42 protein-coding genes, 2 pseudogenes and 2 riboswitches (1 of these 46 running past the window's edge) are annotated in these 57,671 nt (G+C 37.9%); of the genes and pseudogenes, 32 read left to right on the top strand and 12 right to left on the bottom strand.

From position 1 onward, the window contains the following. The 4 genes from JUJ52_RS01220 to JUJ52_RS01205 all read left to right on the top strand — a co-directional run. Positions 1 to 674, top strand: partial view of an ABC transporter permease gene (locus JUJ52_RS01220; protein ID WP_205389701.1) — the 3' portion only. 262 nt of this gene lie to the left of the window's left edge; only the last 674 of its 936 coding nucleotides appear in the window; the start codon falls outside the window, past its left edge; the stop codon is at positions 672 to 674. 28 nt (positions 675 to 702) lie between these two features. Then, positions 703 to 1,602, top strand: a complete 900-nt coding sequence (locus JUJ52_RS01215; protein ID WP_026682085.1) for a carbohydrate ABC transporter permease — start codon at positions 703 to 705, stop codon at positions 1,600 to 1,602. Positions 1,603 to 1,692: 90 nt separating this feature from the next. Continuing rightward, complete coding sequence (locus JUJ52_RS01210) at positions 1,693 to 3,303, top strand: extracellular solute-binding protein (protein ID WP_205389700.1); 1,611 nt, start codon at positions 1,693 to 1,695, stop codon at positions 3,301 to 3,303. A gap of 218 nt (positions 3,304 to 3,521) precedes the next feature. Then, entirely contained in the window at positions 3,522 to 4,217 is a 696-nt protein-coding gene (locus JUJ52_RS01205) for a YesL family protein (RefSeq protein ID WP_166530127.1), read from the top strand. Between the two features lie 83 nt (positions 4,218 to 4,300). Here the strand turns inward: JUJ52_RS01205 and JUJ52_RS01200 are convergent, their stop codons facing one another. From JUJ52_RS01200 to JUJ52_RS01180, 5 genes are all read right to left on the bottom strand, one after another. Further along, complete coding sequence (locus tag JUJ52_RS01200) at positions 4,301 to 5,317, bottom strand: sugar kinase (protein WP_121605786.1); 1,017 nt, start codon at positions 5,315 to 5,317, stop codon at positions 4,301 to 4,303. Further along, entirely contained in the window at positions 5,310 to 6,065 is a 756-nt protein-coding gene (gene dagF, locus JUJ52_RS01195) for a 2-dehydro-3-deoxy-phosphogluconate aldolase (protein ID WP_026682081.1), read from the bottom strand. Before dagF ends, JUJ52_RS01200 begins: the two co-directional genes overlap by 8 nt. 1 nt (position 6,066) lies before the next feature. After that, complete coding sequence (locus tag JUJ52_RS01190) at positions 6,067 to 7,170, bottom strand: DgaE family pyridoxal phosphate-dependent ammonia lyase (protein WP_026682080.1); 1,104 nt, start codon at positions 7,168 to 7,170, stop codon at positions 6,067 to 6,069. Beyond that, positions 7,148 to 8,248 carry an amidohydrolase/deacetylase family metallohydrolase gene (locus tag JUJ52_RS01185; RefSeq protein WP_026682079.1) on the bottom strand — a complete coding sequence of 367 codons (1,101 nt, stop codon included), beginning with the start codon at positions 8,246 to 8,248 and terminating at the stop codon, positions 7,148 to 7,150. The genes JUJ52_RS01190 and JUJ52_RS01185 overlap by 23 nt, the downstream gene beginning before the upstream one ends. 343 nt (positions 8,249 to 8,591) lie before the next feature. Next, a complete protein-coding gene (locus JUJ52_RS01180) occupies positions 8,592 to 9,656 on the bottom strand; it encodes a C40 family peptidase (RefSeq protein WP_026682078.1) in 1,065 nt (354 codons plus the stop codon). A gap of 652 nt (positions 9,657 to 10,308) precedes the next feature. Between JUJ52_RS01180 and JUJ52_RS01175 the strand changes: the two genes are divergently transcribed. The 9 genes from JUJ52_RS01175 to JUJ52_RS01135 all read left to right on the top strand — a co-directional run bounded on the left by JUJ52_RS01175 (position 10,309) and on the right by JUJ52_RS01135 (position 22,815). Continuing rightward, positions 10,309 to 10,968: a response regulator transcription factor gene (locus tag JUJ52_RS01175; RefSeq protein WP_166530128.1), complete on the top strand. Its 660-nt coding sequence runs from the start codon at positions 10,309 to 10,311 to the stop codon at positions 10,966 to 10,968. 114 nt (positions 10,969 to 11,082) lie between these two features. After that, positions 11,083 to 11,727 (top strand): LuxR C-terminal-related transcriptional regulator, encoded by a 645-nt coding sequence (locus JUJ52_RS01170; RefSeq protein ID WP_166530129.1) that lies wholly within the window; start codon positions 11,083 to 11,085, stop codon positions 11,725 to 11,727. Positions 11,728 to 12,255: 528 nt separating this feature from the next. Next, a complete protein-coding gene (locus tag JUJ52_RS01165; protein WP_026682076.1) occupies positions 12,256 to 12,585 on the top strand; it encodes a DUF3870 domain-containing protein in 330 nt (109 codons plus the stop codon). A gap of 213 nt (positions 12,586 to 12,798) precedes the next feature. Next, positions 12,799 to 13,959, top strand: coding sequence for a DUF819 family protein (locus tag JUJ52_RS01160; protein WP_026682075.1), 1,161 nt, complete (start codon positions 12,799 to 12,801; stop codon positions 13,957 to 13,959). A 100-nt stretch (positions 13,960 to 14,059) separates the two neighbouring features. Beyond that, positions 14,060 to 15,130, top strand: coding sequence for a dipeptide epimerase (locus JUJ52_RS01155; RefSeq protein ID WP_205389018.1), 1,071 nt, complete (start codon positions 14,060 to 14,062; stop codon positions 15,128 to 15,130). Positions 15,131 to 15,174: 44 nt separating this feature from the next. Next, positions 15,175 to 16,206, top strand: coding sequence for a C40 family peptidase (locus JUJ52_RS01150; RefSeq protein WP_374487857.1), 1,032 nt, complete (start codon positions 15,175 to 15,177; stop codon positions 16,204 to 16,206). Between the two features lie 532 nt (positions 16,207 to 16,738). Beyond that, entirely contained in the window at positions 16,739 to 20,020 is a 3,282-nt protein-coding gene (locus JUJ52_RS01145) for a TIM-barrel domain-containing protein (RefSeq protein WP_205389016.1), read from the top strand. 268 nt (positions 20,021 to 20,288) lie between these two features. Further along, positions 20,289 to 21,548, top strand: coding sequence for a cytosine permease (gene codB, locus JUJ52_RS01140; RefSeq protein WP_205389000.1), 1,260 nt, complete (start codon positions 20,289 to 20,291; stop codon positions 21,546 to 21,548). A 1-nt stretch (position 21,549) separates the two neighbouring features. Further along, positions 21,550 to 22,815: a cytosine deaminase gene (locus JUJ52_RS01135; RefSeq protein WP_026682442.1), complete on the top strand. Its 1,266-nt coding sequence runs from the start codon at positions 21,550 to 21,552 to the stop codon at positions 22,813 to 22,815. A gap of 109 nt (positions 22,816 to 22,924) precedes the next feature. Here the strand turns inward: JUJ52_RS01135 and JUJ52_RS01130 are convergent. Beyond that, positions 22,925 to 23,221: pseudogene (locus JUJ52_RS01130) on the bottom strand (transposase); the annotation flags it as partial. Between the two features lie 399 nt (positions 23,222 to 23,620). Between JUJ52_RS01130 and JUJ52_RS01125 the strand changes: the two are divergent. The 6 genes from JUJ52_RS01125 (at position 23,621) to JUJ52_RS01100 (ending at position 29,221) form a co-directional block, all read left to right on the top strand. Then, positions 23,621 to 25,171, top strand: coding sequence for a BCCT family transporter (locus tag JUJ52_RS01125; protein ID WP_205388994.1), 1,551 nt, complete (start codon positions 23,621 to 23,623; stop codon positions 25,169 to 25,171). Positions 25,172 to 25,314: 143 nt separating this feature from the next. Continuing rightward, positions 25,315 to 25,426: riboswitch (TPP riboswitch) on the top strand. Between the two features lie 101 nt (positions 25,427 to 25,527). Next, positions 25,528 to 26,142 (top strand): thiamine phosphate synthase, encoded by a 615-nt coding sequence (locus JUJ52_RS01120; protein WP_205388992.1) that lies wholly within the window; start codon positions 25,528 to 25,530, stop codon positions 26,140 to 26,142. Next, on the top strand, positions 26,126 to 27,277 hold the full coding sequence (thiO, locus tag JUJ52_RS01115; RefSeq protein WP_051388415.1) for a glycine oxidase ThiO: 1,152 nt from the start codon (positions 26,126 to 26,128) through the stop codon (positions 27,275 to 27,277). The genes JUJ52_RS01120 and thiO overlap by 17 nt, the downstream gene beginning before the upstream one ends. Next, a complete protein-coding gene (thiS, locus tag JUJ52_RS01110) occupies positions 27,237 to 27,437 on the top strand; it encodes a sulfur carrier protein ThiS (protein ID WP_121603823.1) in 201 nt (66 codons plus the stop codon). Before thiO ends, thiS begins: the two co-directional genes overlap by 41 nt. Positions 27,438 to 27,440: 3 nt before the next feature. Next, on the top strand, positions 27,441 to 28,205 hold the full coding sequence (locus JUJ52_RS01105; protein ID WP_205388984.1) for a thiazole synthase: 765 nt from the start codon (positions 27,441 to 27,443) through the stop codon (positions 28,203 to 28,205). Further along, on the top strand, positions 28,202 to 29,221 hold the full coding sequence (locus JUJ52_RS01100) for a ThiF family adenylyltransferase (RefSeq protein WP_255637336.1): 1,020 nt from the start codon (positions 28,202 to 28,204) through the stop codon (positions 29,219 to 29,221). The genes JUJ52_RS01105 and JUJ52_RS01100 overlap by 4 nt, the downstream gene beginning before the upstream one ends. Positions 29,222 to 29,590: 369 nt before the next feature. On the opposite strand, the gene JUJ52_RS01095 is transcribed toward JUJ52_RS01100, so the two are convergent. From JUJ52_RS01095 to JUJ52_RS01085, 3 genes are all read right to left on the bottom strand, one after another. Beyond that, on the bottom strand, positions 29,591 to 30,313 hold the full coding sequence (locus tag JUJ52_RS01095) for a 3-ketoacyl-ACP reductase (RefSeq protein ID WP_026682436.1): 723 nt from the start codon (positions 30,311 to 30,313) through the stop codon (positions 29,591 to 29,593). Between the two features lie 264 nt (positions 30,314 to 30,577). Beyond that, positions 30,578 to 31,774, bottom strand: coding sequence for a cytochrome P450 family protein (locus JUJ52_RS01090; RefSeq protein WP_026682435.1), 1,197 nt, complete (start codon positions 31,772 to 31,774; stop codon positions 30,578 to 30,580). Positions 31,775 to 31,851: 77 nt separating this feature from the next. Next, positions 31,852 to 33,246: a hypothetical protein gene (locus JUJ52_RS01085; protein ID WP_205388982.1), complete on the bottom strand. Its 1,395-nt coding sequence runs from the start codon at positions 33,244 to 33,246 to the stop codon at positions 31,852 to 31,854. A 605-nt stretch (positions 33,247 to 33,851) separates the two neighbouring features. Here JUJ52_RS01085 and hpaB point away from each other — a divergent pair. Further along, positions 33,852 to 35,324, top strand: a complete 1,473-nt coding sequence (gene hpaB / locus JUJ52_RS01080; protein ID WP_051388414.1) for a 4-hydroxyphenylacetate 3-monooxygenase, oxygenase component — start codon at positions 33,852 to 33,854, stop codon at positions 35,322 to 35,324. A gap of 527 nt (positions 35,325 to 35,851) precedes the next feature. Beyond that, on the top strand, positions 35,852 to 36,736 hold the full coding sequence (locus JUJ52_RS01075; RefSeq protein WP_205388980.1) for an aminoglycoside phosphotransferase family protein: 885 nt from the start codon (positions 35,852 to 35,854) through the stop codon (positions 36,734 to 36,736). 637 nt (positions 36,737 to 37,373) lie between these two features. Here the strand turns inward: JUJ52_RS01075 and JUJ52_RS01070 are convergent. Further along, positions 37,374 to 38,423 carry a 2,3-butanediol dehydrogenase gene (locus JUJ52_RS01070; RefSeq protein ID WP_026682432.1) on the bottom strand — a complete coding sequence of 350 codons (1,050 nt, stop codon included), beginning with the start codon at positions 38,421 to 38,423 and terminating at the stop codon, positions 37,374 to 37,376. Between the two features lie 583 nt (positions 38,424 to 39,006). Here JUJ52_RS01070 and JUJ52_RS01065 point away from each other — a divergent pair. Together JUJ52_RS01065 and JUJ52_RS01060 are read left to right on the top strand one after the other, a co-directional pair. Beyond that, a complete protein-coding gene (locus JUJ52_RS01065) occupies positions 39,007 to 40,200 on the top strand; it encodes an exonuclease SbcCD subunit D (protein ID WP_205388895.1) in 1,194 nt (397 codons plus the stop codon). A 20-nt stretch (positions 40,201 to 40,220) separates the two neighbouring features. Next, positions 40,221 to 43,310 carry an AAA family ATPase gene (locus JUJ52_RS01060; protein ID WP_205388894.1) on the top strand — a complete coding sequence of 1,030 codons (3,090 nt, stop codon included), beginning with the start codon at positions 40,221 to 40,223 and terminating at the stop codon, positions 43,308 to 43,310. Positions 43,311 to 43,593: 283 nt separating this feature from the next. Here JUJ52_RS01060 and dapA read toward each other — a convergent pair whose 3' ends face one another. Together dapA and JUJ52_RS01050 are read right to left on the bottom strand one after the other, a co-directional pair. Further along, a complete protein-coding gene (gene dapA / locus JUJ52_RS01055) occupies positions 43,594 to 44,484 on the bottom strand; it encodes a 4-hydroxy-tetrahydrodipicolinate synthase (protein WP_121603762.1) in 891 nt (296 codons plus the stop codon). 114 nt (positions 44,485 to 44,598) lie between these two features. Next, a riboswitch (Lysine riboswitch) is annotated at positions 44,599 to 44,779 on the bottom strand. A gap of 378 nt (positions 44,780 to 45,157) precedes the next feature. After that, positions 45,158 to 46,042 (bottom strand): LysR family transcriptional regulator, encoded by an 885-nt coding sequence (locus JUJ52_RS01050; RefSeq protein ID WP_121603761.1) that lies wholly within the window; start codon positions 46,040 to 46,042, stop codon positions 45,158 to 45,160. A 248-nt stretch (positions 46,043 to 46,290) separates the two neighbouring features. On the opposite strand from JUJ52_RS01050, the gene hutU reads away from it, so the two are divergent. The 9 genes and pseudogenes from hutU (at position 46,291) to gltS (ending at position 57,393) form a co-directional block, all read left to right on the top strand. Then, the gene (gene hutU, locus JUJ52_RS01045; protein ID WP_255637335.1) at positions 46,291 to 47,967 is read left to right on the top strand and encodes a urocanate hydratase; all 1,677 of its coding nucleotides are present in this window, start codon (positions 46,291 to 46,293) and stop codon (positions 47,965 to 47,967) included. Continuing rightward, entirely contained in the window at positions 47,968 to 49,269 is a 1,302-nt protein-coding gene (hutI, locus tag JUJ52_RS01040; RefSeq protein WP_026682426.1) for an imidazolonepropionase, read from the top strand. It abuts the gene before it with no gap. A 533-nt stretch (positions 49,270 to 49,802) separates the two neighbouring features. Next, positions 49,803 to 50,240 carry a histidine utilization transcription antiterminator HutP gene (hutP, locus tag JUJ52_RS01035; protein WP_166530238.1) on the top strand — a complete coding sequence of 146 codons (438 nt, stop codon included), beginning with the start codon at positions 49,803 to 49,805 and terminating at the stop codon, positions 50,238 to 50,240. 108 nt (positions 50,241 to 50,348) lie between these two features. After that, positions 50,349 to 51,869, top strand: a complete 1,521-nt coding sequence (gene hutH / locus JUJ52_RS01030; RefSeq protein WP_121603759.1) for a histidine ammonia-lyase — start codon at positions 50,349 to 50,351, stop codon at positions 51,867 to 51,869. A 231-nt stretch (positions 51,870 to 52,100) separates the two neighbouring features. Beyond that, positions 52,101 to 53,087: an NAD(P)H-dependent flavin oxidoreductase gene (locus JUJ52_RS01025; protein WP_121603758.1), complete on the top strand. Its 987-nt coding sequence runs from the start codon at positions 52,101 to 52,103 to the stop codon at positions 53,085 to 53,087. A 192-nt stretch (positions 53,088 to 53,279) separates the two neighbouring features. After that, positions 53,280 to 53,465 (top strand): annotated as a pseudogene (locus JUJ52_RS01020) (transposase); the annotation flags it as partial. A 35-nt stretch (positions 53,466 to 53,500) separates the two neighbouring features. Next, positions 53,501 to 54,613, top strand: a complete 1,113-nt coding sequence (locus tag JUJ52_RS01015; RefSeq protein ID WP_228088587.1) for a transposase — start codon at positions 53,501 to 53,503, stop codon at positions 54,611 to 54,613. A 550-nt stretch (positions 54,614 to 55,163) separates the two neighbouring features. Then, on the top strand, positions 55,164 to 56,114 hold the full coding sequence (gene hutG, locus JUJ52_RS01010; RefSeq protein ID WP_026679605.1) for a formimidoylglutamase: 951 nt from the start codon (positions 55,164 to 55,166) through the stop codon (positions 56,112 to 56,114). Between the two features lie 79 nt (positions 56,115 to 56,193). Beyond that, positions 56,194 to 57,393, top strand: coding sequence for a sodium/glutamate symporter (gene gltS / locus JUJ52_RS01005; protein WP_026679606.1), 1,200 nt, complete (start codon positions 56,194 to 56,196; stop codon positions 57,391 to 57,393). Positions 57,394 to 57,671 lie beyond the last annotated feature (278 nt).

The raw sequence follows: 57,671 nt of genomic DNA, 5'->3' as shown, positions 1-57,671 counted from the left end.
GTGTTCTTAAAATACTTATCTGTTTCCCTGCACCAATTATTCTAGCATTAATGTTAAATGAAGTAAGACATATGATGTTTAAGCGGGCAGTACAAACCATCACCTACCTTCCACACTTCTTATCATGGGTTATTGTTGCTGGGTTCGCTACTTCTATATTAGCAACAGATAATGGAAGTTTAAACATGGCACTAGAAAAAATAAACCTCATTGATAAACCAATCAACTTTCTATCTATCCCAGAGTATTTTTGGACAATCATTATAAGCACTAATTTATGGAAGTCCATTGGCTTCGCTTCCATTGTCTATTTAGCTGCAGTTGCTGGAGTTGATCAGCAATTATATGAGGCTGCTTCCTTAGATGGAGCTAGCAAATGGAAGCAGATTTTCTTAATAACGATACCATCCATTATGCCAGTAATTGTAATCTTCTTTATTTTAGAAATAGGTAACCTATTAAATGCTGGATTTGAAGATTTATTGCTACTAGGTTCGAATCCCGTCTTACGAGAAGTATCTGATGTTATTGATACATATGTATATCGGGTTGGAATTAGTGATGGTCTCTATTCCTATGCTGCTGCAATAGGATTATTTAAAGCTGTAATTAGTGTTGGATTATTAACATTAGCAAATCAACTTGCACGTAAGAGTGGTAACAGTCTATGGTAAGCGCAAGTGGAAAGTGGGAGCATACAGCATGTTGAAATTAACGTTTGGTGATCGTTTTATGGTAATAATGATATATATTTTTTTAACATTACTAGCTTTTGTGACGTTTTATCCATTTTGGAATTCATTAGTTATTTCTTTCAATAATGGTCAGGACACTATGCTAGGAGGAGTAACTTTTTGGCCTCGTGATTTTACTTTAGATAATTATGAAATTGTCTTTCAGGATAAACGGTTGGTGAATGCGTTTATGATCTCTGTGGCTAGAACTGTTGTTGGTACGATATTATCTGTGCTTGCAACAGCTATGCTAGCTTATGGGCTTTCCAAAAAGGAACTAGTAGGAAGAAAATATTTTATGGTTTTTTGTATTGTAACGATGTTTTTTAGCGGTGGTTTAATACCAACATTTTTACTAGTGAGAGGCATTGGTCTTATGGATTCGTTTTGGGTAATGATTATTCCATCATTAATATTAGTTTGGAATATGATTATCTTTAGGACCTTTTTTCAACAGTTACCGAAGGGTTTAGAGGAATCTGCGAAAATAGATGGAGCTGGATATTGGGGAATATTCTTCCGCATCGTACTGCCTTTATCTGGGCCTGTAATTGCTACTTTGTCCTTATTTACGGCAGTTTTTCATTGGAATGATTGGTTTTTTCCGAGTATCTATATTACGTCAGAGAATTTAATTCCAATTCAAACGTTATTACAAAAAGTATTAAATTCAAATACTGTTAGTTCGCAAATGAGTCAAATAGATGCAGGTGCAGCTGCACATATGGGTAAGGCAGCTAACACGGTAACAGGTAAATCCTTGTCAATGGCAGTAATGATGGTAGCTACTTTGCCGATTATCATGGTTTATCCATTTGTGCAAAAGTATTTCGTTAAAGGTGTTTTGATAGGGTCATTAAAGGAATAGGGAACATCTTATTTAAAGCATTTGCTTTGAAGATAAATTTTTGTAAATAAGGAGGATGAAAAAGTGATATCATCAAGAAAAATTTGGATTATGATAATGGTATTATGCTTTGTACCTATCATTATATCGGGCTGTAAAGACAAAGAATCTAATGTCGAAGCCGATACAGGAGGGAAAGAAAAACGCGGAAACGATGAATTATTTAAGTTAGGTGAAGAACCATTGGAAATTACGATGTTTGGTAATTATGATTGGTATACGATGCCACCCTGGGGAGAAGATGTAGCGACAAAATGGATTAAAGAAAATAAAAAGGTGGATATAACTGCGATTGATGGTGGGGGAAATGCGGCACAGCGACTTAGTACGATGATAGCAAGTAATGACCTTCCAGATTTTATATGGTTGGATAAAGGAACAGATGTAGAACGATTACGTAAAGGAGGAGCTCTGGTTCCACTCGATCCTTACTTAGATAAATATACAAATTTGCAAGAGTGGTTCGGAGAATCTGGTATCAACATGCTTCGTTCTGAAGATGGAAAATTATATCAATATCCAAATTGGTATAATGCAAAACCATTTGGTAATGCGGGTTATGTAGTTAATAAAGGGATTTATGAAGAACTAGGCTCGCCACCTCTTGAAACGACAGAAGATTTATATAATTATTTAAAGCAAGTAAAAGAAAATTATCCAAATATAACACCATTCGAAACGGATGTAGAAGGACAGGGAATTAATGTTTTATATTCAGCATTTGCAGAAAATCAGTCTCCAGCTAATATTAGAATAAATGCTGTTCCTGAGGGAGATAAGCTAACATCTATTTTTACGAATGAGGAATATGTCGAATCACTACAATACGCCAGTAAGCTTTATCGGGAAGGACTTATTACACAAGATGCATTAACACAGGATCGCGACATGGTTACAGAGAAAGTATCGAGTGGTAGAGTTGCTGTATATGCATCTGCTAGTCCTACGGATTTAGCGCGGCCTGGTCATTACAATTTACAGGAAGAAGACTCGGATGATGGCTATTTTATGGTTTGGCCGATCGCAAAAGCGGGGTTGAACAAAGATAATATCTATCCGGGGGCTTATGACATGATGGGATGGAATGTAAGTGTCATTACGAAAAGTGCTGAAGATCCAGAAGCAGTATTTGCGTTTTTGGATTGGTTAACAGGACCAGAAGGGCAATCAGTGCTTATTTTTGGACCAGAAGGAAAGTACTGGGATGGTTTTGATGAAGAAGGATACCCTCAATTTACAGAAAAGTATGTAAGTGACCCAGAAGGTGCTGGGAAAATAGAAGAAGATACATTAAACTTCCAATGGAATGGAAATTCAAATTTTCTAGACACCGCAAAAGCTAAGTTTACAGAGACATTACCTCAGGAAGATCGTAATTGGACGACGCATTGGCAAAATGAAATTACGTGGAAAACACAATATGATGCAACTGCTTATTTAGGAATTGATCCATTACCGGAAACCACCGAGGGCCAGATTCAACAAAGTGTTGGGGAAATTGCTGAAGTGGCAAGAGCGGAAGCACTAAATGCGAAAAGTGATGAAGAAGTTATCAAGATATTGGAAGAGGCAGAGAAGAGTGCACAAAGCGTAGGTTATGCTGATTTACTAGCATACAAGACTAAGGAATGGCAAAAAAACTTAGAAACACTAGGCAAATAACATATTATGTAGCTGTCATTATGCAAAGGGGAACCAATCGGATATTTACTGGCAGTTATATGCGGGATAAATTACTTGATTGCTATCGGAAGTTATTATAGAACTTCTAGTCCACGGGTTAAATGCTTCGTTGATTGCAGATAGGTAATATTTAGTTGAGATAGGAGCTGACTCCTTTGGTGCCAGCTCCTATAAGAATAAACGGAGTGTGAAGAAACATGATGCTAACTGGAAGGCTAGAATCGCTTTATAATATATTTGACTGGCTGATGAAGTTCATGACAACGAATATCATATGGGTTCTCTTTAATTTTCCAATTGCCTACGCTATCTTAAGTATGGTTTTTGCGAAGACACAAGAGGAGGTATATTTGCTAGCTATTACAATATTGGCTCTGTTCCCTTTTGTTTTTTTTCCAGCAACTACTGCAATGTTTGCCGTAGTAAGGGAATGGGTGATGAAACGAGAAAAGAAAGGATTCATAAGAGCATACTGGAATTTTTATAAGGAAAATTATATTCGTAGTCTTTTAGGTGGTGTGTTCTTTACAATTACTTGGGTTGTGTGGTTACTTAACTATCATTTAGCAGCGGTTGAAATTGGATCTGGCTTATTTTATTTTTTCATAGCCATTACTATTTTTATTGTTGCTTTTACTAGTTATTTTTTTGCTGATACCGTTCATTTTGAAGTGAGCATCATTTATTCAATTCGTAAAGCATTATTTATGGCGATTTTCCATTTACCCTATACAATAGCAGCTGCAGGAGCTGTTAGTATTTTATTGTATATCATCTATCAAATTCATCCATTATTTTTAGTACTCTTCTCAGGGCCTGCTATTGCGTACGTATATTTCTTTGCTTTTTATCAAATATTTTTAAAAGCACAGGCGGCAACCGAAAGTCAATAAAATACGAATATCGTTTCAATAGAACTAGTATTTTTAATACGTATTCATTTCTCATTTGTTACTAGTCTTTATTCTTACTATTATCATCGTCTTACGTCTGTACTACACGTTTTCATTGCTTGGAGTACTTCTTTTTCTGTTGCTCTTGGTGTATCGCCAACAGTTGTATGAGCAAGAATCGCTGATGCTACTGCAAAATCTACAATGTCCTGATTACTAAAATCTTCGATTAAGCCGTGAATAATCCCACTAGCAAAGGCATCACCAGTTCCAATTCGATCTAAAACGGAAAATGTCCGTTTATTAGAGAACGTAAACCTTTCTTCCTTATATAAAAAACCCATTAAACGATGCGTTTGATTATCAAGAATATTGCGATGTGTTCCAGCGATAATAGGAATATTATACAAATTAGCAACTTTTGGAATGAGGTCCATAAGTTGATTACGTTCACTTTTCTTTTCTGTATACATGCCTAATGTATGCAGGGCATCCTTTTCGTTCATTATCACGATATCAGCAAGTTCAAATATTTCTTCATAATGGCTGCGAGCCTGATGATGGCCATTCTTTCCCCATAGTGAAGGACGGAAATTACAATCAAAAATGATGGTTCCGCCTGCTTTTTTTACTGCATGTGCAAAGGTTTTTAATTGCTGTCTAACAAGATCATTCATCGCTAATGTAATCCCACAAAAATGAACGATATCAATTTGTTCAGCAAGTTTCTCAAAACGATAGAAATCGTGAGTCGCTGTATTAAAGCTACTCTCCATACGATTAGAATAGGTTACTCTGCTTGGCCTAACACCAAAGCCATTTTCTAAAAAGTACATACCAAGCGATTGACCATGTCGTATAATAAAGGAGGAATCTATACCTAATTTTTGCAAAAAGGATTGGGCTGCATCTCCTAGGGGAGTAACAGGTAACGTGGTTACGATTGAACCTCTATGTCCAAAACATGTAAGAGCTCCGGTAATATTGACACCTGTACCAGAAAAGCTATAGTTTAATGAATCTGCTTGTGAGAGTAATTTGTAATCAGGAACCTGCAATCGCATCATGACTTCACCAAATGCGGCAATATGCTTAATCATATGTATCAACTAATTTCTTCATGATGTCAGTTAACGCATAAATATCTTCAATATTTGTTTCACCAGTCTGTTTACTAATAATGGAAGAGTATACATGAGGAATAATTTTAGGAACATTTGCCGCTAATGCGATTTCCAAAATGGTGTTAAAGTTTTCTTTATTTATTCCACCAGTAGGCTCTAATCCAAAATCTTCCTCCCCACATGCCTTGGCAACAGCCTTGTATGCCTCAATCGTTGTAAGTCCTTTCATAGGAAAGAATTTAATAGCATTTCCTCCCATATCGCGAATTAGAGCAATTGCAGATTTGATAGGTACAATAGCTTGCTCCTCTATAGTAGCACTAATTGCTCCAGTGGAAATCTTAACGAGGTTTGGATCCTCCGTAGGAGATACTAAACTATTAATCCAGCTATTACGTTCACCTAAATTAGCTCTTGTTGCTCCAACAGCAGGGAATACTTGATTAATGTGGTCACAAGCATAATGCTTTACAATTTCAGCAACAACAGAAGCTTGTTTATTATCTCCCGCTCCTAGTCCAATAGATATGGCTCCGTCTATCGCTTCTCCATAAGCTTGCATAGCTGCAATAGCATTATCGATTGTTTGATAATCTTTTGATAGTACTCCAATTAAAACATGTCCTTCAGCAGCTTGGAAAACTGCTTTGGCATTTTCGGGGCTATTGGCTAAAACATTCAATGCGACACGCTGCTTATAAAACCGTTTTTCGATGGCTAGCATGTTACATCCCTCCTACGTATGTTTTAATACTTTCTTTAATAATATGGATATCATCATTCTTTAATGAACGTGGGTCGATATCAAAAAAACCTTGGTTCGCCCCATAATCTCTTGTATAGATAGCTATATTGCCATTACGAAGCTGTTGGGTTAATTTTTTTGCAGAGATCGAAGCAATATTGGCATCAATCTGAATTCGTGCTCGATATATAGCTCGACCTGCTTCATCTTGAACAACCGTTACAGTTATACCGGAAATATGATTTAAGTCTTCTAATTCTGTTAAGACTTCTTTTTGCAGTAGACTATTATCAGGCTTATTCGCATATTCATCAAGCGCTTTAAGTAAACCAAAAATAGACTCTTTACCTACTTTCATACTTCGGCCAATTCCATGCAATTGTACCTTTATCCATTCGATGTATTTTCTTCTACCGGCGACAATACCGGAGGTTGGCCCTTCGATTGCTTTTGATCCACTGTAAATAACAACATCAGCGTAGTTTATATACTTTTGCAACGCTCCTTCAGCCGCAGCATCTACAATGAAAGGGATTTGCTTCTCTTGAGCGACTTGATAAGCCTCCTCAACGGAAAGTATGTTTTTTTGTACGGCATGATGTGATTGAACATATAGAATAGCTGCTGTTTTTGATGAAATGGCTTCACGGATATGCTCTGCCTTACCTTCATTAGCATATCCAGCTTCAACAACTGTACCACCACCTAAGTAAACCATTGTTTCGATAGGGGCTCCATAGTGTACATTATGACCTTTTAACAAGATAACCTCATTCTTCTCAATTGGTTCCTGATGTAGGCGATCGCTTTTACGACGGTTCCCCTCAGTTATTAGTCCAGCAACAGACAATACAATTCCGCTAGATGCCGAATTAACTATTACAGCAGCTTCAGAGGCTAAGTGATTGGCAACGTAGTCACCAGATTTATTCACTAAATCTGCCATTTCAACGTAATTTTGTCCTCCTTGCTTCATAGCTTCCATAACGGAATCTGTCGGAGCGGATACTCCAAGAATACTCATTCGACCACTTGCATTAATGACACGCTTTAAACCATAGTTAGCATGTAAGGTACGTTCCATTCTTAAACACTCCTTTAGCCTTAATATGTTTGGTAGCTATTTGTTCCTCGCCTTCCGAGTCAATTAGCTTTACAGGGCTATTCTCTATTGAAAATAAAGTTAAATTAGCTGGTTCTCCTTCTTGAATTCTTCCGAGTTTTGGCATCTTTAACCAATTAGCAGCATTGATCGTTACGCCAGCAATTACCTCCTCTATTGAATAACCAAGATAGAGGAATTTAGATAGTGTTTTAGACATACTATATACTGGTCCATTAAGTCGATTGTTTCGATAAATATCCGTACTAATTGTGTCGAATTTTAATCCTTGTCTTTTTGCTGCTTCGGCTACTTGAAATGAAAAACTTGCTGAACCGTGTCCAACATCTAAATGAATGCCTTTATTAACTGCTTTCGTAACAAATGAATGGATGTGCTCGTTATTATCAAATAGACGATTTGCCTTTCCGTGCAAAAAATGTGTGACGATGTCTTCCTTTTCTAATAAATCGAAAATTTGTTCTATATAAGGAGGACTTGAACCGATATGAACCATTAACGAGCGTTTCGTGATGAGAGATAAACGACGAGCCAATTGTAGAGGCTTAATTCCTTGTTCACCTACAACGCTTTTACTCATTCTTGCCTTTAGACCGACGATAAAGTCAGGAAATTGTTCCACTGCCTTAACCACTTTATCACTATTAATCCAGCTTAGATTAGATAATTCGTCTATTCGTTTTAGACCAATGCTAGAGATGTTCAAAAAAGCAAGTAGATTTGTTTTACACTGCTTGGATAGCTCGTGGAGGTCTGCAATGCGGTCCGCTCCGCAACTACCTGCATCTACAACAGTTGTTACTCCTTGCTTGATGCCGATTTCATCGACATCATCCCCATAAGGATCAAATTCAGGAAAGGCGTGTACATGCAAGTCAATCCAGCCACTTGAGACGTATAGACCAGTGCAATCAATTACATGCTCTCCATTTAAAGTTTTGGGCTCAGAAATAGCTTTTATTGTTCCATCTTCAATAAAAAAGTCGTATTTTTGATGATTTAAACGTGACACATTATGTAATACATAGGTGTTACACATAGCAGACATCCTTTTTCAGTAATTTCATTGTTTTCAGTATATCATTTAACTGGTATAGTTATCTATATTTTACGAAATTTTGCTGAATAATTATTGATAAATGCGAATGAGAAATAAGAAAATAGAAACTTACATGAAGAAAGTATTGGCTGGGCATGGTGAGTCTATTACTGGATTGAGCAGAGAATTATCGTGAAAAATGGTAATCAAGGGTTGAGGCATCGTAATGGTGTAAATAAACTATTACTTTGATAAAATCGTAACAACAAAAAATCCTTATGTCGCTGGCTTGCGATGTAAGGATTTTGTTAGCTGTATTAACGAAAAATGACTAGCTACACTATTAATAAAAGCGTTTAAAACTATCAAAATGTTTTTTCCAGTAGGAGTTATTTAAACTGCTTATTTGCACTCCACTTGAACCAGCATGAATGAAGGTGTTATTCCCCAAATAAATGCCTAGGTGAGATATGCCAGGACGATAGGTTCCTGCAAAAAAGACAAGATCCCCTACTTGAGGCTTTGTAACATAATGGGAGCGATTAAAATAACCATCACTGGAAAGTCGATTTATACTCATGCCGCCTTTTTTGTACACGTAATGAATAAAACCACTACAATCAAATCCTGATGGTGTCGATCCTCCCCAAACATACTTTACTCCCTGCATACTCTTTGCCGTTTGAATAACCTTTTCTACATTATATTGAACATTGTTAGATGGTTTTTCATTGGTATTTCCGTTTGAATTAGTGTTTGAGCTACTACCTATACTCAATTTTTGACCGATAAAAATTAAGTCAGAGTTTAAGTTATTCCACTTTTTTAAATTAGCTACACTAACCTTATATTGAAGAGCTATCCGTGATAAAGTATCACCTGATTTTACGATATATACCTTTGTTGAACCTGTTTGATTCGAACTGTTATTAGAAGAACTAGAACCTGAATTAGATCCAGTAGAACTCGATCCGTTTGAACTATTTTTTGAAACAGCAAGTACATTACCTGGATAAATTAATGTTGAATTAAGGTTGTTCCACTTCATAAGGTTGCTCAACGAGATATTATACTTAATGGCAATTCCGCTCAGCGTGTCTCCGCTTTTAACCGTATACGTTTTAGAGCTATTCGAATTATTATTAGTTGGTTTTGAAGAACTGGAGCTAGAACCGGACGTGTTGTTATTCTCTGTTTCTATGATTTGATTGGGGTAGATCGTATCTCCTGATAGTTTGTTTATCGATTTTAATTTGGCAACATTTGTATTATACTTTTGGGCTATTGTCCATAAGGACTCGCCGCTTTTAACTTTATGAGACGCTGCTTCTACCTCTTCCGCTGCAAATATTGCCGAGGCTATTGCTGCACTTGCAGTAACGGACATGATTATTTTTTTATTGCTCATTATAGGTCCTCCCTCACATAAACGTGCTAATATATAGAACTATTATCTCTATTATCGGAAGAAATTGGATGAAGTTTAGGGAAAATGGATGTTTTTTAGAATAAAATTTTCGTGTCTTTTTATCTATGAAAAATCCTGGAAAATCAGGGTTTTGTTGAAATTTGCTTCATGTTGATAAAAATTATGCGATTTATTAGTTCTTTTTAACTGTAAATTAAGGTGTTTTCAGATTACCAAATTTAAACTATTTAACCATTGAATTGAAATATAACTATGATTATATAGTAGTGTTTGGTATAATTAATAGTACTTTAGAAATGATACAAAAGAACTATTTAATATTTAAAAACATACTAGCTATGTTTAATTGGTTAGTAAAGATAAATTGGTTACTGACTAATCAGTACCGTTTTATTTCACTTTATCCCGCATATAACTGGCAGTAAGCTCCCCACTTCAAGGAATAAAGAGAAACCAGTATTGCTAAGTGGGGAATCAACTGCCGGTAAATGTCAGATTGGTTCAGAGGCCTTTAGGTCATACCCTTGTGGTACTAACCATCCGTGGGATAAACAAAAACCCCCCACGGATGGAAGTTTCACTTTATTCACTTGATGTAAGGGGAGAAATTAGAGATAGAGGGGTCATATGAATGATAAAGGTGATGATTGTAGATGACCAAAGGTTATTTATTGATGGGCTTCGAGCATTAATTAGTAATGAAATAGATATAGAGGTTATCGCTACTGCTGTCAGTGTTAATCAAGCAATAGAGAAAATGGTAGAGAATACTCCTGATATTATACTTATGGATGTGCAAACTCCCTACAAGCAGACCGCTAGGGCAATTGTAAAAATGATAGAGAAATATTCAGGAATCAAGGTAATTGTTTTAACTACAATTATAGATGAGGATCTAATCATTTCATCTATTAATGCAGGCTGTAAAGGTTATTTATTAAAAAACCATGATTCAAAGCATTTACTTAGAGCTATAAGAGATGTTTATCATAATGAAGTTGTCTTTTCAGGAAAAATCTCACAGATATTGGCAAGAAAGATTATAGAGACAAAGTATGATAACAGAGAACTACTTAATAAAGCGTTTTTAAATCGAAACATCCATTTATCGAATAGAGAACTAGATATAGCTTGTCTATTAACAGAGAATATGTCTAATAAACGTATTGCCCAAAGGCTTTTTCTCAGTGAAGGGACAGTGAAAAATTATATCAGTGGAATTTACACTACGTTTCAAATTCATAACCGCAAAGAACTTGTTAGCTATTTTCAACGTTTATTACAAAAATAGACGAAAAAATATGACTATTTAATAGAAAAGTAACTAAAAATATGACCATGTATTTAGTATGATGTATGTAATTCGAAAACTCAATGCTTTAAAAGCAGGAATGAAGGTCATACTATGATAAAAATCGTTTGCATCCCAAATAGTGACTTTATGAAAAACATTGCACGAACTCTTCGCACAACAAAGGGTATAAAGGTTATCGACGACGTAAGCAGGTCTGGAAGGAAATTAAACAATACGGTGGCATTGATTGATTTAGATAGATACGAAACTGACAATTTATTATCATTAATTAAAGATTTATCAGATAGAGAGATTAGAGTAATTGGTTTTATAGATGCCTGTTTAGGAGTAACTAATTTAAAGTTCATTGATGCTGGAGTAAATAGTATATTTGTAAAGTATGATTCAGTTACTGATAATATTGCAAAGGTAATTGAAAGTTTAAATAGAACTAATTATTATTTACCGAATAAGCTGATTTCGCCATTACTGCATGCTATTGAAGAAAGAAAAAGAGCAAACCAAGAGGCATTTGCTTATCGTATTGAAAAGTCTGGTTTTTCTATGACTAGAAAACAAATAGATATAGCATATTTATTAAGAAAGGGTTTTAGTAATAAAGAGATCGCATTATTCCTTGGAATATCAGAAGGGGCAACGAAAGTACATATTAGTAGAATATACGCTAAAATGGGCAATTCAACAAGAAATGAAGTAATTGATATATTTGATCGTTTAATGACTAGGCGTGGTTAAATGTCTTTTTATCCCGCATATAACTGGCAGTAAGATTCCCAATTCAAGCAATAAGGAGAAACCAAAATTGGTAAAAGGGGAATCAACTGCCAGTAAATGTCCGATTGGTTCGGGCCTACATGGAAGTAGGTCACAAAGGCGTTGCCACAGGACGTGGCGATTTAAGCCTTTGTACGTATTTGTTTCAGTAAAAGCCGGATGGAAGTTTCACTTTATCCCGCATATAACTGGCAGTAAGATTCCCAATTCAAGCAATAAGGAGAAACCAAAATTGGTAAAAGGGGAATCAACTGCCAGTAAATGTCCGATTGGTTCACCTAACCATCCGTGGGGATAACAAAGCTCCCACGGATGGAAGTTTCACTTTATGTAAGAGTTATGGTAAGAATGATCGTATTTGACGTAAATTTTCAAAAATATTATAATGTTACTATATTTAAAAGAAAGCGTATGCATGATATAAGTTACTGCAAGTTTCCCTTGTTGGCCCCTTATATCATCTGCAGCATCCTAAAGGGGATTCTTTCATTGTATAATGACAATACCATCTATGTAATTGGCGATGCAAAGGCACCGCAGAACAACCCAATTACGAAAAAGTACAGTCAATTTTTTCTAGCATTAGTGATTGATGCGACTACTGATGAGATTATTGATAGCGAATGCTCCTCAACGATACAATTAACCAATGCGTTTGTAAGATCATTATTTATTGGTCGAATGGTGGATGATAAGGGTATTGAGGAAGCGATTCGCAAGCGATATCAAGGTTCATCGCAAAAGGCGCTAGTTGTCGCCTATCATGATGCAAGATATAAATATAGCCAAGCGAAAGCTGCTTTGACTACAGAAGCCTAGTCGAAATCCAGCCTGACATTATTTGTTAGGCGGGATTTTTTATTTGGTCTGAAAATTAAGGTAATTGCATCTTGGATGGAGAATTATACAGGGAAAGTAATTGCTATGGAATACGTGAGCACCTTTTGTGGCAAAGGGGGAGAGGCAACAATCCGATGTTTCCATGTATAAAACGTAAGAAAGATATTATTTGATAATTAGGGGGAAAACAACATGATTACAGATGGTTTCTTTTATATTGCTGTCTTGGTAGCGTTAGCTGCACTGATGGTTGGAATAGAGAATAAATTTAGCTCGAACCGCTTTTTAAAATTCATCCCAGGTATTGTACTAATTTATATTGGGGCGGCCTTTTTGCAGACAATTGGTTTATTTGATAATGAAGCTACAGCACCTGCATATTCTACTGTGAAGAATGCTCTGCTTCCTGCAATGTTAATGATGATGCTATTGAAATGTGATATTCGCAGTATCATTAAACTTGGCCCACGCATGCTCGGTGGATATTTTGTTGCGGTAATTAGTATCATTCTTGGTTTTGCCATTGTGTACTTGATATTTAATCACTTTTATGTAGCGGATACATGGCGTGCTTTTGGAGCACTTGCAGGTAGTTGGACTGGTGGGAGCGCTAATATGGTGGCTCTTCAAGACATTCTACAGGTTCCAGAAAATATTTTTGGTTATGTGTTAATGATGGATACGATCAATTATGCAGTATGGGTCATGTTTATGTTCTGGTTGGTTCCGTTCGCAGGTGCGTTTAATCGTTGGACGAAAGCAGATACAACGATTATGGATAATGGCTTAGCAGAGGATGCAGGCAAAATGAATGATATGCAAGGTACGGAATTTAAGCATATGATGTACTTGCTTGGGATTGGTCTACTTGTCTCTGCGTTAGCAACGTTAGCTGGAAATCATTTACCAGCTTTAGGAGATGTGTTCAGTTCGACTACATGGACAATTCTAATTGCTTCTGTTATTGGATTAATACTTGGGCAAACACGTATATCTAAAATTCCAGGCGCATTAGATGTTTCCAATGTAATGTTGTATATTATCGTGGCATTAATCGCTTCGCAATCCGATTTCTCACAGATTGCCCAAGCTCCTATTTATCTGATTTCTGGTTTTTTAATTATGTTCATTCATTTAGTGATTATGCTGTTACTAGGAAAGCTGTTCAAATACGATTTATTTACACTAGGGATTGCCAGCTTAGCAAATATAGGAGGAATGGCCTCAGCACCGATGCTTGCTGCTTCCTATAGTCGTAGTTTAATCCCAGTAGGTGTAGTTATGGCATTAATTGGTTCCTTCCTCGGTACGTATTTTGGCATGTTTATAGGGAAAATACTTGAAATATTGTAAAGCTGCTATTTTTTAAGAAAATGGCATAAGATATCAGTAGATTCACAGAACAATAGAAAGATAGATCAATGTTTAAAAGTAGAAAAAGGAGGAAATTGTGTTGCTTATTGAGGATATACAGGTATCATACCGAAAAATCCCGTTGCACACCCCGTTTAAAACGGCATTGCGGACGGCAACTGAAATTGAAAGTATAACGATAATTATTCATTTAGAAAATGGCATGGTAGGTAAAGGAGAAGCAGCACCGACTTGGGTGATCACCGGTGATTCTGCACAAAGCATTCAAGCAGCTTTAGAAGGACCAATTAAACAGGCTATCTTGCATCAAGACCTTTCTCATTTCCAAACGCTGCTGGCAGCGGTCCAGAATAGTTGTATAGGAAATACGAGTGCCAAGGCAGCGGCTGATATGGCATTTTATGATGCATATAGCAAATGGTTGAATATCCCACTATATCAATTATTAGGTGATAATCAATCACTTCACACATCAATGACGGTTGGTGTCGATGATCCAGCGAAGATGGCAGCTGATGCCAAAAAATGGGTCGAAGCTGGTTATTCTCGTTTGAAAATTAAAGTAGGCTCCAAGCCAGAACTAGATATCGCAAGGGTTTCTGCGATAAGAGAAGCTATCCCTACGGATGTGTTGCTCAGGCTAGATGCGAATCAAGGCTGGCAACCGAAACAAGCTGTCCAGTTAATTAAAGAGATGGAACGAATGGATTCGGGAATAGAGTTTATTGAACAGCCAGTAAAAGCCAAGGATCTAGAAGGGCTAAAGTTTGTTACAGACCATGTGCAGACGGCAATTATGGCAGATGAGAGTATCTTTTCTCCGTTAGATGCATTTACGATTGTCAGTGGTCATTATGTGGATTTGTTAAATATTAAGTTAATGAAATGCGGTGGGATTCGGAATGCGCTAAGCATCGCTAATTTAGCTATGGTGCATCGAATTCCATGTATGATTGGCAGCATGATGGAATCTAGTTATTCTGTTGGAGCAGCAGCACACTTTGCCGCAGCTCATCCAAATGTACTCTACTATGACCTGGATGCTCCACTATGGTTAGTAGAACAGCCTACGGTAATTGATTATCAAGGTGAGAAATTACATCTATCATCTGCTGCTGGCATTGGCACAGTGAATCAACCGAAAGATTAACATGGAAAATCATAGAAGGAGGCAAATTCATGTTTGTAAAATGGATGAAAATACTAGGAATGGCGTTAATTGGATGTATCTTAGTAAAACCAATCATATCACAGGCGGCAGGCAATTCTGAGGAGCATGTATTTGAAGCCGAAGAAGATATGATTGCTTATATAGATGTTGCAGTCGCTACGCTTTGGACTGAGCCTAATATCTTACGGGAAGTGGATCAACCATCTGCGAGCAATCCAGTAGCTATTTGGAAATGGAAAGAAGATATGACGTATGAACAAGAATTGCAGTTGTCTGGTGATGGGATGCTGGAGACGCAGGCTCTGTATGGGAATAAAGTCACCATTCTTGAAACAGAAGGAGAGTGGGTGAAGGTTGCTGTTGATGGACAACCTACACCAAAAGAGGAATTAGGTTACAGCGGTTGGATGCCAGCTTCACAGCTCACCTATACAACGAAGTTCGCTAATAAAACTGATGATCCATTTGTTATGGTAGACGCACCAACTAGTTATTTATATCATACACCAGCTTTCCGCCATCAAGGAATGGAGATTAGCTATAATACACGCTTACCTTATCTAGGTGAATCCAAGCATGCATATCGTGTGATGCTACCATCTGGAAGTCATGCATGGGTGAAGAAAGCAGATGCCAAAACCTATGAATCTCAAAAAGCTATTCCGACGCCAACGGGACAAGCGTTAGTAGAGGCAGGGAAGCAATTCTTGGGCCTGCATTATCTGTGGGCAGGTATGAGTGGATTCGGATTTGACTGCTCTGGATTTACATTTACCCTGTATCAATCTCACGGGATAACGATTCCACGTGATTCCAGTATTCAAGCAACACATGGTGAGCCGGTGGCATATGAAGATATTCAGCCTGGAGACCTCTTGTTTTTTGCCCATGATCAGGGCAAGGGAAGTGTCCATCATGTTGCGATGTATGCTGGTGACGGTAAGATGATTCATTCACCAAATTCAAAAAAAGATGTGGAAATCATTCCAGTGACAACAAAAGGGTATTATGAGAAGCTTTCAGGTATTCGTAGGTATTTGTCGAAAACAGACTAAAGTGTTAGAAAGGATGGGTAAATAACCTGAACGCTTATCTCTAAAGTTACAAAAGATAAGCTTTAAAGTATTGGAAGTATACTCATGAGCAATTAGCTAATGGAAATAGGACAGAGGAAAGCTAGTTGTGATAACGAATTAGAGAGACTATTGCATATTTGTGCAATAGTCTTTTTACTTTCCTAAACAATTAAAAAGTAAACGTTTTGTATGATTAAATCAGTCATCCACTTCTCTTTTCTATGTATGGTTAAAACGTAAGTACTAAATTAATAGAGATAGTCTAATAGTAGTGTGTTTATTTTGAATAAAAATACCCTTTTAAATATTAAGGAAAGAATCTATACTCTAAACAACTGGTTATAACCACATGATTTTTAAATCTAATGGGAAGCCAGAAGAATGGAAGGATTACTTTGGCTAGTATTACTTCAATAACGTAATCGACTACGAAGGAGGGGGCATTTTTTAAAAGCTAGTTTTATAGCTAGGAAGAGAGAATAATTTTAAACGATAGGAAGTGATTAATAAAGTGGAGAAACTTTTAAAATTCCTCGTCTCTAACGCTGTTATCATAGTTGCGCTTACAATGTTGGCATCAGCTAGTTTTGCGCAGGAGGAGCAAAAAGATGAAACTGTAATTGGGAATCTTACAGACTTCTCTGTGGAAGAGAACACCTATACGTTATCCGCTGGTGATGCAAAGGTTCGTGTTGTTTTTTACAAGGATGATATGTTCCGGATTTGGTTGGCTCAAGATGGAGAATTTACGGATCCGGCTGGAGAAGATATCATCGTAAAACATGAATTTCCAGAGTTAACAACGAATTGGTCTAATGAAGGAGATTACTATCGTATTGATACCAAAGATGTGACATTGCGTGTTTATAAACAGCCATTGCGGTTTGAGCTATATGAATCAGACAATAAAACCGTTGTATGGAAGGAAATGAAAGGGTTATCATGGGATGATGAAGAAACGAGACAAACATTAAAACGTGCTGAAGAAGAACAGTTCTTTGGTGGTGGTATGCAAAATGGTCGATTTACTCATAGAGATGAAACGATAGAAATATCCACCTCTTATAATTGGGAAGATGGTGGACATCCGAATGCTGTTCCATTTTATATGAGTACAAGTGGTTATGGCGTTTTTCGAAACACCTTTTCTCCTGGATCTTATTCCTTTAACGACCCAGTAAAGACAATACACAAAGAAAAAAGATTTGACTCCTATTATTTTTATGGACCTGATTTAAAAGAGATTCTGGACGGTTATACTGAGCTTACTGGTCGACCTTTTATGCCGCCATTATATGGTCTGGAGCTTGGCGATGCAGATTGCTATAATGACGAAGGGCAAACGACTATAGACTCTCTAGAGGTGGCAAATGGGTATCTACAATACGACATGCCTGTAGGCTGGATGCTTGTTAATGATGGGTATGGCTGTGGCTATGAAGGTCTGGTGGAAGTAGGTCAAGAATTAAGAGACCGGAATATTGAACTTGGGCTATGGACAGAAGACGGCTTGCCAGATCAGGAATATGAAGTTAGTGAAGCAGGAGTCCGTGTTAGAAAATTAGATGTTGCTTGGGTTGGACCAGGTTATCGATTTGCATTAAACGCTGCAAAAGAAGCCTATCAAGGCATCGAAGAAAATAGTAACGCACGGGGCTTTACCTGGATGGTTGAAGGTTGGTCCGGGGCTCAACGTTATGCTGTTCAGTGGACTGGTGATCAAACAGGATCATGGGAAAACATTCGCTTTCATATTCCAACAATTGCTGGTTCCGGATTATCTGGGCAGGCATTCACAACAGGAGATATTGATGGGATTTTTGGTGGAAGTGCAGAGACATACGTAAGAGACTTACAGTGGAAAGTATTTAATCCAGTATTAATGAGCATGTCAGGCTGGGCGGATACAGATAAACAGCCATGGAGGTATGGAGAACCGTATACCTCCATAAACCGAAAATACTTAAAGCTAAGACAACAGCTTTTGCCTTATATATATACCTATGCGGCAGAGGCACATCAAAGCGGCGTACCTTTAGCTCGCTCCATGGTGTTAGAATATCCTGACGACCCTGTAACTTGGAATAAAACGACACAATATCAATACTTGTTTGGCGAATCCATGCTTGTTGCTCCGGTATATGAAGATACAGAAACACGAGATGGGATTTATTTACCAAAAGGGAAATGGCTAGACTATTGGAGTGGTAAAGTTTATAACGGACCACGTATCGTGAACGATTATGATGCACCATTAGATAAACTTCCGCTGTTTGTTAAAGCTGGTGCGATTATTCCGATGTGGCCGGAAAATAATTCCTTTAAAGAATTAGCCAATGATCATCGAGTGATACTCGATATTTATCCCCATGGCGAAAGTAGTTTCTCCTTATATGAGGATGATGGTATTAGTCGGGAGTATCAAGATGGAGCCTCGGCTAAACAATTAATTACAACCAACGCACCGAAGAATGGTAAAGGTAATATTGAGATTACAGTTGGTTCCAGCGATGGCGAATATGATGGAAAACCAGAAAGCAGGCCGTATACCTTTACTGTTCATACAGGTGAAAAACCTGCAAATGTAGGGATCGGAAAAGGCAAGAAATTAATGGAATATGATTCGAAGGAAGATTTTGCAAAGGCAAGTGAAGGTTGGTACTATGATGCGGAAGATCGTAACGGTATTGTACACATAAAGACCAAACCAATGTCAACGAGTGAATCCTTCACAATGACAATACATGGATCCAGTAGTGTAGGAGATGACGAAGGTGATCCTGCAGCATTATTTCGCTTGGAAGTACCGGATGAGAAAAAAGCTGGAGATCCCATTACTGTGACAGCAAGCTTTCTGAATGGTTCGACCAAAAAAATGAAAGATGTGCTACTTTCATTAGAAGTACCTAATGGGTGGGAAGTAGATGGATCGACAAACGCTTTGTTTAATAAGCTGGATAAGGATAAAGAGGTCACTGCCACATTCACATTAATACCTCCAGAGCATACAGGCGAAGGTGAATATGATATAGTAGCCCATTCGACATTTAAACAGAGTGGAGATGATTATACCACTAATGCTTATTCGAACGTGTCTATTATGGATCCATATAAACTTAAACAATCGGAGATGACTGCAACTGCAACGAGCGAACAATCAGGTTCTGACCCAGCCGAAAATGCTATTGATGGAAACCAAAACACGATGTGGCATACGGATTGGTCTGGAGATGATAAGTTGCCACAATCTATCACCCTAGACCTTGGGGGCAAGCACGAAATTAATGAAGTTACCTATTTACCTAGACAGTCTGGGACTAATGGAATTATTACTAAATACAAGCTGTATACTAGTACCGATGGTGAAAATTTTAGAGAAATAGCAAATGGAGAGTGGAGTAACGATAAAGCGGAAAAAAGTATTCGTTTTGATTCAATAGAAGCGTCGCATATTAAATTAGAAGCAATTGAAGGTGTTGGAGGATTTGCTTCCGCAGCAGAACTAAATGTTTTTGTTTCAAAACGGCATCAAGATACGAGTACACAATCATTGTTGAAGTCGCTTCGTGATAATCGTGATAAAGTGTACACGGCAGATGCTTTCCATGAATTAGAATTACATTTGATAGCAGTGAGTCGTTATGAAAATAAACAAAAAGCAAAAAAAGTAGTGAAACACATGAAGGGGTGGAAAAGTCTACTTGATCAACAATTAGAAAAAGATGTAATATCTGATAAAGCTTTTGATAGCTTTCAAAAACAAGCTGATAAGCTAATTAAAAAGTGGAAGTAAATTTCACCTTGACGATCCATCTAAAATTCTGTAATAATAGAGTTAATTAAATATGGTACCTTTAATTCAGTCCAGAGAGGCTGACAAGGACAGCGGATATGTGTAGGGATATGTATTGATTTAACAATTATCCATAGTAAAGCTAGCAATGTTTTTGGATGTGGATAGTCCCTTTGAACATAGGCTTCTTGTCGCAAGCGACTGGAAGCTTATTTTTTTACACCATATTCTCTTCTTGGGTTGGTACCACAACCAGGAGGAAAGATAGATGAAAAAAATGGACGTAGAGTTTTCATTAGAAGCAGTGCCGTTGCACAAACGCAATGGATTTTTTAAAACGCTTGTGGTCATGCTTGGATTGACCTTCTTTTCAGCAAGTATGATGTCTGGGGGAGAATTGGGACAAGGACTAACATTTGTACAATTTATTGGCATTGTGCTTGTGGGTAATTTAATTCTTGGTGGGTACACGGGGGCATTGGCGTATATAGCTGCAAAGACTGGATTATCTACACACTTACTTGCTCGATATGCATTTGGAGAAAAAGGATCGTTTCTTCCCTCATTTCTGCTTGCTTTTACGCAAATTGGCTGGTTTGGAGTTGGCACCGCGATGTTTGCAGTGCCGGTCCAAAAAGTAACCGGTATAGATATCTATCTGCTGATTGCCATAGCAGGTATGGCTATGACATTTACTGCTTTTTTTGGCATGAAGGCTCTCGCTATCATTAGTTTTATTGCAGTACCATTAATTACGATATTAGGAAGTACATCTGTTTTTAAAGCAGCTGACAGTATAGGTGGTATGCAAGGATTATTGAATTATCAGCCAGAAGAAGCAATTAGTCTAGCAGCTGCTTTAACCATTTGTATTGGTTCATTTATTAGTGCAGGTACACTAACTCCAGATCGATTTGCTCGTAAAAAACGATCAGCAGTTGTGACAACAGTCATTGCCTTTTTTATCGGAAATACACTGATGTTTGTTTTTGGAGCGATTGGTTCCATTGCAACAGGGTATGCAGATATTTCGGAAGTGATGTTTATGCAACAGCTCATTTTACCTGCAATTGTCGTATTGGGTTTAAATATTTGGACGACCAACGACAATGCGCTGTATGCTTCTGGACTTGGATTATCAAATATTACGAAGCTACCAAAGCAAAAACTTGTCATCTTTAACGGAATCATTGGAACATTAGCTGCGATGTGGCTATATAACAACTTTGTTGGATTTTTAACGTTATTAGGTTCTGCGCTACCACCAATAGGAGCAATCATTCTTGCAGATTTCTTTATCCTTCACCGGGGAAATTACCAGGCCTTTAGAAGCATGACGTTTCAAGCGATTAACTGGGTTGCGATAGTTGCGTGGGGAGCAGGGATTGCCGCAGCTATATTTATACCAGGTATTGCTCCACTTAATGCGCTAATTGGTTCAGCAGTCGTTCATGTAGTGGGGATGAGACTAGTCCAACTAAAGGAAAAACAGGTGATGACATCTAATGTAGAGAAGGTGAGTAATTAAAATGATTATTAAAAATGCTTCCTTACGAGGAAAAGCTGGAAAATGGGATATTACTATTAAGGATAAAATAATTACGTCTGTTACGCCTGCTAATACAAAAAGGAATGGGACAGATGCGATTGATGTAAAAGGTTCACTTGTGTTACCTCCATTTATTGAGCCTCATATTCATCTCGATACGACGCTTACTGCAGGAGAACCAGCATGGAATCAAAGTGGAACATTATTCGAGGGGATACAACGTTGGTCAGAACGGAAAGCTTCCTTAACGAAAAAGGATGTAAAAACCCGTGCTAAGAAAGCATTGACATGGCAAATTGCTCAAGGAATTCAACATGTACGTACACATGTTGATGTTACTGATCCGAAATTAATAGCTTTACAAGCATTATTAGAAGTTAAAGAAGAAATGGCACCTTATGTAGATTTACAGTTGGTAGCTTTTCCTCAAGAGGGAATCCTGTCCTATCCAAATGGTAAAGAATTAGTAGAAGAAGCATTAAAGTTAGGTGCGGACGTGGTTGGTGGAATCCCCCACTTTGAATTTACCCGTGAGTATGGTGTGGATTCGATGAAGATCGCTTTCGACCTAGCAGAAAGGTATGATCGTCTTGTTGATATTCACTGTGATGAGATTGATGACGAGCAATCACGTTTTGTAGAAGTAGTGGCTACAGAGGCATATGAACGCGGATTAGGTTCCAGGGTAACGGCCAGTCATACAACGGCTATGGGCTCCTATAATGATGCATATGCGTATAAGCTGTTTCGTTTATTAAGACTTTCAAATATCAATTTCATTTCCAATCCACTCGTTAATATCCATTTACAGGGACGATTTGATTCCTATCCGAAGCGACGTGGTTTAACGCGTGTGAAAGAATTACTAGAAGCAGAAATGAATGTCTGCTTCGGACATGATGATATCTTTGATCCGTGGTATCCACTTGGTACAGGAAATATGTTGCAGGTGCTCCATATGGGCATTCATGCTTCTCAATTAATGGGTTATGAACAAATTATTAATGCTATCGATCTCATTACAACAAACAGTGCAAAAACAATGAATATCGAAGAACATTATGGAATTGAAGCTGGAAAACCAGCAAACATAATCGTCTTGGATGCTGAAGATGAATACGAAGCTATTCGTAAACAAGCTTCCGTACTCTATTCAGTTCGTAATGGAATGATAATTGCTGAAACAAAACCAAGCGAATCACATGTTCATTTATTAGAAACAGCAAAGGTGGACTTTCAGAAATAGACTTAAAAGAGACTGATACAAAAGAATAAAGAAACAATTAAAAACGGACGATAATTAGTTGAATGAAGTGCCCCCTGTCAAGTAGACAGTGGAAATAATAAAAACTGACTTAAGCGGTTTTAGCTCTAAATTCGATAGGGCTAAGGCCGTTTAGTCGTTTTTGATATCTATCATAATTATAGAAATGTATATAGTCCTCTATGGATGCAGATAATTCTTCAAAGGACTCATATTTATTTAAATAATACTTCTCGCTTTTCAGTGTTCCCCAAAAAGATTCCATCGGCCCATTATCAATACATCGTCCGACTCGTGACATACTTTGCTTCATGTTTGCGGCATCTATCTTTTGCTTAAACATTTTAGATGTATACTGATACCCCCGATCGCTATGAATAAGCGGGCGATCTTGCAGATTTATTATATATAACTGGTAGTAAGCCTCTCACTTCAACCCAATAAAGTGAAATCAATGTTGGTAAATGGGAGACTGCCAATATTGGTTCAAAGGCATTTAGGTCACACACTTGTGGTACGAACAATCAGTGAGAGAAAACAAAACCCTCATTGATTAAAGTTTCACTTTATGGAAAAATTATAATCAAAAGTTAGTAAGACTGCATTCTTCCTTTGGTAATTTATTAAACTTGACAGGTTTTCGGAAAAAATGTATCCTTTAACGCTGTGTGTTAATTTAAAAATGCTTATTAAATCTCACATACAACTGACTAAATAAGTGAAAAGCAAAAAGGTCAGTATATGGTTATGTGAGATTTTTTTGTATGGAATTGAGAGGAGCAGATTGTTGAAGAATAGAAAGAAGCAAGATCAAACCATAGATAAGCCAGTTCTTTTTCTAAGTGGAGGGGCGCTACTTGCCTTTGTAATTCTTGCATTAATAAACCAGGAAATGGTCACCTATGTAGTTAATACGATGTTTAATTGGTCGGTAACCTATTTCGGCTCGATATATCAAGTTCTAATGGTAGGAACTCTAGTCATTGCATTAATACTTGGGTATTCAAAGTTTGGGAAAATTCGTTTAGGAAAATTAGAAAAGCCTGAGATTGGAACGTTCAAGTGGATTTCGATTATTATGTGTACGCTGCTAGCGGCAGGTGGTGTTTTTTGGGCAGCGGCAGAACCGTTGAGCCATTTTTTAACCATCCCACCACATTTCTCAGGAATTGAGGCTGGGACTACAGAAGCAGTAGTACCTGCACTTGCAGCAAGTTTTGTCGATTGGGGTTTTGTCTCATGGGCAATTTTAGGAACATTAGGTACGATTGTATTCATGTATTCCCATTATCATCGAAATGCACCATTAAAGCCAAGATCGATGCTTTATCCGATCTTTGGCGATAAGATTATGAAAAAAAGTGCACTTGGTACGTTTGTTGATGCCTTTTCGATTGTGTCAGTGGCAGCTGGTACGATTGGTCCAATTGGATTCCTTGGATTACAAGCAGGTTATGGATTAAGTGCATTGTTCGGTGTACCAAATAATTTATTTGTACAATGTCTTATTGTTATCGTTATTGTTCTAGCAGCTGGGATTTCTGCTGCGACAGGAATTCATAAAGGAATCCAAATTTTAAGCAGCTATAATATTATTCTCGCAGTTTGTTTAATGGTTGCTGTGATTATTCTAGGTCCAGCATTATTTATTTTTGATTCCTATTTGCAATCAGTTGGATTATATGTCCAAGACTTCCTAACCTTAAACACCTTCCGTGGAGATGGAGCTTGGCTTGGCTTATGGACCGTTTTTTTCTTTGCTTGGTTCATTGGCTATGGTCCAATGATGGCGATGTTTGTTAGTCGTATTTCTCGTGGTCGTACAATTCGAGAGCTTGTAACTGCTGTTGCGGTAATTGCACCTGCGGTAACGACGTTCTGGTTTACAGTTGTTGGTGGCACAGGGATTTTTGCTGAAATGAATAACCCTGGTGCCGTATCTGAAGCTTTAAATAGTGCTGGACCTCCAGCAGCTATGATTGCTATCGCAGAACAATTGCCACTTGGTACGATTATCGGTTTCTTCTTTTTAGTAGCAACTATTGTGTTTGTATTAACGACAACCGATTCGATGTCATTAACCATCTCGATGGCGATTACAGGTAATGGAGACCCATCGAAATTCCTGCGTGTGTTCTGGGCAATTCTTATGGGACTTGTCGCAACTGTACTCATCACTATTGGTGAGGATAGTGTTGGATCGCTACAATCCTTTATTGTGGTGACGGCTGTTCCTGTATCGTTACTCATGTTAACCACATTTTGGACCGCGCCACGCGCAACTCGTGAACTTGCAAAAGAACAAAAGATTGATGAAGTTAAACGCTATACCAAATAAAAGAGATGTTAAGGGGCTGGCTCATTAGGTCAGCTCTTTTGTTAGTAGAGAATGGCAAAAAAATAGAAAATTGTTCATTTTTGGTAGACGAATAATCCAAAATCATGTATTTTATAGACAAATGCATATTGAATAATTAAATTACGCTTCACTAGGGGTGCCTTTACGTAATGGCTGAGATCCATGTGGGACATGGAGACCCTTTGAACCTGAACTGGAGTAAGAACCAGCGGAGGAAAGTGACAGGAGTAGTGTGTATCAGCGACATATACCTTTTTTAGGATATCGTTATAGATTCATGCCACTTTTCCTTTGCTGGAAAAGTGGCATTTTTTTGTAGAAAAGGAGAGGAAGTGATGAAACTAATTGCGGTGACTACCGGTGAACAGGAGGAGAAATACCTTATCCAGACAATAGCGAGTATTATTCCCTATCTTGATGCTGTCATTCTACGAGAAAAACAAATGACCGAGCAGGACTATTCTTTGTTCATTCAACGTGTGCTTGCACAAGGAGTTCCGGAAGAAAAACTAATTATTCATGGCCATACAACACTACCTGGTGAAACGAATGTGAAGACACTTCACCTTTCAGAAAAGCGAATACAAGAGGTACACGATCACCGAAAACAATCCCCCGGTTTACAAGTAGGGGTATCGACGCACTCCAACGAAGTAGCTAAGAGAGCGGAGCAGCTAGGTGCTACGTATATTTTGTATGGTCATGTCTTTTCGACAGCGAGCAAGAAAGGGGTGAAACCAAAAGGAGTAGAGAAATTAGCAGCAGTTGCAAAAGAGGTGAGCATTCCCGTTTATGCAATCGGTGGAATCACAAGCGCAAAGGTAACGGATATTTATCAAGCGAAGGCAAGTGGGATTGCTGTAATGTCAGGTGTTTTTAGTCAAAATAATCCACTGCAGGCAGTGCAATCGTTTCGAAAGGAGGTGAATCGAAATGAAGAGACACGTTGATGTAGTGGTTATAGGTGGAGGCGTTATTGGGCAATCCATTGCTTACTATTTAAGTAAAAGTAGGGTTGTAACGACGGTAATTGAACAAGGTAGAAGTGGAAGAAAAGCTACACAAGCTGCTGCGGGCATGCTTGGTGTACACACAGAAAATGATCAGGAAGGTACGTATTATCAATTTTGCCAAGCAAGTAGAAATATGTATGCATCTCTAAGCAAAGAACTATTTTCGTTATCAGGGATTGATATTCAGCTTTCCACCAACGGTATGCTCGAGATAGCTACGAATGAAGAACAGAAGCAAAGACTGCGAGCAAAACAAAATGCATTTGAAGGCTTAGAATGGTTGGATGCGGAAGGGATTAGGCAACGAACATCAGCTTTATCCCAGGCAGTAGGGGGATTATATATGCGGCGAGATGGACATGTAGAACCATTGAAAGTGTGTGAAGCTTTTAAACAGGCATCTTTATCAATGGGAGGTCAGTTGATCGAGAATTGTCAAGTTGGAGAAATAGTCCATGACCATGATGTTTTTCATATTCAAATCGATAACGATGTTATCTCAGCTGATCATGTTGTTGTAGCGGCAGGTGTAAAAAGTGGGAGGTGGTTTGAAGCGACAGGATTAATGAATCCAATGGTCCCAACAAAAGGAGAATGCTTTGCCATAAAGCCAAGCATTCAATCTATTCAGCAGACGTTATTCTTTCACAATCTGTATTTGGTACCAAAACGAGACGGACGCTATATTATTGGTGCAACTAGCTATCATGATGATAGCAATAGTTATACGTCAACAGGTGGCATTTTTGAATTAATGAATCACTTATTGAAGTTGTTCCCATCGTTTAAGCAGGAAGAACTGCATAGCTGTTGGACTGGTGTTCGTCCGGGCACCAAAGATGGTAAGCCAATTATTGGAGAACATCCTGAGATTCCCCATTTGTATTTTGCAACCGGACATTATCGAAATGGTATTCTTCTTGCTCCTGCTACTGGGAAACTAGTTAGTGATATGGTCTTAAAGCGTTATGTACCATCATCGATCCAGCGTCTTTTTACACCAAATCGTTTCAGGAAAGGGGGGATCACATATGCAGATACACGTGAACGGACGTCAGGTGGAGGTAGCTAAGGATTCAACTATTGGCGAGTTACTAAAAAGCTTTAACATTCAAGCGAAACTCGCGGTAGTCGAACAGAATCAACAAATTATTAATAAAACAGTGTATGACGAAACAATATTAACTAATGGGGATACTATTGAAATTGTTCATTTTGTAGGAGGAGGATAAGTCATGTTAACAATTGGCGGAAAATCATTTCATTCCCGACTGATGCTAGGTACTGGAAAGTACCCGACATTTCAAAGTCAAAAGAAGGCGGTGATAGCATCCAAAACAGAAATATTAACCTTTGCCGTCAGGAGAATGAACATATTTGATGAAAACGAGCCGAATCTGTTAGAAGAATTAGATTTGCAGCAATATGATTTACTACCAAATACTGCTGGCGCTAAGACAGCAAATGAGGCGGTAAGAATTGCCCGTTTAGCTAAGGCTACAGGTTTATGTGACATGATTAAAGTGGAAGTTATCGGTTGTGAGAAAACCTTGCTGCCTGATCCTTTTGAAACGATGAAAGCTTCAGTACAACTGCTAGAGGAGGGCTTCACTGTATTAACCTATACCTCTGATGATGTTGTATTAGCAAAACGATTGGAAGAAGCAGGTGTACATGCAATTATGCCAGGGGCTTCACCAATTGGATCGGGTCAAGGCATTATTAATACAATGAATTTGCAATTTATTATCGAACAATCCGACATCCCCGTAATTGTCGATGCAGGGATTGGTTCTCCGAGTGATGCCGCTTATGCCATGGAGCTTGGAGCAGATGGGGTTTTATTAAATACAGCTGTATCTGGCGCAAAAGGTCCAATTCAAATGGCGGAAGCGATGAGGTTGGCTGTACAATCTGGACGATTAGGATATAAAGCAGGCCGTATTCCCAAACGAATGTACGGAATGAAGAGTAGTCCAGAGACGGCGATGATTGAATGATAACAGGACGGTATGCTCGCCAGGAACGCTTTGCCCCAATTGGACAGACTGGCCAGCGCCAATTAGTGACCAAACATGTTGTCGTAATTGGCGCTGGAGCATTAGGAAGTGCAAATGCGGAAATGCTTGTTCGAGCAGGAATAGGTAAGCTGACGCTGGTTGATCGCGATTATATCGAACTTAGTAATCTTCAGCGTCAGCAGCTTTATACAGAAGATGATGCGAGACAGAATCGAACGAAGGCAAAAGCAGCTCAACGAAGATTAAAAGCGATTAATCCGGTAGTGGAGATTACGGGAATTGTAGAAGAGTTTTCTGAGGAGAATGGAGAGAAAATAGTACAAGATGCCGATTTTGTTATTGATGGAACAGATAATTTTCAAACGCGTTTTGTAATGAATGATGTGTTAGCAAAACATCGTAAACCTTGGGCATATGGTGGCTGCTTACAGAGTACTGCCATCGCACTTACCATTATTCCTGGAAAAACTCCTTGTTTACAATGTTTAATTGATCACCTTCCTCAGGAAGGGAAAACCTGTGATACGGTTGGAATTATTTCTCCTGCGGTACAGGTGACAGCTGCCTATCAGACAACGGAGTGCTTAAAATACTTAACAGATAATGGTACATCTCCGGAGTTAGTACAAGTCGATATATGGGGACGGTCATATAGTGCGATTAATGTAAGTAGGTTAGTAGATCCCATTTGTTCATCTTGTTCTCAATCAGCAATTTATCCTTATTTAACCAAGGAAAAAGGGTTGAAAACGGCTATGCTTTGTGGAAGAGATACGGTACAAGTAAGACCAGGAGAAAAAGGGAGCTTATCAGTTTCTAATTTAGTGAAAGAGATCGGTAACCTTACGGATAAAATTAGAGATAATGGTGAAGTCCTCATTTTTGAAATTGACGATGTTCGTTTTGTCGTGTTTCAAGATGGCAGAACCTTAATACATGGCGTTAGCGATGTGAATACTGCCAAGCAATTATATCAGCGCTATATTGGCGCGTAGTTTTTAAGGTGGTACACTGGATGAAGTTTTTTCTCTATAAAGTAGAATATGACGGCGGAAGCCAGTGGAGGGAATAAAAGGAAATATTATAAGACAGGTGATCAAGCAAACGTTGGTCATAGTATTATCCGATTATAGCTAGTATTAGGAAGAGGATCGTGAAGCGTTATGGAATGGGGCTACTACTGTTCCATCTGCTATCCACAGATCTTCTGTCATGAAATAATGATACATGGTTTAATATTGCTATGTAGATAGTTGAAGGGTGAGGTTACTAATCTAATACACTTATAAAGTAAGTGAAAGCAGAAGACCAAGGGATGGGACTTCTGCTTTGTTAATTTTAAAAGTGGACCTATACAACTTATCTTAAAATGGGTTTGTTGCCCATTGTAAAGATTGTTTAATGAAAATACGAGGATGTAGTTTTAGTTGAGCGACCATATATTCCGCTAGATCTTCAGGCTGCATATACTTATCCTCATTTTTTTCTGCTAATTGGTCTCCGAAGGCAAGTTCTGTAGCAACAAGACTTGGATTCATCGTGAACACGCGAATATTGTTTTTACGAACTTCCTGCATTAGTGCTTCTGTCATACCTTGAATAGCAAATTTAGATCCACTATAGGAGGTAGAACCTGCTGTGCCTTTTAGTCCATTACTAGAAGAAATAGTAATAATGTCTCCTTGATTCTTTTCAACCATTTGTGGCAAGACAGCACGTGTAACGTGGTATGTTCCAAAAACATTAACCTCGAAAGTATGCTTCCATGTTACTGGGTCCATCTCTAGAAAAGCACCGTATGCTCCAATACCAGCATTATTTATAAGTATATCTGCTGAGCCAATTTCTTTTTGTAAGTAATCAATCGCTTGCTCAACTTCTTCTAGATTAGCTATATCAGCAGTAGCAAAGCTTGCTTTAACACCATGGGCTGCTGCTTCCTTTGCAACTTCTTCTAGCTTGCTTTTTGTGCGGGCGATTAGGCCAACATGGACTCCCTCTTTTGCTAATACGAGAGCAGTAGTTCGTCCAATACCACTACTAGCACCTGTAATGTAGGCAACTTTACCTTTGATAACTTGTCCCATATGAATCATCCTTTCTATAGCGATCTACGGTAAGTATAAGTTTTATAAGGAATAGATTCAAAGATAACTTATTACATCATTATCGGTGAGAAATGGATCCAATTTAAATGCTCCCTACAAAGAGGGAATTAACAGGAAAAAGATTAATAAAAGCATGATTATAAAAAAACGTTGGTGAGAGGGAAAATGCTGTACTTCGCTTTCCCTCTCACTCGATTGCCTCCCATACGTTTTATCCTTTTTCACTACGAAACGCTAATTACTTTAATGATTAAGAAGGATGGGTAGTCTTTTCACACCGCGTACAATCATGCCTGTTCTCCATACTAAATCTTGTTTGGTAATATTCAAGGCAGCGTGCGGATAACGTTTAAAGAAGCTAGAAATCGCAATTTCACCTTCTAAACGAGCAAGCGGAGCACCTAAGCATGCGTGAATTCCCTTACCAAATGCTAAATGCTTACTTTTTTCTCGCGTAATATCTAGAATTTCTGGATCTTTGAATTGCTCTGGATCGTGATTGGCAGAATTAAGGGAAATGATGACTAGATCCCCTTTTTTCATAGATTGTCCTTTAAATAGGATATCTTCTCCAGCCCAACGCGATGTACTGTATTCAACCGGACCATTAAATCGCAGTGTTTCTTCCAATGCATTGGTGATTAATGTTGGCTGCTTTTTTAATAATTCTAGCTGCTCAGGGTGTTCTAATAAATTCATAATGCTATTCCCAATAAAATTAACGGTTGTCTCGTGTCCTGCAATTATTAATAATGATACAACACCGTATAACTCTTTTTCAGTAAGTTGGTTCCCTTCTGCCTCCGTAATGACCAACTTACTAATTAAATCTTCACCAGGATTTACACGTACGATAGCAAACCGTTCCTTTAAATAGTGGATGAAATTATCCATGTGCTGTTCCATATCCTCTTGTACCATGGCACCATTTGTTCCTTCAATTAAGACATTTGACCAAATGCGAAATTTATCACGATCTTCTGTTGGGATTCCTAACATTTCACAAATAACGATGATTGGTAGTGGGAAAGCAAGTGAATCGATTACGTCAACAGACTGGTGATTAGCCATTTCGTCAAGGAGATGGTCTGTTATTTCTTGAATACGACCTCTCATTCCTACAATCATTTGTGGAGTAAATGCCTTAGAAACAAGACCACGTAAGCGTCTGTGATCAGGCATATCTGCAAACAACATATTTTCATCTAAAACGGTATAATAATTTAATTCATCTTCATGTATCAGTTTTCTAAAATCTTTAATAAATCGTTGGTCCTTTAATGCTGCTAACGCATCTTCATATCTCGTAATAAACCATGCATACTGACCATCTGGAAGTCGTATTTGGGTAATTGGCTCTTCCTTTCTTAATTGATTATAAGTTGGATAAGGATTAGCAATGAATGGCTTTGTAAATAACGTATCGCTCACAGATTTCATTTGAACCGCTCCTTTTGCAGAAAAATAGGTTATCGAGTTTCTTTTATTTGATCAAACATAATTTCTACATATTGGAATTAAGAAGATCTTTTTACCATATCAATATAAAGCTGTTGATATGCTTTATGTTCTGCTTCCATACCTAACTCAGAATAGAGAATGGATAACCATTCTACTGGTTTAGGGTCATCAGGATATAGTTCCATATCCCAACTCATGCATTCAATAGCTAATTCTTGCTGTTTAAAATAATGATAGAGTTCACCCAGACGTCGCTGTTGATTAGGGTCTTCAGCAAGTTCATTTATTTCATGAACCAGATTAATAATCCGCTTTGCAAATGGTTTCGTCATAAATGGCTCTAGCCATTTTAAAATATCGGGAAGGGGTAGTTCAGAGAGTAATCGGCAGATAGCTTGATGTAACATCCTATCTGCCTGCTTCCTATCTATCGTATGTAATGTGAGAATGAGCTGCTGGAGTTCTTTAGAATTCAGTGAGACGGGATTGACGGTAATTTGTTCGATTGTATTTACTAACAATTTGGATTGGGTAGGTTCCAAGGAGAGGCTGTGCTCGCTTTGCAAAACCATTAATTTTTGTACGTTTTTTGTTGATAAATATACATTCAATAAGTCTTTGAGGAATGTATCTAAGGTAAGTCCGCGTGTATATAAATCTTCCAAAACCTCTATTAAAGAGATAGCAGGGTAGTGTTGGTCTAACGTGGCTTTTAATTCCTGATAATCGGCATTACGTTGTGTATAGACAGCTTGGCTTATATGGATAGCGGCTAAATCCATCCATCGTTCCTGCTGCTTATATATGTGTGCAAGCTTTTGAAAATCTTCGTGTTTATGGTCATAACAAATTTCTTCTACATAAATGGGGTCTTTCATAAGCATTTTCTCATCTTTATGTTTGTATAGTTCCTCGTACTTTGCAAATGTTAAATCACTGGAAAACGTATCAACTAATCGGTGATTAGGAGCAAAGCCTCTAAGGATCCTAAAAATACGGTAACAAGATAGTAATTTTCCATCTCGTCGCTCTTTATAAAAGCATTTTTCAATAAAATTTGCTAGCTTTTCTTTTTTTATAAAGGATTCGAAGTAGGTAGTGATTAATGCAGTTTCCTGAAGTGTGTATTCATTTAATAGTTTTTGAAAAAGGGAACTATATTTTCGTTTCTTAAATTGGGAATAAGGTGAGATTTGTAATTCGATAAATGGATGTGGAGAAGAAAGTACGAGTCCGTATTGGAAAGCTTTCCTTAGGTGAGATGTTTTTCGGGTGGTCCTTGAGCTGTCATACGTTAAATACTTATCGTTATGGAAAAATAAATAATATCGTTGCTGCTGGAGGTCAGTGGCTTCTATAACCTTACTTTGTTTATAAATGGCCATTCGATTAACATCAAGTTTTAACGTATGCTGATTCAAATTCTTTAAAAATATAGTTTGATTTCGCATGCTTATCCTCCTCTAAAAGAAACTTATGTATATATATTAAGTATGTCTAAGATAAATGACTTGATCAAGAAAAACAATTTTAAATGGTGTCCTTTCATTATAGATGAAATAGTTTTAATTTGCATGCTTTGATTTTTTAACATAATTTGGGCTGCCTAATATATTGGTATATAGATGTTTTTATCCCGCATATAACTGGCAGTAAGCCCCCCACCTCAAGGAATAAAGTGAAAGCAATATAGATAAGAAGGGGTTCAACTGCCAGTAAATGTCCGATTGGTTCCACTAACCATCCGTGGGGGATAAACACACTCCCCACGGATGGAAGTTTCACTTTATCCCGCATATAACTGGCAGTAAGCCCCCCACCTCAAGGAATAAAGTGAAAGCAATATAGATAAGAAGGGGTTCAACTGCCAGTAAATGTCCGATTTGTTCGGGCCTACATGGAAGTAGGTCACAAAGGCGTTGCCACAGGACGTGGCGATTTAAGCCTTTGTACGTATTTGTTTCAGTAAAAGCCGGATGGAAGTTTCACTTTAAGAAAGAAAATCTTTTTAAATGATACGATGCATTTAATTTGGAAATTGTAAGGGGTGTAACAAATGCCTGCCATTTCAGGTGACGATTATATAAAGCGGATTGATCAGTTGAACACAGAAATTTGGTATAACGGGGGGAAAATAAATGGGAGGATTTCTCAGCATCCAGCTTTTAAAGGCGCGATTCAAAGTCAAGCCATGCTCTATGATTTGCAGCTGAGGGATGATTATATTGAAGAAATGACCTATCATTCACCTCATACAGGTGATCGTATTGGAACTTCTTATATACAGCCTAGGACGATACAGGAATTAAAGAAACGTAGTCGTATGATACAAATATGGGCAAAAATACATGGTGGAATGATGGGTAGGAGTCCAGATTATATGAACACCGTATTAATGGCCTTCGCTTCTTCTGCAAGGTTATTGGAAGGAAAAGCAAATTGCTTTCCGAAGCGGCTTGTTCAATTTTATGAAAGGGCTAGGGAAGAAGATATGTCGTTTACACATACCTTTATTAACCCACAATTCAATCGGTCAAAGTATTATATAGAAGATAGCGAAGAACCAATTGCTGCCAAAATTGTAGATGAAACAGAAGCAGGTTTAATTATAAAAGGTGCCCGGCTTTTGGCAACACAGGGCGGAATGACAGATGAGCTGCTTGTTTTTTCAGCTGGAAGAATATTTGAAGAAAATAATGCATACTTTTTATCTGTTCCTAGTGATGCTAATGGGCTAAAATTCATTTGTCGCGAATCATTCTGTAAGGGAGATTCCTCTTTTAATTATCCATTAAGTTCTCGATTTGAAGAAATGGATACGATGATTGTATTTGATAATGTTTTCATACCATGGGAGCGGGTCTTTTTTTATAAAAACATCGAGGTAGGTAATCGTTTTCAACGAGAAAGTGCGTTTTTGCCTTTTAGTCTGCATCAAGTGATTAATAGGCAGGTTGTAAAGCTAGAATTCGTTTTGGGTATTGCTGAGGAGATTATCGAGTCAATCCATACTGGTACGTACGAGAATGTACAAGAGAAGATGGCAGAAATCATTGTCGGTTTAGAGACAATAAAAGCATTGTTAATTAAATCAGAGGTGAATGCGACACTGGATGAGTTTGGACTGATGCGACCGGAATTAGCTTCGTTACAGGCAGCAAGTAGCGCATTTCCCAAAATTTACCCACGGGCAGTGGAAATCATTCAATTACTTGCTGCTAGCGGATTAATGACTATACCTACAGAGGAAGATTTTAATTCGTCTATACGGATGGATTTGGATCAATATTTGCAGAGTGCAACAAAAGATGCAGTGGAAAGGGTGAAGTTATTTCGATTAGCATGGGATTTGACAATGAGCCCATTTGGTTCCAGACAAACACAATATGAGCGATTTTTCTTTGGTGTTCCTAATGTATTAGCAAGTGAATTATACCATGGTTATAATAAGAAAAAATATCAGGAGTTTATTAAAGCATTTATAGATCAAACATTCACATCGGAAAATGAAAGCAAAAGTAGTAGATAGCATAACTAAATATTAGTTGCTGAGACTTCACACTGTATCGCACATTGTGGGGGGCAGACCCGAGAGACTATTTCTCCGACATTATTTTACTTAACGATTTAGGCGAGATTATCACCCTGCAAAATAGAAGCTAAGGCTTATCTAGGATTGCGCGCATTACTGAAATAAGTGAAGTCTATGAACTGGGTACCTATCGATCGATGCTACCTTTTGTTGACCGAAACCAACAACAGATTAAGGGGCAGTTTGTGAAGTATGAGAGGTGATTAAAAGAAGTGTCGATATAATAAATGCTTAGTAGGCATTATTTTTTTGCGGAGTAAGGGTAAAACCCACTTATTTGTTCAACTAGTAATCAGTGGGGGATAAACAATAATTGATAAACAAAAAACCCCCACTGATTGAAGCTTTACTTTATCTAAAAGTTTCTCTTTTCATATGTATACATTTAGTCTATAATTTACAGGATATTTGCATAATTATGTCGAATATTAATGCGTAAATTTTAGATTAAGGTGGTGAATGGTATGGATCAACTAATAGATAAGATACCTTTTGTTAATCACGATTCAAGAATAAAGAAAATTAAGAAGGGTTTTTCAGCTGATAAAAAATTTGTAGTTGATAATCGCTATCTTATCCGAGTTTTTTCAAGTGAACAGGAAGCGAGTAGGGAAAAGGAATTTAAGACAATCATGCGCTTACAAACTTATTCCAAGTATGTCCCTGAAGCAGTTGAATTTGGCTCTATAACGGATACGGATTATTCATATATGATACTTACTTATATTACCGGTAAGGATGGAGAAGCTGTCTTACAATGTTTAACAGAAGATGAACAGTACGAAGCGGGAATTCAAGCTGGTATGGAATTAAAGAAGCTGCACGCCTTTCCAGCCCCAGAAAATATACCATCATGGTACGAAATTAAAAGACGAAAAAGTAATAAATATCTGTCAGAATTGGAGGCTATCGATGTTGATGTAAACATGAAAAGGATGCTTCGGTCGTATATTAAGGAAAATGAGCAATTATTATACAATAGGCCAAATACATTTCAGCATGATGACTTTCATCCTGCTAATCTATTGATCAACGAAGGCAGATTTGCAGGAATAATTGATTTTCAGAGAATAGACTGGGGTGATCCTATTCATGATCTCCAAAAACTCGGCTTTTTTTCTAATCGAGTAAGCAATGCGTTTACAAGGGGAATTGTTGATGGTTATAACGAAAATGATGTTTCTATAAAGTTTTGGGAACTATATGCATTATATAGTGCCATGCATATTGTATCCTCGCTTGTGTGGGGAAGGAAAATGGGCAACTATCAGACCATGCTGACCTATTCGCTAGATGTTATTAGAGATCATAAAAACTTTACAACGTGTATCCAAGCTTGGTACCGCTGATCTTCATTCATAATTGATGGAACCATTAAATGAATGTGTTCGTATATAAATGATAAATATAAATAAGGAGTTAGCTATGAAACGAACGGTAGAATTTATATTAGGTTTAATTGCTGTTGCGATGGTATAGATGAAGTTATTAACATAATTTAACTATATAGGCTAGATAAAATGGATTTTAAAGTATAAATACCTGCTTTGAAATCTATTTTTTGGTAGTCATCGGAAATGAAGGAAATGATAAAATTTGTCCATGTGGATAAATATGCGTGTTAAGCCGCGTCCAGCTCCAGCGCCCAGAAACGATGTGACTTCACGAATCGTCTCACGATAATTCATCATCGGCTCGCAAGCTCACTGTGATTTCCTTATTTCCGTTGACTCGCTCCACTCGCTATGTTTCTAATCGGGAGCTTGTATCCCGCATATCACGTGCAGTATGCCCTCAATATGGATAAGAAGGGGATCAACTACCAGTTATAAGTCAGATTGGTTCCAAGGCCTTTAGGTTATACCCTTGTGGTACTAACAATCCGTGGAGGATAAACATCCCTCCACGGATCGTTGTTTCACTTTATCTATATAGTGTGCACATCCCATGCTCTATATCTGGTTAATTACAATTAAACGTTATTTCTTATTTTTCCCCACTTAATTCTACTAATATTTTTGCTTGAGACTTGTCCTTAGATAATGCTTCAAAGCCTTTTTCAATTATGTCATCCAGCTGTATTTCATCCGTGATAACAGATTGTGGCTGTATTTGACCAGATGCCATTAAATCAATCGTTTGCTGAAAAGAAGTAGGTGTATAAGCTATAGATGAAGTGATTTTCACACCTTTACCTGTTAATTGGAATGGGTTCCATTCAATCGGTCTAGCAAAGATTGATACGATTACCATGGTTCCTCTTGGTTTCGTTGCTTGAATAGATTGCTCAAATGTAGGAGCTACGCCAGCAACTTCAAAGGAAACATCTACACCTTCAGGTACGATATCTGTAATAGCTTTTACTGGATCAGTTTCCCCAGAATTAATAATATGTGTTGCTCCGACTTCTTTTGCTTTTTGCAGCCTTGTTTCCGATAGGTCTAATGCAATAATTTTGCTTGCACCTGCTGCTTTTGCTGCAATGATTGTTAATAATCCAATCGGTCCAGCACCGAATACTGCAACAGTGTCGCCAAATACTAGTCCGCCTTCTTTTATTGCTTGAACAGCAACTGCTGTCGGTTCAACTAAAGCTCCGTCTTGTAATGTTAATGGCTCAGGTAGGTGATATACATTTTTTTCTGGAACATTTGTAAATGATGTAAATCCACCATCTGTATTTAAACCGATAAAGGCAAAGCCATCATATGGGTCAAGATCCTCTGATTTATTTCCGAATGTAAGGGTAGGATTTACTGCTACTCGGTCGCCCGGCTTATATGTGGTAACCTTTGCACCTACTTCTTCTACAACTCCTGCAAACTCATGCCCAAATGTTAATGGAGTTGTATCACCTGTTAAAGGATCTTCTTTTTCTACAGGAACAAATACAGGTCCTTCCTCATATTCATGAAGATCACTTCCGCAAATGCCTGCCCAAGCTACTCTCACCTTTACTTCAGTTTCTTTTAAAGGTTTCAATTCTCGTTCTTCTACTCGTACATCTTTTTTACCGTACCATACTGCAGCTTTCATGGAATTATCCTCCTTATTACTCAGATGGAAATAATTAAATTACTACTTTAGTATACCATTCTTATTTTATAATTTGTCTATTTCTGTCGAAACTTCACATATTAGTCAAGATAATTTTACAAGTAATATACAAATTAGAAAATATATTGTTTGTAGTCTATAAGTTATGGGTCAATCGGAATTCATTTGGGTGATTTTGTTAGAAGTATACCTTTAGTAGTTAGTTCGTAGATGTGAATCATTATGTTAAAATTATGATTGAGAAACATAGAATCATCTAGTCTAGCATGCAGGTAGAATGAAGATATGGTTTCTAACTTTTAACGATTTATCCCACATATAACTTGCAGTTAGTTCCCTGCTTCAAGCAATAGAGAGAAAGCAATATGGATAAGGGGGAAATCGACTGCCAGTAAATGTCCGTTGGTTTAAAGGCCTCTAGGTCATACCCTTGTGGTGCTAACCATACGTGGGGATAAACAAAATCCCCTACGGATGGAAGTTGCACTTTATACTATGAAATATGGAATTTTACAGTAATCGAAGAATAATAGATGAATCTTATTATAAGGAGGAATATGGAATGAAATTTATTCACACTGCTGATTGGCATCTTGGCAAATTAGTACAGGGTGTCTATATGACAGAAGATCAAGCGTACATACTTCATCAATTCATCGTGGCTATTGAAAATGAAAAACCTGATGCTGTTATTATTGCAGGAGATTTATATGATAGAGCAGTGCCGCCAACAGAAGCGGTACATCTCTTAGATGAAATTTTAGAGAGAATCGTACTTCAACTTCGTATTCCGGTTTTGGCAATTGCTGGGAATCATGATAGTCCGAGCCGATTAAATTTTGGTAGTAAAATTATGCGAGATAATGGCTGCCATATTGTAGGGACGCTCACGAATGATTTACAACCAATTGTTTTACATGATCATGATGGAGAAGTTCATTTTCATTTAGTTCCTTATTGTGATCCAAGTGTGGTAAGAACTACTTTTCAGGATGATACGGTTCGTACACATAATGATGCAGCAAAGAAAATTATCGAGCAGATTGAGGGGAGAATGGATTCACATGCTAGACATGTATTTGTAGGACATGCTTTCGTTACTCCTTATGGAGCAGAAGAAGAAAATACGAGTGATTCAGAACGTCCATTATCTATTGGTGGATCGGAATATGTAGCTGCTGAGCACTTTGCAAAATTTCATTACACAGCGTTAGGACACCTTCATCAAGCGCATTATGTATGGAACGAGACGATACGTTATGCTGGATCTCCATTGAAGTACTCTATTTCAGAGGAGCATCATAAGAAAGGATTCTATGTTGTGGAAATAGATGGAGAAGGTGCTGTTAATGTTGAGAAACGTATACTGCATCCGAGAAGAGATGTGCGCACAGTTGAAGCTTCTATAAATGAGTTGCTGACACACCCTATCAATGATGATTATGTATTTATTCGCTTAACAGACGAGTTACCAGTACTTTCACCGATGGAAAAGGTGCGATCTGTTTACCCAAATGCGTTGCATGTTGAACGGAAGCATAATCAATTTTCTCTTGCTGATGATGAGGAGAATAATCGGGCAGAACGCACCAAGCTGTCAGAACTTGAATTATTTCATGCTTTTTACAAAGAAGTGAAGGGAACAGAAGCAACACAAGAAACGGAACAGCTTTTTAAAGAAGTACTGAATGAATGGCTGCATGAGGAATCAGATGTAACACAAACAGAAAAGTTGAAGCCTTATCTTACCATTTAATGCAGAAGGGAGTGGAATAATTGAGACCTTTAAAGTTAACAATGACAGCGCTTGGCCCATATAAAGATACGGAAACAATAGATTTTACGGAAATAGAAGCGTATCGTTTATTTGTTATTTCTGGAAATACTGGTGCCGGTAAGACGACTATATTTGATGGTATTTGCTTTGCTTTATATGGCTCAGCAAGCGGAGAAGATCGAGAAGAAAATATGCTGCGAAGTGATTTTGCCGATGACAATGTCCATACAGCAGTGGAGTTACTGTTTGAATTAGGCGGTCGTATTTTTCGAATTCTGCGCCAACTAGGCCATGTGAAGCAAGGGAATAAAACGAAGACAGGTGACCGATACGAATTCTATGAGCTAATAGATGGCAATGAAATTCCTTGTGTAGATAGGCAGATTGTATCTGAAATAAACAAAAAAATAGAAGCTTTAATTGGTTTAACACAGGATCAATTTAAGCAGATTGTTATGCTTCCGCAAGGAGAATTCCGTAAGCTGCTCACCTCGAAAACGGATAATAAAGAAGAAATATTACGTCGACTATTTAAGACGGAACCGTATAAAAAAATTAGTGAACGGATGAGAGAGAAGAGGGCTAATGCAGAACAGGCATACAATAAAGCTATCCAAGCTCGTGATCAATTGATTAAGCATATTGAAGTGAGGTTACCTAAACGAGAAAATTCATTTCTATTTCAGCTTTTAGAAAGTGAGCATTACAATATCAATCAGGTTATAACTGGTTTACAAGAAGAAAGTCACTTTTATATGGAGAGAATCGCGTGTGATAAGGCTAGATATGAACAAGCATATGAGGCTCATAATAACAAACAGGCGGAATATCACCAAGCAAAAGCTATAAATGATCGTTTCAATGAAATGCAACAAAAAAAAGCCAGACTAAACGAATTAGATAATCAGCTTACAACATATCAAAAGCGAGAAAAACAATTAGACGATGCAGAGCGAGCTAACAACCTCATTCCTTATGAAAAACAGCGAAATGATTGGCATAAAGAAGAGGAAATGCAACAAAAGAATCTTCACTACGCAGAAAATAAGCTTAAAACAGCTAACGAGCGAGTAAAGCAAGTGCAAGCCTTGTATAAAAAAGAGGAAGATAAGAAGGAAGAAAGAGAACAACTACGTATTATTCTGGAACAACTAAAGGATTATTTACCAATAGTTAAAGAAATGGATGCGTCTAACCAACAGTTGAATAAGCTGAATCAGCAAGTGCAGGATGGCGCCTCCGAATTGGAGAAACTTCAAAAACTACTCGATGTAAAGAATCAGCGAGCAGAAGCTATTCACGAACAAATAGAAAAGCTCGATCTCACAGTCGAGCAGTTACCAGATAAACAGCAACGATTACAAGAGATGCGAGATCAAGTAAAAGTCCTAATAGATTATATAGAGTTAGCAAAAAAACACGATAAATTAGAAAAAGAATCCAAACAAAAACATCAAGAAGCATCTCAAGCGCAAGCTGATTACCAACAAATTGAAAGGGATTGGCTTAATAATCAAGCTAGTATTCTAGCAGCGCATCTACATGATGGACAAGCTTGCCCGGTCTGCGGAAGTATCGATCATCCACAAAAAGCCATAAATAAGGATCGTAACGTATCGAGGGAGCATTTAGAAAAAGCGAAGCAGCAATTTCAGATACTAGATACGCAATATCGTAACAGCTTTGCTGAATGGAATTCAGTAAGCGTACAATTAAAGGAAAGGGAAAATGAATTAAATAACTATTCCATAAATAAGAGAGATGTAACAAGTGCTAAAGAAGCATTAGTACTTCAAGGGCAGCAACTAAGTGAAGAAGTGAAGCAATTACATCATGATAGAAAACAGCTTGCTGAATATAAAGCTATGTACGAACAGGCATTAAAAGAAACCAAAGATGTAGAAGCTAAAGTGAAAAGAACGGAGCAATATTATCAAGAGCAAGTTGCATCTTATCGTACTGCTCATGCTGTTTATCAGGAAAGAATACAAAAGATTCCTCAAGATGTGAGAACTCTGTCTGAATTAGAGAAAAAAATAGAAGTAAAAGAAGAGCAACGAAAGGAATTGGAGGAGCGCTGGGAGCAAATACAACAAAAGCTGTTGCAGGAGAAAGAAGAATTGACTAAAAGTGAATCCGATGTTAGTCATGCAAGCAACCAGCTGCAGGAAACGAAGATAAGGCGGGAGAATGCAAACAAACAGTTTGTTGATGCATTAAGCCAAGCGTCCTTCCAAACGGAGGAGGTGTTTCAACAAGCTAAGCTGGAAGAGGATGAGCGTAAGCAGTTAAAGCATAGCATAGAAGAATATAATCAGCATCGGCTTACGCTGCAAAAGCAGGTCCGTGATCTGAACAGAGAATTGAAAGATAAGCAGCAGGTTGAATTAACGACTATTGAAGCCAAACTGAAAGAATTAAAAGTAGAATACGAACAAGCATTAAAGACATGGGATCAATCAAATAAATACTATGAGGAAATCATTACACTACAGCAAAACATTGTCGAGGTCACTGAACAAGCTAATAACTTGGAAAAGAAATTAGCCACTATAACCGATCTCCATGATGTATTAAGAGGGCAAAATAACAAGAAAATATCCTTTGAACGGTATTTACAAATTGAGTATTTGGAGCAGATTATCGATGCGGCAAATTTACGATTAGATCGATTATCAAATGGTCAATTTTTCCTGAGTCGTAGTGACAGGCAGGAATCGCATGGAAGACAGAGTGGTCTAGGCCTCGACGTTTTCGATGCATACACGGGACAGACAAGAGATGTGAAATCCTTATCCGGAGGCGAGAAGTTTAATGCAGCTCTTTGTTTGGCACTAGGTATGTCAGATGTTATTCAAAGTTTTCAAGGCAATATTTCGATTGAAACAATGTTTATTGATGAAGGGTTTGGTACGCTGGATGAAGAAGCACTAAACAAAGCAGTTGATACATTGGTAGGTTTACAGCAATCGGGTAGAATGATTGGCGTGATCTCACATGTGCAGGAATTAAAAGCTATGTTCCCAGCAGTACTCGAGGTAAAGAAGACAAAAGAAGGATCTAGTCGAGCAAAATTTGTTGTAAAGTAACGGTAGCCTTTAAAGAATTTTAAAGGAACTGAATAGAGGAGGGCTATCAAAAGCTGAATCCTAGTGAATTTTTGTATCGCTTTTCACTGGCGTAGTTACATTTGACATGTGCTGTTTTCACAATTTTTTCGGCTAGGATAGACGTTCATGCATCGATTTCTCTCGGTAGAATAATTACTATTCCAAAGAACTGTCGAACTACTATCCTGATATACTTCATATTCGAATAGTAGTTCGACATTACTTATCTCAATTTCTATAGTCTCTCGCTCTTCATAATCGTTTAACTTGCTGAAACGATGGACTGTAAGTGCTGTAATGTTTGTTTTAGATTGTTTGTTTCCTCTTGTGTTAGAGGTACCATTGGAAGCCGAACATCCCCAACTGGAACACCTTTCATAGATAATGCTGATTTGACGGGCGAAGGACTAGGTGCAGCAAACAAAGCTTTCATGATTGGAAGTAAATGTTGATGTAGCGCTGCACTAGCTTTGACATTTCCAAAGCTAAATTGATTTATCATCTCTTGCATTTCATTACCAATGATATGGGAGGCGACTGAGACCACACCTTTTCCTCCAATAGCTAATGCTGGTAATGTTAGTCCGTCATCTCCGCTGTATAGGGAGAAGTCCTTGGATGTGCGTCTAATTATTTCTGACATCGCATCAAGGTTACCGCTCGCTTCTTTGATGGCAACAATATTATCTATTTTAGAAAGCTGTACCGTAGTATCTACAGTTAAATTGACACCAGTTCTTCCCGGTACATTATAAAGCATAATAGGGAGATTAGTAGCTGCTGCAATCGCTTGGAAATGCTGATAAATTCCTGTTTGCGAAGGTTTATTGTAGTATGGAGTAACAAGCATGATACCATTAACTCCAACTTTTTCCGCTTGTATTGTTAAATTAATAGTAGCTTTTGTGTTATTTGCCCCAGTTCCAGCTAATACCGGAATTCGATCATTTACTACTTCAACAACGAAGCGCATAAGCTGAATCTTTTCCTCATCTGTTAATGTAGCTGATTCACCTGTAGTTCCAGCAACAATCAGCCCATCCGTTCCATTTTTAATTAAATAATTTACGAGAGATCTTGTGGCATGAAAATCAATTTTTCCATGTTGATCAAATGGTGTCACCATTGCGGTTAATACTTGGCCAAATTCCATTTCTTTACACCCCTTGTGATAAGTTAAAACAATAGATGGATAGACCATTTCTAATTAACGCAAAAAAACAGCAGCAAGGGTTTGCTACTGCAGAAATGTAGTATTTCATTTTCTGCGTCAGATAGCCCTCCATATAGTTACCTATACGACAGTCCTGTATTTATTCAATAGCAGAACCAGCAACAGTAAATAATGAGTTATCTGTTACTTCGGCAACGATCCCTTTCCACAATCGTCAATGGATCTCATTATCCTCAAACTGTGTAATGATGACCGATGCACCTCTATCCTCACTTCAAATAATTGAAATAAGAAATATTTAATTGTCTGTAATATAACAGATTTCCTTATTTCACGCAAGGCTATTTGAATTTTAGCAAGGAAATGATGCCTATCGTTTATTCAATTGTTCCTTTAATGACATACAAATAAAGTGAACCTTCAATCAATTGAAGGTTTTGTTTGTCCCCCTAGTTACCAATAGTGTTGTTCCTTTATTGCTTGAAGCGGGGGTCTTACTGCTAGTTATATGTGGGGAAAAACATAATTTAGCTAAGCATCTCACCTAGAGTAATTACTCGAATCAATCAAAATATGACAAGTTGACATCCAGTCTATGCTTGAGGTGGTACGTGTTCTATAGGACGAAATACTTCTAGGTGAACTAAGGGCATCACTGTTTAAAGAATTCTTCCACCAATCCTATAAACTTCAGTACAATTGGAGGTAAATAACGATTTTTCTCATAGGCTAGATATACGCTTCTGGATAAATGTGAATCGTTAATATGTTTTATATGATAATCTGAATGAACTGTATTTTTAACATAGTTTTCAGGAACAACTGTGATTCCTAAACCTTCGATAACAAGACGACATGCTGTTTCAAATCGCTCGATTTCAAATTGAATCATTGGCTGAATCCCTGATTTAGCAAATGCATAAAGAATATCCTCTCTTGTTTGAAAGCCTTCTTTGCAAATGATAAATGTTTCGTCTTTCAAGTCATAAATAGTTAGCTCTGTATGATCTTGTAAGTTGTGCCCTTGAGGAAGAACAGCAACTAATTTTTCCTCATAGATAGGTAATGTCTCAATCGCATCATTATTCAAATTCTGATTTGTTATAGCTAGATGAATATCGAAGTTTGTTAAAGCTTTCTCTACATCCGTTAAACTTAGAATTTCTAATAATTTTATATGAGCATCCTGATATTCTTTCTGAAATTGTTTCAAAATTTTTGGTACCCAAAAATTGGAGGACTCTATTAAACCGATTGTGAGTTCCAGCGGTCCCTGCTCTTTCAAGCGGATCATTTCTTTAGATACATGCTGATAGTGATTTAACAATTTTTTAGCCTCTTGATAAAGTATTTTACCCTCACTTGTGACCTCGAGGCTCCTCGTATTACGTTTAATTAATGTCAATCCTACTTCATTCTCTAGCTTTTTAATAGCAGCACTAAGTGATGGCTGAGATACATGTAAGACGGTTGCTGCTCGAGTATAGGTTGATTGTTCAACAATCGTAACAAAATAGACTAAATGGCGAAATTCCATCCTAATCTCCTTAATTTATAGTTGAATTTTATAAAAATATAGAATATTTATATTTGTAATTATATATTATTATAATTATAATTTTAATGTATGGTATTAAATTAAAAAAATGTTATGTCTTCTATTATCTATAGTACCAAATAAACAGAAGGATCGATAATCAGATGGAAAAGGAATGTGAATTTTTTAACTACAGAAAATGTAAACGGTTTATTTGAGGTTGCTAACATAGGGAGGAGATGAAGAAAATGAGAATGGAAAAGAACATGCAAGTAGAACAATATCGTGGTTCAGCATTACATACGAAAGGATGGATACAAGAAGCTGCTCTTCGAATGTTGAATAATAATCTGAGCCCAGAGGTGGCAGAAAATCCAGACGAGCTAGTGGTTTATGGTGGGATAGGTAAAGCAGCACGAAATTGGGAATGCTACGAGGCGATTGTGAAGGAATTAAAACAGATAGAGGAAAATGAGACCTTACTCATTCAATCAGGAAAACCCGTTGCTGTGTTCCGTACGCATACAGATGCTCCGAAAGTGCTGATTGCTAACTCGAATTTAGTTCCAGCATGGGCGAATTGGGAGCACTTTCATGAATTGGATCAGAAAGGTTTAATGATGTATGGGCAAATGACTGCGGGCAGCTGGATCTATATTGGCAGCCAAGGAATTGTGCAAGGAACATATGAGACATTTGCAGAATGTGCTAGGCAGCATTTTGACGGTAGTTTACAAGGAACGATTACTGTGACGGCGGGGTTAGGCGGCATGGGAGGAGCGCAACCTTTAGCGGTGATACTAAATGAGGGGATCTGTATTGCTATAGAAATAGATCCTCATCGTATCCAGCGTCGATTAGATACAAATTATTTAGATACCTCTACGGATAGCTTAGATGAAGCAATAAAGCTTGCTGAAGAAGCGCGTAGTAAAGGGGAAGCGCTATCTATAGGCTTGTTAGGCAATGCAGCTGAGCTTCTACCGGAAATGCTTACAAAAGGATTCATTCCAGACGTACTAACAGATCAAACCTCCTCTCATGATCCGCTGAATGGCTATATCCCTGTTCATATGACGTTAGCAGAAGCAGCTAAATTAAGGGAGAATAATCCAGGGAATTATGTTCAATTATCTAAACAAAGTATTGCAGTTCATGTTAAGGCAATGCTGCAAATGCAGCAAAAAGGGGCGGTTACCTTTGATTATGGAAATAATATCCGCCAAGTAGCCAAGGATGAAGGAGTAGCGAATGCATTTGATTTTCCTGGATTTGTTCCTGCTTATATTCGCCCACAATTTTGTGAAGGTAAAGGACCGTTTCGCTGGGTGGCATTATCCGGCGATCCAGAAGATATTTATAAGACAGATGAGGTCATCCTGCGCGAATTTAGTGAGAACGAGTCGCTGTGTAAGTGGATTCGCATGGCGCAAGAGAAAATTAGTTTCCAAGGACTCCCTTCTCGGATTTGCTGGCTAGGGTATGGAGAAAGAGCCCGCTTTGGAAAAATTATTAATCGTATGGTTGAACGAGGTGAATTAAAAGCACCGATTGTTATCGGACGTGATCATCTTGATTCAGGTTCCGTAGCCTCACCAAATCGAGAAACGGAAGTGATGAAGGATGGAAGCGATGCGGTAGCGGACTGGCCAATATTAAACGCGTTGATTAATAGTGTTGGGGGAGCTAGCTGGGTCAGTGTCCACCACGGTGGCGGCGTTGGTATGGGATACTCGCTTCATGCTGGAATGGTTATTGTTGCCGATGGAACAAAAGAGGCGGAGGAGCGTTTGGATCGCGTCCTTACAACAGATCCTGGGATGGGGATTGTTCGTCATGTGGATGCAGGCTATGAAAAAGCCGAGGATACTGCGAAGGAAAAAGGTGTTCATATTCCAATGCTACAACGTAAAGGGGCGTTATAAATGTCAGATATCCTATTTATTAAACATGCAGCTCAATTACTTACCATAAGTGGAAATACCGATAAGCCAGCTAAAACTGATGCAATGAGAGAGCTTAATAGTATAGAAGATGGTGGATTACTTGCGAAGGACGGTGAGATTATTGCCATTGGTACGACGGAAAAAATTCAAGCGAAGTATGCCGATGAAATTGCTCAAGCTAAACAAATCGATGCGTCTAATAAAGTAGTTTCCCCAGGTCTGATCGATCCTCATACACATCTTGTTCATGCCGGAACAAGGGAGAATGAGTATGCAATGCGACTAAAAGGAAAGTCGTATATGGACATCATGCATGCAGGAGGCGGTATTCACGCAACAACTCGAGCTACGCAGCAAGCAAATTATGACCAACTTTATCATGAATCGAAGCTGCGTCTAGATACATTTCTAACAAATGGCGTCACCACAGTAGAAGCAAAGAGTGGATATGGTTTAACGACAGAACATGAAATCAAGCAATTGGAAGTTGCCAAGCAATTAAATAAGGATCATGTCATGGATGTTGTTTCAACATTTATGGGAGCACATGCTGTACCAGTAGCCGAAAAAGAAAATCCAGATATTTTTGTAGATCGAGTTATTTCAGAGATGATTCCAGAGGTTGCTAAACGGAATTTGGCAACATTTAATGATGTGTTTTGTGAGCGAGGCGTATTTACGCCAGAACAATCAAGAAGAATTCTGGAGGCGGGTAAGGAATATGGACTAATTCCAAAAATTCATGCGGATGAAATTGAATCCTATGGGGGGGCAGAATTAGCTGCAGCTGTTGGTGCGATTTCAGCTGATCATTTATTGAAGGCATCGGATGTAGGAATTCGTCAAATGGCTGAACAAGATGTTATTGGTGTTCTTTTACCAGGTACTGCATTTTTCCTAATGGCAGAATTTGCTCAAGCAAGAAAAATGATAGATCAAGGCTTAGCCGTTGCTCTTTCTACGGATGCAAACCCAGGTTCATCCCCAACGTTATCCTTACAGTTTATTATGAATCTTGGCTGTTTAAAAATGGGGATGACACCTGAAGAGGTTATTACAGCAACAACCATCAATGCTGCACATGCGATTGGTTGTGCTGATAAAATCGGGAGTCTAGAAATTGGTAAACAGGCAGATATTACGATTTTTAATGTACCAAATTATCTAATGCTATCCTATCAATATGGAATGAATCATGTGGATACAGTTATCAAGAAGGGAAAGGTAGTTGTAGAACAAGAGAACTTGTCCACATGTAACAGGCATGTATCCTCCGTATAAGAAATAACAAAAGATGGGGTGGAATTAGGTTAATACGATTTATTGCGTATATAACTGGCAGTGATATTTCCACTAAAAGCAATAAAGTGAAACCAATAATGGATAATAGAGATATCCACTGCCAGTAAATGTCCGAGTGGTTTAAAGACCTTTAGGTCATAATCTTGTGGTACAAACCTTCAATGGGGATAAAAATCCACACTAATTGATGTTTCACCCTATGATTATAGCTATGTAATATTTGATTTTTGAATAATAATAGACGGAATTTTTTGTAAATGTTATTGACGGATAATTTTACGAAGACGTATACTAAAAGTAGTTACTAGTCATTAGTTAAGATTAGATTATTTAAAGAGCGTTTGATATATACTTGGCTTTCAAAAAAGAGGAGCTATGCGGACTACATAGTAGGTCTTCAACTCAGAAGAAGGCTGAACCGCTACCCGAAAGCGGAGTATTCCAGTTGTATGGAGGCAACTGACTTTTGAGAAACCATTTTGTATAAGCAGAGACCTTTAGGAGAAGAAACAATGACACAAAAACTTCGTATTGGAAAAATTGCTACGTTACTTGCAATGCTAGATGAGCAAGAACGAGCGTCCTATCAATCGATAGTTCCAGATGTCCAAATTTGTGAAGGAAAAGTTGGATCAATGGATATGCAAAAAGTGATTTCCGCAGTAGAAACGGCAGTGAAACGAAGCAAGCTAATTCAAGAAGGCGTTTATCGAGAAACACATGCACTTTATCATGCAATTTTAGAAGGATTAGAAGGAGTTACTAGAGGGCAGTGGGCAATTGGTGAAATGATGCGTACCGTTGGGTTACGATTCGCTGTTGTTCGTGGGAACCCATATGTAAATCCTGAAGAAGGTGAATGGATTGCCGTTGCCTTTTACGGTACCATTGGAGCTCCAATAAAAGGCTTGGAGCATGAAGCTGTCGGACTAGGTGTTAATCATATTTAATTATATAAATCATTACCTAAAGTGAGTAGACATGAGGAGGTGATGGTGGCTTATTTGTATGCCATTATCGCCTCTTTTTTATTGTATTAATGAAAAGGGGGAAGCGTAATGATTGAGCTATCAGGAGATTCTTTAACCATAGATCAATTGAAACGCATCTGTATTGAACAGGAGCAAATTACCATTTCAAAAACTAGTATGGAGAAGGTTCGAGAAAGCAGATTAGCTGTGGATAACATTGTTGCCAATAAAGAAATTGTTTATGGGATTACGACTGGTTTTGGGAAGTTTAGCGATGTTATGATTGAGGCAAAAGACGTAGAGGATTTACAATTACATTTAATTCGTTCACATGCCTGTGGAGTTGGTAATCCATTTGAAGAAAAGGTATCGCGTGCAATGATGGTCCTTCGCTTAAACGCACTATTAAAAGGATTCTCTGGCGTACGTCCTGTGCTCGTTGAGCTATTAGCAGATCTAGTTAATGAGCGAATACATCCTGTTATTCCTGAGCAAGGTTCTCTGGGGGCATCAGGAGATTTAGCTCCATTAGCACATTTAGCCTTAGTGATGATCGGTGAAGGGAAAGTCTTTAATGAAAAGGGAGAAGCGGTTGATGCTGCCTCGGTTCTTTCTAAAAAACAGCTTCAACCAATTGTATTACAAGCAAAGGAGGGGCTAGCACTAATTAATGGAACCCAAGCGATGGTAGCAGTTGGTGTCATGAATTATATAGAAGCCGAAAAGCTAGCCTATGACAGTGAGTGGATAGCTGCGTTAACGATGGAGGGATTGCAAGGGATTATCGATGCTTTTCATCCAGCTGTTCATGAAGTACGAGGGTATCCGCAGCAAGTAGCGGTGGCTAAGCGAATGACAGCTTGGTTAGAAGGCAGTCAATTAATTACTCATCAAGGAGAAAAACGGGTCCAAGACGCTTATTCCTTGCGTTGCATTCCTCAGGTTCATGGGGCAACATGGCAAGCACTGGATTATGTAAAGGAAAAATTAGAAATAGAAGCAAATGCTGCAACAGATAATCCACTTATTTTTGATGGGGGAAAGCTGGTTATCTCAGGGGGCAATTTTCATGGTCAACCGATTGCGATAGCTATGGATTTTCTGAAAATTGCGGTTGCTGAACTTGCCAATATTTCTGAACGACGTGTAGAGCGTTTGGTTAATCCACAGTTGAATGACTTACCGGCATTTTTAAGTGCTCAGCCTGGGCTACAATCTGGGGCCATGATTATGCAATATGCTGCAGCGTCGCTCGTATCTGAGAATAAAACGTTAGCTCATCCAGCCAGTGTCGACTCGATTCCGTCATCGGCTAATCAAGAGGATCATGTCAGTATGGGGACAATAGGTTCTCGACATGCTAGGCTGATCATAAATAATACAAGACGTGTGTTAGCAATTGAATGCATATGTGCTCTTCAAGCAGTGGAAAGCACAGGGATAGACAAAATGGCCGGTAAACTAAAAGAAAAATGGGAAGCATATCGGAAGGTCGTGCCAACGATAAGTGAAGATCGGATTTTCTCAACAGATATAGAAGAAGTTGCTTCGCTTTTAAACGTTAAAAAGGGGGATTATGCAACGGATCTCCAGCTAGATATAACTTGACATACAAAGGATGAATTATTAGAATTATCAATAATTATATCTTATGTAATTAAATAGGAATAATTGAAAACGATTGCATTTTGGGGGAAATATACTTAGCAATTAGAGGTCGATGTAGAGGGATTCTGCAAGAGAAACTTCTATAAAACAAAACCCCAACTGATTGGAGTTTCACATTATTGATGTAGTGGACAGAAAAGAGAGAATTATAATGAAGAGGAGTTTGCAGAAATGTCTAAACAAGCAATTCAACAAATGAAATTATCAATGCGTCTACCAGTCATTATGGCACCGATGTTTTTAGTGTCTAGTCCTAAAATGGTCGTGGCAGCTTGTCGTGCTGGAATTGCTGGGACTTTTCCAGCATTAAATGCAAGAACTAGTGATATTTTAGAAGACTGGATGCATCAAATTAATACGGAAATTGATGTACTCAAAGAAAAAGAACCGACGAGGAAAATCGCACCTTGGGGTATAAACTTTATTACTCATCGTTCCAATAAGCGGTATACGGAAGATTTGAAATTAATTGAAAAATACCAGCCACCCATTGTTATTACGTCTTTGGGGGATCCTAGTCCAGTTGTCGAGATTGCCCATCAGTATGGTGGCGTAGTTTTTTCCGATGTCATTAATGTAAAGTTTGCCAAAAAGGCGATTGAAAAAGGTGCTGATGGTTTGGTACTTGTTGCCAGTGGAGCTGGCGGCCATGCTGGAGTATTAAATCCAATTCCGTTTATTCATGAAGTCCGTTCATTTTTTGACGGACCTATCGTACTTGCAGGTGGTATGTCGGAAGGAGAAGATATCCTTGCATCAGAAATTCTAGGTGCTGATTTTGTTTATATGGGAACACGATTTATACCTTCTGAAGAAAGTGGAGCACCTGATGCATATAAGCAAATGATTGTTGAATCATCGATTGAAGATATTATTTATACAGATGCATTTAGTGGTGTTAACGCGAATTATTTAATTCCTAGTATTGTAAAAGCTGGGCTTGATCCAAATCAATTAGAAAAGAAACAAGAAATTAACTTTGAAAAATTGGATAATCCAGAAGTAAAGGCATGGAAGGATGTATGGGGTTCTGGTCAAGGAATTGGCGCGATTGACAAGGTTCAATCAATTGAGAGAATTGTTAGTGAGCTAGAGGAGTCGTATACAAAAGCAACGCGAAATATTGTCAGTCAGGATAATACTATGACACAAACATAATGTGAAAATGGTTTTAAAAGGGCTCCATATATAAAGTATCCACTGACACAGATGGATTTTATACAACGAATAGAAATAGGAATTTAACGTACTTCCGAAAGAAGTCTCCATCTTCAAGCGTGTGAAGGGCGTAGCCCAACGGTAAGAGGATGAATTTCGGTTGGGCGACAGCCCAAAGGCTTTTTTCCTTTTTTGCTCAAAGCACAACCCAACAGTGAATTATCGAAATTCATCAATGCCTATAAAAGTGCCAGTCCAAGACTTAGCAAGAGGGATTTTCCTCATGTCCGTAAAAAGTTATGGAAAGAAATGTTTTGGTCAAGAAGTTTTTGCTTGTTGACGACTGGCGGTTCGCCTATTGAAGTAGTAAAAAAATAGATTGAAAATCAAAGGATAAAGTGAGGTGATTTGATATGGCTAAACAAAATAAAGCGTACAAGTTTAGATTGTATCCAACAGATGAACAGGCTTTGGTTATACGTAAAACCTTCGGTTGCGTTCGCTTTGTCTATAACAAAATGTTAGCAGAACGAAAAGAAACGTATGAAACCCTAAAAGATGATAAAGAAGCATGGAAAAAGGTAAAACATCCTACCCCTGCCAATTACAAAAAAGAATACGAATGGCTAAAAGAAGTCGATTCATTAGCGTTGGCAAACGCTCAACTAAATTTAGATAAGGCATATAAAGCCTTCTTCAAAGGGCATGCCAGGTTCCCAAAATTCAAAAGCAAACGCCATAAACAAAGCTACACAACGAATGTCGTCAATGGAAATATTCAGTTGTTGGATGGTCATATCAAATTACCTAAATTAAAAATGGTCAAAATCAAGCAACATCGAGCAATTCCTTCGGAGTACACCATCAAATCTTGTACCTTGTCTATGACTTCATCAGGAAAATACTATATTTCGATTCTTACAGAGTACGAGAAGGAGATAAAAAGGAAGGAAATTGAAAAAGTTGTTGGCTTAGACTTTTCAATGGATGGGTTGTTTGTTGATAGTGAGGGTGAGAAAGCCAATTATCCTAAGTTTTATCGACAAATACTTAATAAATTAGCAAAAGAACAACGTAAACTTTCTCGTAAAAAGAAAGGCTTTGCAAATTGGAATAAACAACGTATTCGAGTAGCTAACATTCAAGAGAAAGTTGCCAATCAACGCAAGAACTTTCTTCACCATAAATCAAAGGAATTAGTGTCTAACTTCGATGCTGTTGTGATTGAAGATTTAGACATGAAAGGAATGTCACAAGCACTTAAATTCGGTAAAAGCGTAGCTGATAATGGATGGGGAATGTTCACCTCTTTCTTACAGTACAAACTAAAAGAACAAGGGAAACAACTTATCAAAATTGATAAATGGTTCCGATCTACCAAAACTTGTTCGAGTTGCGGAAATACCCAACCAATGCCTATAGAAATTAGAACATACGCTTGTTCGTGTGGGCTAAATCTCGATAGAGATTATAATTCAGCTCTCAATATCAAAAAAGAAGGCATTCGCTTATTAGCAAGTGCCTAATGAAAATATAAACTCTTGGAACAAGAGGGTTAGCTTGGTCCATTTCGTCAGCTACCAAAAGTGGCGATTATCCAAGAAGCCCCCACTTCAAGCAACCCGTAAGGGTGGTAAGTGGTGGGAGTAGTTCACTAAGAGAATCAGCAGATGAAATTCCTAAAAGTGAATGAACTGTCGATCAAATGTTGTGCCATAGCCAACGTTTGGTCGGTAGTTTTTTATTAGTCTAGTCTAGGAAAATATAAAATTTGCCTATGTGGATAAATTTGGGCGTGTTGAGCGGCGTCCAGCTCCAGCGTCCAGAAACGAGGCGACTTCATGAATCTCTCTATGATAAGTCATCATCAGTTCGCAAGCACACCGTGATTCCTTTTTTCCGTTGACTCGGTCCAGTCGCTGCGTTTATAATCGGGCGCTTTTGCTCTTATATTCTATTTATAGTTTTAAACTATAGAAATATAAAATTTGCATATTAGTAATTATATGTATAGTTATTTATAATAAATAATATATTTTCTGAATAAGCAAAATATGTAGGTAGTGAGGTGTTGATATGTATAAATTGCCAAATAGACAAACGTGGCAAGGTAGAGTGGATAGTAAAATAGACAAAGATAGCTTTCGCATTCATCAACGTGTGATATGTAACTCTACGGATGATGATTTTGAAAGCGCTTTTTGTCTTGTTGGTTTTGAATCTGACGAGGGTGTTCGAAGGAATAAAGGGAGAATTGGTGCTGCAAAGGCTCCTGATGAAATAAGAAAAAGTCTTGGTAAACTACCCTATCTCTTTGAAGATACAGCTTCAATTATCGATGTTGGAAATGTAGTATGCGAAGGAGAAAGCTTAGAAGCTGCGCAGGCAGAATTAGCGGATCGCGTTGATCAAATATTTAATAAAAGATCCACGCCAATTATTCTTGGTGGAGGACATGAAACGCTGTACGGTCATTATCTCGGAATTAGGAAGTATGTGGGAGAAAACACATCGATAGGTATTATAAATATAGATGCACATTTTGATTTGCGTCAGGATAGTAGACCTTCATCTGGGACTATGTTTAGGCAGATTTTAGAACAGGATAAGCAAGCAGGCTATTTATGTTTAGGAATTCAACCATTCGGTAATACAAAATCTCTGTTTCAGGTTGCAGAGCAGCTTGGATGTATTTATGTGTTAGAAGAATCACTAGCTCTACACAACATACAAAAACAATATGGAGTTATTGATCAATTTTGTAACCAGTACGATGTCATTATCGTTACGCTATGTACAGACTCGATTGCTTCTTCTGCAGCCCCAGGAGTTAGCGCACCGTCCCCTTTTGGACTGGACCCTGTTGTCGTAAGAACGTTATTACGTCATATTGTTGCTAAAGAGAATGTATGTAGCTTTGATATATCAGAGGTAAATCCTCTTTTAGATGAAAATGGACGAACTACAAAGCTAGCTGCTTATCTAGTGGCGGAGGTTTTGCATAATTTTAATAATACAGTTCAATGAGAGAGAATGTTACATTTTAATATTTCAACGATGAATATATCGAATTTCCCAGTTGTTTAACATATGAAGGAGGGACAACATGACATTAGAAATGAATCAAGTTACGACATTGTTTATTGCAATAGCTGTATTTCTTCTTGGGGGATACCTTAATAAAAGAATTAGATTCTTAGAGAGATTTTGTATACCTGCTCCTGTTGTTGGGGGGCTACTTTTCGCTATACTTGTAACACTACTAAAAGGACTTCATCTTGTAAATATTAATTTGGATACATCTTTACAAAGCTTATTTATGTTAACTTTTTTCACTACTGTAGGTTTGGGTGCAAGCTTTGGTTTAATCAAATTAGGTGGAAAGCTTTTGATCATTTATTGGTTATCATGTGGATTTCTTGCACTAGCACAAAGTGTTATTGGAATATCTTTTGCAACGCTTTTAAACTTAGATCCACTTATCGGTGTAATGGTTGGAGCTACATCAATGGAAGGTGGTCATGGTGCCGCAACTGCATTTGGTACAACCATTGAAGAGCTTGGAGTTGACTCTGCATTATCCATTGGATTAGCTGCTGCTACTGTAGGATTAGTAGCTGGCGGACTGATTGGTGGGCCAATTGTAAAATATTTAATCAAGAAATACAATCTGAAGTCTACGGAGCGGGCAACAGAGGAAAGTGCTGTTACGGTTGAAGCTAAAACAGAAGCAAGCTCTATTAATTCTAAAACATTTATGACACAAGCTTTTATTATTACTTTATGTATGGTATTAGGCTCCTATTTAGGAGAGCTATTCTCAAATGTAACCGGTTTTGTACTGCCCGGATATGTAAGTGCCATGTTTGTTGCTGTAATCGTTCGAAATGTGCTTGATCGATATGATAAAACATTAATTGAGATGAAAAGTATTGGAATTATAGGTGATATTACATTGGGTATCTTTTTATCAATGGCTCTTATGAGTATTAAATTATGGGAAGTTGCTAATTTAGCATTGCCATTATTAGTCATTGTTATCGTACAGGTACTATTTATAGCTTTATTTGGTATCTTTATATTATTTAGATTGCTAGGAAAGAATTATGATGCGGCAGTGATGGTTGGTGGTTTCACAGGGCATGGGCTAGGCGCTACTCCAAATGCCATTGCTAATATGGATGCAATAGTCAACCGATACGGTCCCTCTAAAAAAGCATTTTTAGTTGTTCCTTTAGTTGGAGCTTTCCTAATCGACGTCTTCGCAATGCCAATTATTATCACTTCTATAAATTTGTTTAGTTAAAAGGGAAAACCGGTCCATTTTTATGAAGCAGTTTTCTTACTATGAACGAGGATTAAAAGGAATGGTTATGTTTATAATTAAGTAAGTCAAAAAAAGTGCTGCTTCATCCGAATCTCCTTTTTCTGCTGGATTATCAGAGTATTTTTCTCTCTTTATCAAAAAATGATTAACCTTCACAGTTAAACCTTCATTATCCATCTAGTTCGAAAGTATAAGAATACGGTGCTATCGAGAACCCCTCGATAGCCTTTGCTTCTAAGTTAAGAAAGTATAAAATT

The organism is Virgibacillus sp. AGTR (assembly GCF_016919725.2).
GTDB lineage: Bacteria > Bacillota > Bacilli > Bacillales > Amphibacillaceae > Virgibacillus > Virgibacillus salarius.
This window is presented reverse-complemented; position numbering and strand designations above follow the sequence as displayed.

Bases quoted from the DNA above. Each gene is read 5' to 3' on its own strand.
- JUJ52_RS01215 (WP_026682085.1), top strand. From the start codon at position 703: ATGTTGAAATTAACGTTTGGTGATCGTTTTATGGTAATAATGATATAT.
- JUJ52_RS01210 (WP_205389700.1), top strand. From the start codon at position 1,693: ATGATAATGGTATTATGCTTTGTACCTATCATTATATCGGGCTGTAAA.
- JUJ52_RS01205 (WP_166530127.1), top strand. From the start codon at position 3,522: ATGATGCTAACTGGAAGGCTAGAATCGCTTTATAATATATTTGACTGG.
- JUJ52_RS01200 (WP_121605786.1), bottom strand. From the start codon at position 5,317: ATGATTAAGCATATTGCCGCATTTGGTGAAGTCATGATGCGATTGCAG.
- dagF (WP_026682081.1), bottom strand. From the start codon at position 6,065: ATGCTAGCCATCGAAAAACGGTTTTATAAGCAGCGTGTCGCATTGAAT.
- JUJ52_RS01190 (WP_026682080.1), bottom strand. From the start codon at position 7,170: ATGGAACGTACCTTACATGCTAACTATGGTTTAAAGCGTGTCATTAAT.
- JUJ52_RS01185 (WP_026682079.1), bottom strand. From the start codon at position 8,248: ATGTGTAACACCTATGTATTACATAATGTGTCACGTTTAAATCATCAA.
- JUJ52_RS01180 (WP_026682078.1), bottom strand. From the start codon at position 9,656: ATGAGCAATAAAAAAATAATCATGTCCGTTACTGCAAGTGCAGCAATA.
- JUJ52_RS01175 (WP_166530128.1), top strand. From the start codon at position 10,309: ATGATAAAGGTGATGATTGTAGATGACCAAAGGTTATTTATTGATGGG.
- JUJ52_RS01170 (WP_166530129.1), top strand. From the start codon at position 11,083: ATGATAAAAATCGTTTGCATCCCAAATAGTGACTTTATGAAAAACATT.
- JUJ52_RS01160 (WP_026682075.1), top strand. From the start codon at position 12,799: ATGATTACAGATGGTTTCTTTTATATTGCTGTCTTGGTAGCGTTAGCT.
- JUJ52_RS01150 (WP_374487857.1), top strand. From the start codon at position 15,175: ATGAAAATACTAGGAATGGCGTTAATTGGATGTATCTTAGTAAAACCA.
- codB (WP_205389000.1), top strand. From the start codon at position 20,289: ATGAAAAAAATGGACGTAGAGTTTTCATTAGAAGCAGTGCCGTTGCAC.
- JUJ52_RS01135 (WP_026682442.1), top strand. From the start codon at position 21,550: ATGATTATTAAAAATGCTTCCTTACGAGGAAAAGCTGGAAAATGGGAT.
- JUJ52_RS01120 (WP_205388992.1), top strand. From the start codon at position 25,528: ATGAAACTAATTGCGGTGACTACCGGTGAACAGGAGGAGAAATACCTT.
- thiO (WP_051388415.1), top strand. From the start codon at position 26,126: ATGAAGAGACACGTTGATGTAGTGGTTATAGGTGGAGGCGTTATTGGG.
- thiS (WP_121603823.1), top strand. From the start codon at position 27,237: ATGCAGATACACGTGAACGGACGTCAGGTGGAGGTAGCTAAGGATTCA.
- JUJ52_RS01105 (WP_205388984.1), top strand. From the start codon at position 27,441: ATGTTAACAATTGGCGGAAAATCATTTCATTCCCGACTGATGCTAGGT.
- JUJ52_RS01100 (WP_255637336.1), top strand. From the start codon at position 28,202: ATGATAACAGGACGGTATGCTCGCCAGGAACGCTTTGCCCCAATTGGA.
- JUJ52_RS01095 (WP_026682436.1), bottom strand. From the start codon at position 30,313: ATGGGACAAGTTATCAAAGGTAAAGTTGCCTACATTACAGGTGCTAGT.
- JUJ52_RS01090 (WP_026682435.1), bottom strand. From the start codon at position 31,774: ATGAAATCTGTGAGCGATACGTTATTTACAAAGCCATTCATTGCTAAT.
- JUJ52_RS01085 (WP_205388982.1), bottom strand. From the start codon at position 33,246: ATGCGAAATCAAACTATATTTTTAAAGAATTTGAATCAGCATACGTTA.
- hpaB (WP_051388414.1), top strand. From the start codon at position 33,852: ATGCCTGCCATTTCAGGTGACGATTATATAAAGCGGATTGATCAGTTG.
- JUJ52_RS01075 (WP_205388980.1), top strand. From the start codon at position 35,852: ATGGATCAACTAATAGATAAGATACCTTTTGTTAATCACGATTCAAGA.
- JUJ52_RS01070 (WP_026682432.1), bottom strand. From the start codon at position 38,423: ATGAAAGCTGCAGTATGGTACGGTAAAAAAGATGTACGAGTAGAAGAA.
- JUJ52_RS01065 (WP_205388895.1), top strand. From the start codon at position 39,007: ATGAAATTTATTCACACTGCTGATTGGCATCTTGGCAAATTAGTACAG.
- dapA (WP_121603762.1), bottom strand. From the start codon at position 44,484: ATGGAATTTGGCCAAGTATTAACCGCAATGGTGACACCATTTGATCAA.
- JUJ52_RS01050 (WP_121603761.1), bottom strand. From the start codon at position 46,042: ATGGAATTTCGCCATTTAGTCTATTTTGTTACGATTGTTGAACAATCA.
- hutU (WP_255637335.1), top strand. From the start codon at position 46,291: ATGAGAATGGAAAAGAACATGCAAGTAGAACAATATCGTGGTTCAGCA.
- hutI (WP_026682426.1), top strand. From the start codon at position 47,968: ATGTCAGATATCCTATTTATTAAACATGCAGCTCAATTACTTACCATA.
- hutP (WP_166530238.1), top strand. From the start codon at position 49,803: ATGACACAAAAACTTCGTATTGGAAAAATTGCTACGTTACTTGCAATG.
- hutH (WP_121603759.1), top strand. From the start codon at position 50,349: ATGATTGAGCTATCAGGAGATTCTTTAACCATAGATCAATTGAAACGC.
- JUJ52_RS01025 (WP_121603758.1), top strand. From the start codon at position 52,101: ATGTCTAAACAAGCAATTCAACAAATGAAATTATCAATGCGTCTACCA.
- JUJ52_RS01015 (WP_228088587.1), top strand. From the start codon at position 53,501: ATGGCTAAACAAAATAAAGCGTACAAGTTTAGATTGTATCCAACAGAT.
- hutG (WP_026679605.1), top strand. From the start codon at position 55,164: ATGTATAAATTGCCAAATAGACAAACGTGGCAAGGTAGAGTGGATAGT.
- gltS (WP_026679606.1), top strand. From the start codon at position 56,194: ATGACATTAGAAATGAATCAAGTTACGACATTGTTTATTGCAATAGCT.